Consider the following 46,611-nt stretch of genomic DNA (forward strand, 5'->3'; position numbering starts at 1 on the left):
ACCGATAAGGCTGCCGATTTCTGCATATGTATCGGATTGGTTATTTCCACTCCATCCATTGTTTGAGGCAAGGTTTGCATTCACAGCGGCTGCTGAGTTAGCATAAGAAACGGTGTCATTTCCCGCGCCACCATTGAAAACATCTTTGCCAGAACCACCATTTAGAGTATCGTCACCAGAGCCACCATTTAAGGTGTCGTTATTGGCACCGCCGTTAAGAATATCATTGTCGTCGCCACCATTTAGTACGTCATTGTTATTGCCACCATTTAAGGTGTCATCACCAGTACCACCATTTAGAGTATCATTACCCGCGCCACCATTTAGAGTATCGTTTCCAACGCCACCCTCTAAGCTATTGTTTCCAGCATCACCAATTAATAGGTCATCAAATTGAGAGCCAATAAGGTTTTCGATACCGATAAGGCTGCCGATTTCTGCATATGTATCGGATTGGTTATTTCCACTCCATCCATTGTTTGAGGCAAGGTTTGCATTCACAGCGGCTGCTGAGTTAGCATAAGAAACGGTGTCATTTCCTGCGCCACCATTGAAAACATCTTTGCCAGAGCCACCATTTAAGGTGTCGTCACCAGAGCCACCATTTAAGGTGTCATTTCCTGCGCCACCAACCAGAAAGTCGTCTCCGCGCATCCCATATATCATGTTCTCTAAAGCGTTCCCAACTATAGTATCATTGCCATCGCCAGCGATAAGGTTCTCAAACTGTTCGCCATTGCTGCCCAATGTTCCCCAGTTCACACCAGCAACTGTAAAAGCACCACTAGACGCTAGGTTAATGTTTAAAACACCTGCCAAAGCAGAGAAGTTTAACCAATCCGTTCCACCATCTGTATCTGTAATAACAGAGCGGCTTGCGTCGTTTGCAACGGAAGCCAAGAAATCATCCGTAAAGTGATACGTGTCATCGTTTGATATTTCGGTACCATAGAATTCAATAGATGCGCTGGTAACAGTACCAGCATCAGCACCCGTGAATGTGTCAATGATTTGAACCGTCCAAGTACCAGCCGATAATGAGCCCAAGAATGAATCAATGCCATAAGTCCAAGTGCCAGCAACATCGGTGCCAACACCGGCCGTAGAATAAACGATTTGGATCGTGTTGCCATCTGGATCCGTCAGGTAAATCTCTAAGTCACCAATGTAAGTGTGTGTAAGATTCAGGTTTAGCTCTAAGTGCTCAACAGAAATATTTTCACCAGCAGGAACAGTAATGTTAAAGCTCAGACCTGGGGCACCTGGAATTGCAGCGCCACCAACATTTGTTACGTTAGAGCTTGCTGTTGCTTCATTCGCACTCGTTTGGGCTGTATCATTCATGATACCCCAAGCTTCGGCCATACGAACAGCAGCAAATACGTCAACCATGCCATAACCATAGGAGCCAGCAAAAGTCATGCCGCCACCGTTCCAGTTGTCTGCACCGTTTACTTCCCATGCGCCAACTTCAAACCCAGTTTGACTTGCACCTAAAGCAGAGCCTGTATGGGCCGCAGAAATTGCAAGGATGTTTTGCACATCGCGCCAGCCCAATTCTTCATTTGCTTCAAGCATCAATGCTATAACGGCAGACACAACGGGTGTCGCTGCAGATGTACCACCAAAGACTGATGTATAATCTGTATCTCCTAGGGAGTCGCTTCCTGTTGCTTCGCCGCTACCAGCCGCGTTATATCCGCTGTTGCCTGTCAGATCTGTTGTATAGCTTGCAGCTGGTGCCGTGATCAAAATTGATGCGCCATAGTTCGTAAACGAAGCAGCATTACCACTGATATCGGTTGCCGCAACCGTAATCGTAAAACGCGATGCGTTCGTGCCAGAGCCGTTTGCATCCAATGCATCATTACCAGCCGCTTGGACAGCAATTGTACCTAATCCACCACGACCATCTGCTGAATTGCTTTCAAGTTCTGCGATGTAAAGTGACGCAAATGTGTTCCCATTCAGATTTTGTGCGGCAGTATAGCCAGGTGCTGATCCCCAGCTATTTGACATAATGTCAAAGTTATCGGCTTGGTCGACAACATCTACAAATGCATTTTGGCCAGCTAGTGTGCTAAAGTTGACATATCCATATGTATTTTCATCGAAAATATTCACACCCGTAATACTTGCACCATATGCAACGCCAACAGTACCCTCACCATTGTTTTCAGCGGCAATTAGACCTGCAACCGCAGTACCGTGTGAATCGTTATTGCTAATGTTAGGAAACCCATCCAAAAGCACGTTTACAAAGGTGTCTTCAACTTCTAAGGAAAAATCATAATTATCATCAAGGTCTGTATGCGTATATTGTACACCGTCATCATAAACCCCTACATTGATGCCAGTGCCAGTGAATTCATCCCAGATTGTTTCAATATCGCCAATAAGCGGAAAGTGCCATTGTGACGAAAAAAGCGGGTCAGTAGGAGTAGTCATATTTTCAGTCCAATCGTTACGTAAAAAACTTACGGTAATTAATCATTAATTAATTAACTAAATATACATTTAATTAACTAAATATACATTTTCTAACAAATTAATATGACAAAAATGCGTTTTGAAGATGTCGCTTTATAGCGTGTTGATCATGCCACATAAAAGGGATCATATTGATTTGTAGTATTTTCTGTGTCAATTGATTATCGCATAATGTTAATTATGTTAAAATAATGGCAGAAGTCCGACAACGAGCGCTTGTTGCGTAAGGCTCTTTTCTAACGATTCAAACATCACTCGGGCCTTTATAGTTGTTGCTAAACTGTTGCCAGCAATACTCTTTGCTTTGAGGTGCTAATATTCATGAAGGTGTTTCAATGACTAAGTGCGCCGTTCAAAAAATGGAAATAATTTTTTCAGGATATACATCGGAACATGATTGCAAGTGGTAACCTTTTGAATTCTTGCCAGTCATTTTATAAAGAATAAATAGATTTTCAGTCCAAGATTAATATTTGAATTGACAGTTTATGATTAATAATTGTTAACTTCGATAAGTAACGATATTTTGATTATTTGTTATTTGATAAGTTTATTTTGAGGGAATTCTATTTTGAATATGCGCTTTTTGGTTCTGTTCGCAGTGCTGTTTTCATTCTTTTCTACAAATCTTTCAGCACAAGAGACCACACCAGAAATAACAATCTTGGAAGATGTAGAGCAAACGCAGCTTGTAAGTGAGAGCACCGCACAAGAGATTGAAAATGTTGAAAGCCCAGTAGACGATGCTGCTGAAAAAGAAAGAGATTCCGAAGAGCTTGTCGAAACATCAAATCAAGAAACAAGCAATTCTACAGAAGGTGGCGCTGGTGGTGTTGCAGGGAGTTTGTCTGGTTCATCTACAGCGCAAGATATTGTAAGCGCTTCGGGACAGTTAAATTATTCTGTCCCCATATCTGTGCCTGCGTTTAGAGGGTTGGAACCAAGCCTTTCAATTTCTTATAATTCTGATCTTGGTCGCCGTGCAGGAGATGGCGCCTTTGTGGGTGCTGGTTGGTCTGTGGCTGGATTCTCTTCGATTGAACGTGTGTCCTCACGCTTAGGCGCCCCATTCTATGATCGCTTTGATGGCCGTGATATTTTTGTGGCCGACGGCATGGAGTTGTTAAAATGCGACAACAGCCCTATTCAAGTATCTGGCGTAGATTCAACAGCTTGGAACTATTCCCCTGACTTTATTGCCACTGGTACACCTGTTGGTTGTGCCGCTGGTGGTGATTTTGTCACGTTGAAGGACACGTACACGAAAATCGTTTTGGATGAAGCAACAAACGCATTCATCATTTACCAAAAGAACGGCACGCAGATGCGTTACGCCTCTATTGATCAGCTAGCGCCTGCTGAAACCTTGACATCTTCTGATGACGTGGATGCTCATAATAACATCCGCAAACGTCGCAAGTGGTTACTGCATACAGTAACAGATACACAGGCAGCAGCAAATAGCGTGACTTACAGTTACCTTTTTGGTGCGCCTACTGGTGATGCACGTGATGCTGGGTATGCACATCGCCCAAAACTTATTGAGTACGCAGGGTATAAGGTTAACTTTCACTATACCATAAACGCCGCACCAAATAGCTTTTCTACGGGCACGCGCTATCTAGGGCAAAACTATTATATGTTGCGTTGGGTTACAACAACTGATGGGACCCAGAATATTGCAGCCTATCAATTCATGCAGTCACAAACAGGCTTGACCAAGGCGTATAAGCTGGAACATGTGCAGCAGTTCGGGAATGATTTTACCACATATGCCAATGGCTGGCCGCATCTGAATGGGACATCTTATCCAGCAACAACATTCACCTATTCAAATGATGATTATCAATTGGAAGAAGTCACATATGCTGATTTGACCAATAATCCAGGCCCAAATGCGGTGGGTTGGAATTATTACCCTTCAACTAATACTACTGCTTATTCTCATAATATTAACTCCTACAACACTTTTCACAAAGATATGCGAGTTGTCGATACGAATGGAGATGGGCGTGAAGAGCTTGTTGGGCTTCCATTCAAGAAGAATGCTACCAGCTGTGTTCCAGGGGGGAACCAAGGAAAACGCATAATTGGCGGTAATAATAGTGAAAACCCACCACGTTCAGGAACTCACAAGTTTCCTATTAACGCTTCTGATATTATTAAGAAAGCTGAAGCAGACGGCCAAGGTGGTGGTAGTGGTGGTGGTTATACCCCACCTCCGCCTGTATGTACTGAATATAGATTTTATCAGCAAGCATCAGGACACTATAAGTTCGACAAAGATCGTAATCTTGCGCACGATACATTATCCAAACCAGTTGAGCTCAGGTCTTCAAGTACTCTTAATGTTAATCGTGTTTTAGGACTCACCCAATGGACGCCAGATGCACCACAATCAGTTGTAATTACACAACGGTCTTTGAATGCATTAATTGATTCTCGTTATGAAACTTGGCAGTTGGGTAATGAGGTTACATCGGGCGTGTCTGGTGATGCAAGTGCTGCTGTTGATACGGAAGCTCTTCATGTTGGCGGTGCTCATGATATTGCGATCGATTATGTGGGTAACTTTGATACCGACGCAGAATTGGAATTATATCATGTGAAGCGTACAGATGTTACATCTTCGAACCGTGAGAATAAGTTCTTCTTTGATGTTGTCACGAATGCAAACAATGCTGCAGGTGATCCTGTTGGCACGATTAAACCCGCTCCTGTACAAAACTTTGAACCGTCAGGCAGCCTTGATCATACCTGCGCTGCGACGGCAATTGGGTCAGTAAACCATCTGAACGGCCGCTCTCTTGATGTAAACGGTGATGGAATTGACGAGATATTACTGTCATCATCTCATAGTGGTGGGCCGCATTATTGTATTCGAGAATATACGCCAAATGGATTTAAGTTTCGCAGTTTAGATGATGTGCCGTTTCTTGATAGTGGATCTAACCCAAGTGCTTACACCTTGGAGGCAACGGGTTTTGGTGACGTCAATGGTGATGGCATAGCGGATGCGATTATTCATAAAAAATCAGATAGTTGGAAAGTTCAAGTTCGTTTAGGTCACGGTGATGGAACATTTGCTCCAGAGGAGCAATGGGCTGATACGGTTGATTTTGCAACAACTCTAAGTGGGTTAAGCTATGCCAATAACTTTGTACAATTGCGAGATGTCAATGCAGATGGTTTGGCAGACGTCATTATAAGTGCTGAAAGCCGCGGTGGGGCCATACATTTTTCACACAGACCTACAGCTGCGCCATTCAAAATTTTGCTGTCAACAGGATCATCTGAACACGGTTTTGTTCAATCATCGACAACATCGGCACAAATAGAAGGTTATATTGCTGCGGGTGATTTTGATGGTGATGGTTTGGTCGATTTTGCAATCACTGATGAAATTATTAATGGGGCAAGAACTCCTATTATTAAATATGGTTCTGTTGGATTTCCAAATCGTTTGGAGGGTATCACGACCTCTTCTGGTAATGTGATTTCTGCGGAATATGACAGTTCTACACAATTCCCTGACAATCAGGTTCCAGCCGCACGTCAAGTTGTGATGAAGGTGACTTCAGGTGTGAATACATCTGAGCCGCGTGTGACGACATTTGCCTATTCTGGTGACCGTTATGACTATGATCGCCGTAAGCCACTTGGGTTTAAAGAGGTGATGATTACCCTTCCCCCTGTTGCAGGTGATACTGGTGCGGTTGTGCAAAAAACCACCTACCTGAATGACAGTTATGAGAATGCAGGGTTGGTGGAAAAAACAGAAATTTTCCATGATGATGTTTTATACAGCGGTTCCTATACAACATGGAATGTGACAGGCAGTTATGAAGCGGCACCTGTTCGCATTACGAAGTCATCTGAGACAAACACCATGCGCTATGGTGCGAACTTTATAGACACGAAGAAAGATTATACATGGAATGAATATGGTGAACCATATATTGTCTATGATCGCGGGTTTGTAGATACGACCAATGACGATACTTGGACGGAATATAAGTATGAACCAAACCCATCGAAATACATTGTAAACTTGCCAAAACGCAAAAGGGTTGGTTCGGGTTCTAATCCTTCTGATAATGCCTCATGGTTGCAGATGGAATATTACTATTATGATGGTAATAATGCGATCTCTCTAGAACCTTCGCTTGGAAACTTATCGCAAACGAAGATTTGGAATGGCGATGTGGCTAGTCCAATTTATAGAACGAGTGCAATCTATACTCATGACAGCTATGGCAATTTGTTGTCGGAAACAGATGCGCTTGCGAACACCACCACGCATGCTTATGAAACAGTTAAGAACTTGTTCCTAACCAACTCAACCAATGCGCTTGGGCATACAGGATCCACGGTTTGGGATACAGCTTGCCAGCAACCGCTGAGCCAAACTGATGCGAATAATCAGACCACAACACATGTCTATGATGCGATGTGTTTGGGCGTGCAATCGACCAACCCGCGGGGACAGGATGTTTATACGAGCTATCACAATCTGGGCGACCCTGCTGCGCAATATGTGGAACGCCGCACAGAGATTGCAACAACAGCTTTTGGGCAAACGGAGAGCTATGAACGTGAATACTTTAACGGCTTTGGTGAGACGTATAAGACTGCCATATCCGGGCGCACATCTGGGATTGAAGCAGCGGGTTCTGGTGCCGCTGTTGGTCTAACCAAATACGACGTTCGCGGGCGGAAGCTTTGGGAAAGTATCCCGCTGACTTGGGCAGAAGCTGCCAGCAATACGGCGCCTGCAAACAAACGTACAAGCTATGAATATGATACGTTAAACCGCCAAACTAAGATGACGTTTGCGGATGGGGCAATTCAAGCGATGGCCTATCAGCTATCAAACCTTACATATCCACTGATGGCTGCGCCTGGTGAAACGACAACTGTTATGCTTATGCCTCGACAGAGAGTGAGTATGAGTTCATGCGATTTAGGGCAGAATGGTACGCTTTGTGAACTCGCCTATAACTACATGGATTATTTTGGTAACGTCATCTACCAATACCGCGTTGATGCCGAGCATACAGATGTGACAAGCTATTCTGGTACTGGACGTGGCACACAGTACAAATACGACCTTCTACAACGTTTAACGGATGTGAGTGATCCTGAGAGTATCCTCTTCCACTACGAATACGATGCTTTCGGTAACCGTATTATGGCAGAAGACCCAGGTTTGGGTCGTTGGACGCTGGAATATGATGACAATGATAACCTGATCAAACAGACGGATGCCAAGGGCCAAACGATTGAGTTCTCCTATGATGAACTGAACCGCCCAACGCGTAAGCTGGTGACGGGTGGGCCAGATGGGCCTGTCGCAACCTACAACTATTATGATGGTATAAATCAGACAACCACGCATGATCGCCCCAATCATTCATGTAGCAGTATCTCGAATATCGTGAATGGCATTGGTCAGATGACCTGTCAGATGACTGACGTGAACCGCACTGTTTATACCTATGGCATCCTTGGTTTGCCCACGAATGTGCATAATTATATCCAAAATGACCCTAATAACGTATCAAGTGCGGCAACATTAATCCGCACGCACCAGCGCTATAATCCTGATGGCAGCTTGCTCAAACAAGCCTATAGCTACATGGATGCAAATGGCACGCTTAAATGGGCCTGGACACCAAACTATAAATACGATGCCGCTGGCCGTTTGGCAAAATTCGGCGATGATGTTCTAGACGTTAAATACGACCTGCGCGGCAACCCAACAGAAGTCATCTATGGCAATGGCACCAGCGATCTGCGCACATATGATGCCGCACGTGGGTGGTTAGAGCATGTAACCATCTCAAACCCTCTCAGCGCAGAGACCTATACGAAAACCTACACACGGTCACTGAACGGGCGTGTGATGTCCGTGGATTCCACAATGAACGCTGGAAGTTTTGACTATACCTACGATTACATCGGGCGGTTACTGTCTGCCACAAACAAAGCTGGCCTAACAGAATTCAACCAAAGCTTCACCTATGACCGGGCAGGACGTATGCGCTCTAACTCGCACTTAGGCACATATAATTATGCCAATGCCAAACAAGTGGGCAGCAATGGCAATTCTCCACACAGCCACGCCCCCTCTTCTGTGGCAGGACAAACCTTCACCTATGATGCCAACGGTAACATGACCACAGGTCTGCACGGCAAAACCATGACCTATGATGGCGAAAACCGTCCGCTGTCTGTGGTGCATAATGGTAAACGCACAGAATATGTTTACGGGCCATCAGGCACCCGTTTGATGAAGATCGAGGATGCAGATACACCCGAAGAATCCATCACCGTTTACGCAGGCATATCAGAGATCCGCGATTGGAAAAAACCAACGCAAACCATCCAGAACTACCCCATCGGCGATGTGCGCTGGAACAATGGCCCTGCGGCAAACGACACATCTGTGCCTGCAGCAGACAACCCCTTCCAACGCGGCTTTATGCATGTGGATCAACTTGGTTCCATCGTCGCCATCACCGATGACGCTGGCCAATTCGAGGTCATGCGCGCCTATGCCCCTTACGGCAAAGTCTCAGACGAAGATAAAGCACCAGGGGCCACGGATGAAACCAAAACCTTCTTAGGCGAGCGATACGACGAAGACAGCGAGCTGCAATACCTCAACGCCCGCTACTTTGATCCCGAACTCGGCATGTTCATCCAACCCGATTGGCTGGACGTCACCGAAGAGGGCGTGGGCACCAACCGCTACGCCTACAGCTTCAACGATCCCGTCAATAAGCTCGACCCTAATGGGAACTTCTTTGGATTAGGCGCTCTGATAAGTGCTGCCATTGGCGCATTGGCAGCGCATAGTGCAGTCTTTGCGGGTATCGCGGTCTTTACTGCCAACGTCGGGTTCTTCCTTGCCGTACACAGCTTCGGGCAGACAATTGTAGGTGCCGCGAGTGGAAAAATCTCGATTAAGGACGCCATCATAGGGATCGGAAAATCTATTGCTATAGGAAAGATCACAGGCTTTGCCGCCAATCAAATTGTCAGTGCCGTGGAGCAGACGATACGCCATGCGATTGGCCGCAGTATTTCTTCAATTAATAGTCCCTTGGTGTTTCGTAAATCTACGAATGGGCAAGGCGGGCCACAAACTTTTGAAGAGCGTAGTCGCATGATGGGGATTGCAAGAAAGGCTGCCCCTGCCACTGTTACGAATGGTGCAGCTCTTTTAACGGGCGGCAGTATCGGAAAAAGTATAGGAACCGAATTATCCAAAAGATTTGGTTTTAAAACCCTTTTCCGTGTAGTAGATGATGTTGAATTGGCTGATATTAAGGGAAGTGGTGTTTTCAGAGGTGGCACATTTGAAGGAAAGAAATTATTCGTCGATACCTTAAGCGATGCTAAAGCACTATCAAAGAACTTTGAAAGACTTTTTGGAGTAAAGCATACGATAGTAAAAGCAAAAGTCCCTAATTCAGTATTTTCTCAATCCGAAAGGTTACCATTTGCTGACATACCCAAAGGTGTTATGACTGCCATACCAGCTAAGTTGGTGCCTCGTGTACGTCCAAAAATAAAGTGAATAAAATGGATTTCTATATAAGTAGAATAGCAACACTTACTTTTAGTGAGACTACAACTATAATACCCATTAATGGCATAAAAACTAATAGAATAAGAGTTGACGTCGCTGACAAAATGACAAGTAATGAACGTTGGCTATCTGAAATCTTAGTCATAGGAGAGTTGCCATGCTTTGCTGGAGAAACGCGTGAAGTAATTCTTCGTATAAGTTCTGATGAGTTTCGCAGTCGTGTTGAAAAAAAATATACAAAGCTTTTAGTATTCCATGGGCCTGATTTTCTTGGTGAAATCACATTCACTAACAAAGAGGTATCAAAAGAAATGCTAAATATATTCGCATAAATTTTATTAATTGATAGATGGCAACCCACGATCCTTATTATGTCTTGCTATAACAATAATAACGCAATGAATTAATATATAATAAGAACTCCGCCCCTCCGAACTTGGCGTTTGCTGGGAAAACAGTCTCTCAGATTGTTTGTTGATCCGCCGCATTCATCCAACCCGATTGGTTTGAGGTCACCGAAGAGGGCGTGGGCACCAACCGCTACGCCTACCCCTTCAACGATCCCGTCAATAAACTCGATCCGAATGGGAATTTCGCATTTCTTACTGCTATTATTGGCGCCTTAGCAGCACACGGCAGTGTCTTTGCAGGGCTAGCTATCTTTACAGCCAACGTAGGCTTCTTCCTTGCCGTACATAGCTTCGGTCAAACAATTGTCGGCGTGGCGAGTGGGAAACTCTCGATCAAAGATGCCATAGTCGGGCTCGCGAAGTCCTATGCCATAGGCGCTGTCACAGGCTTTGCCGCCAATCAGATTGTCAGTGCTGTGGAGCAAACGATCAGCAATGCTATTAGTAAAGCGATTACGTCGGGCAAAGGGATTAAACCCGCCAAGTTCTCGACAAGCCCGTTTGAGATTAGAACCGCGATTGCGCAATTTAGCAATGCTGGGAATGCCAATATATATGCAACGCGTGTAAGTGGTAAGAATGGTGACTCATTTATTGAAGGTGAAGAATTTGAAGTCGCCTGTAGAGGCGGAGGGTGTAATCTTGGTGGGGCTCGCAGTGGGCGTAGTAATAACGTTGGTGGTGGACATCCTTCACAACGTATGAATCCTGATGCGAGATTGGGCGGGCCTAAAGCTGGCTCATCCAGTGGAAAAGGAGCTGGTAAAAGATTTTCTACGAAAATAAAAGATCAAGCCAGAGCCGAAAGTGGTAATAGATGTGTGTTTTGTAAGACTAAAACTACAAATCAAGCTGGACCTAATCGATCAGAAATAGATCACTCAATACCAAAATCTAGGGGTGGAAATAACAGTTTAGATAATGCACAAAATACATGCCGTACCTGTAATAGAGCGAAGTCTAACAAAACAACTGGAGAGTTTCTAAGGTTGAGGAGATATTGAAAATATGACCTTTTACGAAATAGAAATGGGAGAAGCAGATCATTCTTCTTTTTGTGAGTGTTGCGATCAAGAAGCTTCGACTACACATGGTTTTGTTTATAAAGATGATGATGCATATGCTGTATATTATGCAACATGGTCTCAAAAACATGAGACTAAATATGTGAACTTTGCTATTGCTGTAGGGGAATGGGGTGATAATTCATCAAACATGGACAGGACATGCTTTGGTTTAGAAGTTTATGACAATAAAGATAAACTGGATTTTCGCGTCATAGAGCCAGAAGGCTCGCCTTGGGGAGAAACAGATTTATTAGGTAAAATGCTATCCCGCCAAGAAAGTTTAGAGCATTGTTTAAAAGATGAAATTTTCCTGATTATAGAAAAAGTTATTAATAATGATATTCTACTTAACGAGTATTTTGAAATATAGAATAAATAACTTTAGAAGTAATAATATTTATAAAACAAAGCTTTAACATAATGTCCCAACTGGGACACAGGCCAAGACACCTTCTTCCAACGCGGCTTTATGCACGTGGATCAGCTGGGCTCGATCGTGGTCATCTCGAATGATGCGGGTGACTTAGAGGTCAAACGCGCCTATGCGCCCTACGGCAAAGTCTCGGACGAGGATAAGGACCCAGGGGCAACAGATGAAACCAAAACCTTCCTAGGGGAACGCTACGACGAAGACAGCGAGCTGCAATACCTCAACGCCCGCTACTTTGATCCCGAACTCGGCATGTTCATCCAACCCGATTGGCTGGACGTCACCGAAGAGGGCGTGGGCACCAACCGCTACGCCTACAGCTTCAACGATCCCGTCAATAAGCTCGACCCCAATGGGAACTTTTTTCAGTTCCTTGTTGCCGCTATTGGAGCGCTAGCTTCTTATAGTTCGGCCGCCGCAGGCATTGCTGTTTTTGCCGCCAATGTTGGGTTTTTCCTTTCTGTGCACAGCTTTGCTCAGACGATTGTTGGTGTTGCCAGCGGGAAACCCTCGATTAAAGATGCCATAGTCGGAATTGGTAAATCTATCGCCATAGGAGCCGTCACAGGCTTTGCCGCCAATCAAATTGTCAGTGCTGTGGAGCAAACTATCAGCAATGCGCTTAGTAAGGCGATCACCTCTGGCAAAGGGATTAAACCCGTCAAGTTCTCAACAGATCCGTTTGAGATTAAAGCATATCACGTTAGAGTAAGTTCAAACAGTCCAGCCATACTTGATAAAGCAGTTTCGTTAGCTGCACGATGTAAAGCTTGTCAAAGAATATTTAGGCTTGGCCAAAGCGCTCAGGCTACCCGATTGGGGCAAATTGGTGAGAAGCTTGTTCGCGGTAAGTATAATATTGGTGAACAAAATCAAACCATTACTGTCGGCATTGGGCGATTGTCACGCAATCGTATACCTGATGGTCTTAGCCGTAAGGTGTTAACCGAAGTTAAAAATGTGAAACACCTTAATTACACTGGGCAGCTTCGAGACTTTACGACTTATGCTCAACAAAATGGGCTTCGCTTCGATCTATTTGTAAGACAAGGCACAACATTCTCAAGGCCATTGTTGCGTGCTATAAATAGCCCGAGTATAAACGTAAGGTACATTCCTATTCCAAACGTAGCCGCATCACCACCGCCAATACCTTAAACAAGAGACATGAAATGGATTATGTAGACAGATTTAAAACGCGTGAAGAATATCTTAAGGAGGAAAAAAAAGAGTATATAAGTGATAAAGAGTTAAAGCTATTTAACGAATATACAGCTGAGGAAACAAAGATTATAGAAGAGCTTTCAAAACATGGGTTTCATGTGATTGCTCTTGATTCCATAGGCCGAAAAAAAATGCTCACAAAAGAGATGGCCATTGTTCTGTCTGGGTTAATTTCTGCTGATTTGCATCAAATCGTTTTTAATTCACTGTTACATGCGCTAAAATCTCCAATTGCTAGAGGGATTGCAAATAAACCAATATTGAAATTGCTTAGTGATGAAAACAGTATACGCAAATTATCTAATTATAATCACGCTACAATTTATAGCTTTGGTCACGTCATTACCCCTGTCGTAGAACCTACAGATTTGCCACAATTAGAGACTTTAATGGAGGATCTAAAAAATGGTCCTCTCACTGCAATGCGTAACGGAATATTTGAAGCAATATTGAGAATTGACAAGAAAAATGCAGCGCACCATTTAAAGCGTGCTTTTGATGAGGATGACGAAGAGTTATTATATTCCAGCTTTCTTGCAGTGAAAAAGTTAAAGTTAGACGTTCTTATGCCAGAAATTGTGGCTTTAACATCTGATGATGATAAGTTTGTAAGAAGAGAAGCTACGAAAGTGATGAAAGCCCTCTCCAAAGGCAAAACGCTTCAGTAAAGACATTTGCGTTACGACTATTACGGCAGATATTTTTTATATATAATTAAATCAGCAAGCGTAGGGCGGGCTTCAGCCTACGTGTTAAATAGAGGTATAACGGTTATAAAACCTTTCATCTTAGCATATCTCTTTTACACATTTATCATAAACACGTAACTTCGAATGTTTTGTGTTTTACAAAAAATATTTAAAAACAACGTATTAACCTAACGTCCCAACTGGGACATACCCCATAATGCCTAAACGCCCGCTACTTTGACCCCGTCAACCAAGTTGGTACAGTCGACAAGGTATCAAATTACAATTTAATCGTGGCAAATTCCTAAAAATTGTAAATAATCAGACATATAAAAACCCTAAGTAATATTTTTATGCATAAATATAATAATAATGATACATGGTTGAACATGGATCCAACAAACCAATTAGAGAATTAATGCTTCAAGACAACAAATTAATCCAAGCCCGCAAACAAGGCAGCAAACTCTTATTCGCCGTTGGGCTTTTTAGTGCTTTTGTAAATATATTGATGCTGACAGGTCCCTTGTTCATGTTACAGGTCTATGACCGTGTCCTTGGATCACGTTCAAATGAAACCTTAGTCGCCTTGTTCATTCTGGTTGTACTCCTTTATATTTTCATGGGGTGTTTGGATTACGCACGCAGCCGTGTGATGGCACGTTTTGGTGCACGTTTTCAGGCGTTTTTAGACGAAACAGTTTTCAGGGCTTCGCTTAAAAGCGCTATTGTGGAAAATAACAGATCAAAACCTAACACTGGGTTGCGTGACATCGAAAGCATCCAATCATTAGTCTCCAGCCCAGCTGCCTTTGCTGTTTTCGATATTCCATGGACCCCCTTATTCCTTGGTGCAATTTTCATTTTCCACCCCCTTCTTGGGTGGATGGCCGTTGCTGGCGGAATATTTTTATTGATCATCACTATTTTGAACCAATACCTGACGAAAAAGAAAGTTATCGATGCGGCTATAATGTCGTCACAAGCAAACGCATTTGCAGAGTCTGCACGCCAAGCAACCGAGGTGATTCATGCCCAAGGTATGCAATCCGCAATAACAAACCGCTGGAAGCAAAGCCGTGATGCCGGATTAGAAGCGTCTATTCATTCTACTGATTTCACAGGCATTTTTACAGCTCTTACAAAATCTTTCCGATTGCTTTTACAATCTGCAATGTTGGCCATGGGTGCTTATCTGGTTCTGAAAAATGAACTGACACCTGGCGCAATGATCGCAGGATCTATCTTATTGGGCCGCGCATTAGCCCCCATAGAAATGGCCATTGGGCAGTGGCCCATGGTCGTGCGTGCCAGAAATGGTTGGCGATCATTAGAACAAATTTTGGCACACCAACCTGAGCCAACAGATAAGATGCACCGCACAAAACCAAAGGCCCATCTTGTTGTCAAAAACTTGGGTCTCGTACCCCCTGGTGAAAAAAAACCAACACTTGCTGGTGTAAACTTTGAACTAAAGCCTGGACAGGTCTTAGGTGTACTCGGCAAAAGCGGTTCTGGTAAATCCACATTGGCAAAAGCACTGGTTGGTTTATGGGCGCCAGTTGCTGGTGAGGTTCGTTTGGATGGTGAACTTATTCAAAACTATGACCCAGAATTATTTGGACAATACATCGGCTATTTACCACAAAACGTAAGTCTGTTTCACGGGTCCGTTGCCGAAAACGTTGCCCGCATGGTCGAAAACCCTGACCCAGAATTGGTAAAAACAGCCGTCACACTGGCAGAAGCTGATACATTGGTTAAAAGTTTACCTGAAAGCTTTGATACAATCATCCAAAATGGCACTGGCCGATTATCTGGTGGGCAAAAACAACGTCTTGGGCTGGCGCGCGCCATATATGGCGATCCTTCGATGATTGTGCTGGATGAACCAAATGCAGCATTAGATGCAGATGGATCCCAAGCTTTGAACGCAGCAATCAAAACATTTAAGAAACAGGGTAAGATTGTCATCATCATGACCCACCGACCAATGGCGATTTCTGAATGCGATATGCTTTTATACGTTGATGGTGGCAACCAAAAAGCCTTTGGCACACGTGATGAAGTCTTAAGTTCGGTTGTTAAGAACGCAAAAGATGTAACCAAAGTGATTAAAGGCGGAAAAGCATCATGACATCAAATAAATGGTCTGCATCCCGCCCGCTCTTCATTGGGTTCTTCAGCCTTGTACTGTTGGTTCTTGGCGTTGGTTTATGGAGTGTAACAACACAAATATCTGGCGCCGTGATTGCCAGCGGCCGCATCCAAGTAGAGGCCAATAAGCAAGTCATTCAACACCCTTCAGGCGGTATTGTTGGCGAAATACTGGTCTCCGAAGGCGATATCGTTGATGCAGGTGATGTTGTTGTGCGCCTTGATGACACGGACCTAAAGTCAGAACTTGCGATCGTTGAAAGCCAGTATTTCGAACTGCTTGCCCGCAAAGCTTTATTCCAAGCAGAACGCGACGACACAGCAGAGCTTACATATGATGATGAACTTATTACAGAAGCCAATCAGAACAGTAACATTCAATCTTTAATGGACGGGCAATCTAATTTTTTTACAGCCCGCAAAGCATCCTTAGAAAGACAGAAAGAGCAGCTAAAAGAGCAGACAATCCAGCTTAATAATCAAGTTGCAGGTGTCGAGGCGCAAAATGCAGCGAACAAATCCCAGTTAGAGCTTTTAAGTGAAGAGCTGACAAATACCCAGTCTCTCTTGGACAAAGGTCTTGCACAAGCATCACGCGTTCTGGCCTTACGCCGTGAAGATGCCCGCATTGCAGGACAGGTCGGCAGCCTAAACGCAGATCTTGGGCGATTAAAAGCGGCCATAAACGGCATCAACATCCAACTGCTTCAATTGGATACAGAACGCCGCACAGGAGCGATCGAAAGCTTACGCGACATTGGATATCGCACATTAGAATTGGCCGAACGCCGTGTGGCAATTAAACAAACCTTGGCCAGATTGGATGTACGTGCACCAATGTCTGGAATTGTTCATGACAATCAAATATTCGCGTTGCAATCTGTTGTCCAAGCAGCCCAGCCAATGATGTATATCATCCCAAGCGACCTACCCTTGGTGATACAAGCACAGGTGGATGTCGTGCACGTAGACCAAGTTTATGTTGGCCAAGACGCAACTTTGAACTTTGCAGCATTTAGCCAACGCACAACCCCGCAAATTTTTGGCAAAGTCACAAAATTATCCGCCGATGTATTCACAGACCAAGTCACGGGGCTAAACTATTACCAGGTTGAACTCGTCCCCCACAAAGACGAATTGGACAAATTAAAAAACCTAGAGCTTTTACCAGGCATGCCTGTTGAAGCCTTCTTAAAAACCGATGACCGCAGCGCCTTTAGTTATCTTGTGAAACCCGTCACGGATTACTTTAATAAAGCATTCAGAGAGGAATAAATTGCAAGGACTGCCAACTCATAATATCGCGAATGATACTTTTTAGTCTTGTTGGTGTAACTGCGATATTGCATTAGTGAGCCCAATCACTCCTAAGGAAGGTTTTAATGCGCAAAGTTTTGGTCACAGGTTCCGCTGGTTTTATCGGTTTTCACCTAAGCAAGCTATTACTTGCCGAAGGATTTCAAGTTATCGGGTATGATGCCATGACCGATTACTACGATGTCCGTCTTAAAGAGCGCCGCCATCAACAGCTGTTACAAAACCAGAACTTTTCCTGCACAATTGGAATGCTAGAAGAGTTTGATAAACTCAAATCCCTTTGCGACGCAGAAAAGCCGGATGTCATTGTCCATTTAGCGGCGCAAGCAGGTGTACGATATTCATTGGAAAATCCACGTGCCTATATCGAATCCAATGTTGTGGGCACATTTAATGTTATGGAATGTGCACGCGAATTGGGTGTTGATCATCTGCTAATGGCATCAACGTCTTCTGTATACGGCGCAAACGAAGACATGCCCTATTCTGAACTCCACAAGGTGGATGCGCAAATGACCATCTATGCCGCCACTAAAAAGGCAAACGAAGCAATGGCGCATTCCTATGCGCATCTATGGGACCTGCCCACAACAATGTTCCGTTTCTTTACTGTATATGGTCCATGGGGACGTCCAGATATGGCGCTGTTCAAGTTCACCAAAGGCATCATCGAAGATACGCCAATAGATATTTACAACAATGGCGATATGTTTCGCGATTTCACATATGTCGAAGATTTGGTCAAAGGTATCCGCCTGTTGGTTGATGCAGCACCTGTGCGCCCCGAAACAGCTGCAGATATCCCCGAAGGTGACAGCCTAAGTCCTGTTGCCCCTTACCGCGTTGTAAACATCGGCAACTCAGACAAAGTCCGCTTAATGGATTTTGTCGAAGCAATTGAAACCGAACTCGGCAAACCCGCCATTCGAAATTATATGGAAATGCAAGCGGGTGACGTTCCTGCCACTTGGGCTGACGCAACTCTGTTGCAAACCTTAACGGGATATAAACCCCAAACAGATGTACGCGAGGGTGTGAAAAAATTTGTTGCGTGGTACAAAGACTACTACAACGTTTAAGGCACCTTGAATTATGCTTTCACTGCAAGACGCTAAAATCGCAATTATCGGCCTTGGATATGTTGGCCTGCCTCTTGCCGTAGAATTTGGTAAATTGCACAGCACAACTGGCTTTGACATAAATGCAAAACGCATAAACGCTTTGCGCGCTGGCAATGATTTAACCCTAGAAGTCAGCGCAGATGAGATGCGCCAAGCAACGCAATTACAGTACACAAATACTCTAAGCGATCTTGCAACATGCAACATATACATCGTTACGGTCCCTACCCCCGTTGATGACGATAAAAATCCTGATCTAACACCCTTAATCAAAGCCTCCGAAACGGTTGGTTCTGTCATCAGTTCTGGTGACATCGTAATTTATGAAAGCACCGTTTATCCAGGCGCTACAGAAGAGGTTTGCGTCCCGATCATCGAAAAAACCTCTGGCTTAACATTCAACCAAGATTTCTTTGTGGGCTACAGTTCAGAACGGATCAATCCAGGCGATAAAAAACACCGCTTGCCGAACATTAAAAAAGTCACTTCAGGTTCAACACCTGAAATCGCAAAAATCATCGATGACCTGTATCAAACGATCATTACAGCTGGCACACATATGGCACCTAGTATCAAAGTGGCTGAAGCAGCAAAAGTTATCGAAAACACCCAAAGGGATGTAAATATCGCACTTATAAATGAATTGGCGATGATATTTGATAAGCTTGGTATTGATACAACAGATGTCTTAGAGGCCGCCGGAACGAAATGGAACTTCTTACCGTTTCGCCCAGGTTTGGTGGGTGGGCACTGTATCGGTGTAGACCCTTATTATCTAACACATAAAGCCCAATCCGTTGGCTATGATCCACAAATTGTTTTAGCCGGGCGTCGTATCAATGACAGCATGGGGGCTTATGTTGCCAATCGGCTGATCAAGGCAATGGTTGCACGTGATATACCCATCAAAGGATCGCGTATTTTGGTTATGGGTTTAACATTCAAAGAGAACTGCCCAGACCTACGCAACACACGCGTCATTGATGTGATCAATGAATTAAAAGATTTCGGGGCAATGGTTGATGTCCATGATCCTTGGGTCAACAGTGCTGACGCCCAGACCGAATATGGTTTTGACCTGACCGAACCCAAAACAGCGGCCTATGATGCCATCATCCTTGCAGTCGCACATGATCAATTCAAAACCCTAGGCGCGTCTACAGTAAAGGGTTTTGGGAAGCCCGAACATATACTGTTCGATTTAAAATCTATTTTCCCAAGTGAGGTCGCAGATTTACGCCTATAATTGCGTTTATCTGTTGCCAAACACACCCACTAAAATAGAATTATTTAACACTTATATATTGTAGGTCACATAACCCCTGATATAGGGTATGCACCACTACGAATGCATCTCCTAAAGATGCTTGGTATAAACAAAGGGGCATTGGGTGCATTTTTACAAAGTTCTTTTCACAGCGTTTACCCTTACGGGCACAGCTGCGTTTGCTGCAGAACCATTTGTACCAACTATAAACACCTATGGTGTGACTGGCCTGATTGATACACCTACCGCCGAAAGCCAACCAGACGCTGAACTCAGTACGACCATATCTTACTTTTCTGGTGCGACACGCAATACTTTAACCTTTCAAGTTCTACCGCGTCTGTCAGGTTCGTTTCGATATTCACGTATTGGCCAAGATGCATCCCGAACATTCGACCGAAGTTTTGACCTTCGCTATCAAGCATTAGACGAAACGAAATATCGCCCTGCCGTAACTATTGGGCTTCAAGATTTTCTAGGAACAGGTCTTTTGTCTGGCGAATACATCGTTGCGACAAAAACAATTTTACCATCCCTAAAAGCAACCGCAGGTATTGGTTGGGGGCGCCTAGGTGGATTAAGTGGCGGTACAAACAGAAGTGTTAATTTTGGCGTTGGTGGTACTGTTGACACAGGTAACTTTTTCCGTGGCGACACTGATTTCTTTGGCGGCATAGAGTGGAAAACGCCCATCAAGGGTTTAAATTTCAAAGTTGAGAGATCATCAGATTTTTACATTCGCGACAGCATAAGAAATTCGACTTTTACCAGAGAATCGCAAATTAACTTTGGGCTTGATTATCAGCTGTCAAAATCAATCAACCTATCAGCACATTACCTTTACGGTTCAGAATTCGGGCTACAGGCAACTTTTTCCTTGAATCCAAAAGAAAGTAATAACCCATCAGGTCTGGACGCAGGGCCCCTACCGGTACTTAAGCGGCCTGATTTAAAGCTTGGGCAAAGATACGACACATCATGGACAAACGCGCAAAGCTCTAATGCGCTACGCAAACCTGTTGCAGATATTCTAAAAGTTAGTGACATAAATCTTGAAGCCATCAAAGTTACGGAAACGACTGCAACGGTCTACATCGAAAACAAAACATATGAATACGAAGCGCAAGCAATAGGTCGCACGGCACGTGCGCTAACCCGCGCCCTGCCCGCCTCTATTGAAACCTTCATAATTGTACCTGTTTCAAACGGCTTACCTCTTCAAGCGATTACAATAAATCGCTCTAATTTAGAAAAATACGAAAACGATCCCGCTGGTTCAGAACGCTTATTGGTCCGTACAAAAATTCGCAATGCAGAACCAATAGAAGAAGGTACAGCTTATAAAGAAGGGTTATACCCCAAATTTCGCTGGAACTTGCGGCCGGCTGTGCGCTCATCCTTTTTTGATCCCGATGATCCTATACGCCTAGAATTAGGTTTGCGTGCCAGAGCATCTTATACGTTTTCCCCTGGCATATCTGTATCAACATCCGTTTTAAAACCATTGGTTGGCAACCTAGATGGCACCACTCGTTTGCCAAATTCTGCCCTGCCAAATGTACGGTCAAATTCTGCAGAATTTTTCCGCCAAGGTGATCCAGTTCTGGAACGATTAACTGCAGATTACCTCTTTAAACTGTCTCCAGAAGTTTATGGCCGTGCGTCAGCAGGTTATTTGGAAAGCCAGTTTGGCGGTGTATCAGGCGAAGTTTTATGGCGCCCGTACGACCGTAATTTCGCGATCGGTGCTGAACTAAATTATGTAAAACAACGCAACTTTGATCAACTCTTTGGCTTTCAAGATTACTCCATAGCAACGGGGCATATTTCATTGTACCGCGATCTTTGGAATGGGTTTACAGCGCAAATAGATGCTGGGCGTTATCTTGCCGGCGATTATGGCGGTACTTTAAGCATGAAAAGAACCTTCACAAATGGCTGGGAATTGGGCGCATTTATGACCTTAACAGATGTCCCTTTTAGCCAGTTTGGTGAAGGTAGTTTTGACAAAGGCCTAACCTTGAGCATCCCATTTTCAAATATCTTAGGGAATTCATCGCGCCGTGCAGCCGATCTTACAATTCGTCCTATTTTACGTGATGGCGGTGCACGCCTGAACGTATCTAATCGCCTGTTTAACGTCACATCTGATTATGACAAGTCAGACATAGACGACAGCTTCGGAAGGTTTTGGCGATGATATATTCAAAAGCCAAAACGCTACTCTCTTTAAGTATTGCAGCTGGTATTCTAATCGGCTGTGGATCTAAAGACGATTCACCCGATATCACAGCCAAAGCAATAGAATTATCCAAAACCGTTTTCAAAGCAAAAGCTCAAAGAGAGGCTGGTCAAAAAGCTGTAAAAGCCATCACACGTGCACAAGTAGAGGCTTCGACATTGCCCTTATTGCGCATAACGCTTGAGCAAACAAACACACTTTCAACCGCTGTTAAAATTTCTGAAAACGATGGCGCATCCGCTTATATTTTAGCATCAGGTCAAGGGCTTAGCTTCAAGAATGGTATCCTAATCAACACCCGTGGCTTAGGGAATGATATGCTGAGTCTGGGCACAACTTTTACAACGATTCGTGACAACATAAGAACCGACAAATCTTATCGTACATATCGATACCTAGATGCCGAAGCTAATATTTTTCAAATCAACTTTGCATGCTCTACACGTTTGGGCGATTTAGAATCGCTTGAACAGCTAGAACGTACTTATTCTGTGTTTCGTGTCACAGAGACATGTACTGGTAGGTCTGAAAAGTTTGAAAACACATATCTAATCGACCAAAATACCAATCAAGTTTGGTATTCGCGTGAATGGATCAGTCCTGTTGTTGGATATGTAGGTATTGAATATTTAAAGCTTTAAATCAAAGATATACACTCTTTTTTGATTAATACCCCCTATCCTACTCCTACCTAATATGTTATTTGGAAGGGGCTATTAATACTTTATATGTCACGTATCGCAATTGTTTCGCAAAAACATTTGACCTTACGGGCGTTTTTTGCTTTTACTCGCACTAAGATTTTAAAGGAATAACACGATGAAACTTCTTACGACTTTGACAGTTGCTAGCGTACTGGCAGTTTCTGCATCTGTAGCAAATGCACAGACAACACCTGCTGTTGTGGCAACAACTACAGCAGCAACAACTACAACTGCAGCGACAACAGTGGCGACAACAACTTTGGTTGGTGGTGTTACTGTAGGTACAGCAGTAGTTGGTGGTATCGTAGCAGCAGTTGCTATTGCAGCGGTTGTTGACGACGATGGAACAACAGGTACTGTAAGCACACCTAGCACACCTTAATCTAAATAATTAGATTTATAGTTATCAAAAAAGGCGGAATTAATTTTCCGCCTTTTTCTATTCAGGATCTTGATTTATTCGGGGACTTACGCGCCGCTTACATTCGCACGCTTGTAACCATCAACCCAACGCTCAACAATTGCACGCCCTAAAATCGCATCATTGGTGTCAGAGGCAGTAACCAATTCACGTAGGATAGTAGCCACTTCAATCTCAGACAGTTTACCCTCTTGCGCACGCAGGATTTTAGAATGCGGTGTCGTCAACATATCACCGCCAATCAACAACTCTTCATAAAGTTTTTCACCAGGACGCAAACCAGTCACATCGATCGCGATATCACCCTCTGGGTTATCTTCATCTTTTACAGATAAGCCTGACAGCTGAATCATAGAGCGTGCCAAATCTGCGATTCGAACAGGTTTGCCCATATCAAGTACAAACACATCTCCACCACGGGCAAAACTGCCAGCAAGCAGCACCAAACGCGCAGCTTCAGGGATGGTCATAAAGTAACGCGTAACATCAGCGTGGGTCACGGTCAGCGGCCCACCACGTGCAATTTGATCTCGGAACAATGGAATGACCGATCCCGAAGACCCCAATACATTCCCAAACCGAACCATAGAAAACAAAGTATCCTTTGAACGGGACGCAAGATCTTGGATAACCAATTCAGCCAAACGTTTTGATGCACCCATTACATTTGTAGGGCGCACAGCCTTGTCAGTTGAAACAAGAATAAACCGCTCAACATTCGCTTTAAATGCAGCTTCGGCGACGACTCGTGTACCGATCACATTGTTCCGCAACCCCGCCAATTCATTCATTTCAACCAATGGCACATGTTTATAAGCAGCCGCATGAAGCACGGCTTGTACATTGTGTTCTGCAATAGTAGACGCCACCACAACTGCATCCGTCACAGAGCCCAATATAGAGATCAGAGTGATATCCAAATTCTCGGCAATATCATTCAACTCGCGTTCAATGGCGTACAATGCAAATTCAGAGTGCTCGAACAGAATAAGTTTATCAATTTCACAACTCATAAGCTGGCGGCACAGTTCAGATCCAATAGATCCCCCTGCCCCCGTTATCATCACCGTTTTATCTTTGTAAGACTGCGCCACTTCTGGCAAATTCAATTCCACCTTACTGCGGCCTAACAAATCTTCTAAAGAAACGGGCTCTAAGCTTTCCACGAGGCCCTTACCATCAATCATATCTAGGAAAGATGGCAGTATCAAAACTTCGCATTTATATTGGCTTAATTCACGAATCAATGCTTTGCGGCGCGCCTTTGAAGCAGATGGAACCGCTAAAACAATACGGTCTATCCGACGTTCTTTGATAGTTTTTTCAATACACTTTGCCGAATACACAGGCAAACCTGACACGATTAAGCCTGCAAGAGACGGGTTATCATCTACAAAGCAAACTGGTTTTAATTCTGGTGTTTGTGACAATGCAGCAGCCAATTGGCTACCCGCACTACCTGCGCCATAAACCAGCACACGTTTATGCGGTGTGTTCTTTCCATATGCTTTAGTTAAAACAAGCTGACCAAGTAGGCGAATGCCACTGCTTAAAATAAGGAAAGTTAGGCCAAAGATTATAGGAATCGTTCTTGGCGCCTCTAATTTAAACACATAACTTGAAATAATAGCTATAGAAATCAATCCGATAGAGCAAATTCCAATTTTTGAAATAGATCGATTTTCAAATGCCTTTAATTTAACACGCGGCAAGCCTAACCCGACTGCTAACAAAGCACCAAGAACCGTCACCGTTGGAAAAAGCATCCATGATTTTTCCAAAGCCCAATATGGAAACAAAGAGCCATAACGCAGAACGAAAGCTACGTATAAAGCTATTGGAAGAAGCGTAACATCAACACATAGTACAATTATTCTTTTTGACTTACGCGAAAGAGAATTCAAAAAATTAAACATTGGAACTTATTAACCTTGCTTGTTGTGACATTACGAACGCCACACTATTTACTATTTTTTTTAATATCATACGGTAAGGCCCCTCTACAAGATTTGCACCCTAAACTATAAATTAAGAGCAGACCCAAACCAAACCGCCAGCATAAACACAAAAAGCGAAATCTACCCTCTGCAAGTCTTTGTATTTCACATAAAAGTAACAGAACCAAGACAGAATTTAGGATGCACAATAAACAGCAATAAATTGCAGCGAATTCAGACATGGTGGCAAGATTTTTCCTATCGCTCACGGCTAGGGTTTCGCGGCGAAACCTATAGTCTTAGTCTCGGTCTAAATAACGTAAGATGTCTCTTTGAATACGGGCGACGTCATCGCGCATGACCGCCCTACCCTTTAGCTCAATGCGAAAGCCTTTTTCAATCACCTCAGCACTCAACTCGCCACCCTTTTTTAATGGCGCCGCTGGCAACTTAACGGTTTTCGCAGGTCTGCCCCCTTTAGAAGCAGAAGGGACAACAGGCTTTGCCTTTGAAATAACGCCCTCAAGCAAGCGCCACTCTTCTGCGGCATCATTCGGCGTATTCTCTGCTAAAGCCGCCCTAAACGGCTTTAAATCGCCGTCACGAAGCGTTTTAGCCAAACTTAAACCCGCTTTTTCCGTTAAATCAGCCGGAAACTGCAATAAGTCGCCCAAAGCTTCGTGAATTACGGCAAAACTACGCACCTTAGAACGCTTTGCCTTAGAGGCCGACGCAAACAGATGGTCTACAGCTTGCGCAACATCCGCATATACCCCCTGCCCGGCCGCAACCACCGCAATACGGCCACGCTCATAATGGGATAGATCCGCGCGGATTTCATTTTCTTCAACCATATTCAAATACACTTCGGTACTGTCTTTGGCCTCACGTACAAATGCCTTTATGGTGTCAATAGACAAATCTCGCATAGCTGCCAAACGTCGCCAGCCAGAAATCAACCCATACCCATCCTTGGTTTCAACCACTTCGATCGGCGTGCGCAGCCCATTCGATTCGATCGATGACTTCAGTTCAGCCATAGCTTCTGGATCTTGCACCACGCGATCACGGCTTACGTAATCCACGTTGATTTTAGCCACTGGAATTTCTTGCGCCAACAAACCGCTTTGTTTTGCTGCCCGCAACTGTGCGGCATCTACACGATCACCTTGGTCTGCCACCGCAGACATCGCCGCCGCTTCGCCAGCCACCTTGGCAATCGGTGCCATGCTTTTTGTTTCCAATCCCAAGCCTGCCTGGGGTTTCGCCGCGAAACCTGTTTCCAATTCTTTTAAAGCCTCAGCATCTGGGGCCGTTAAACGTTTACGCTTTGCCATTTTCATCACCCATCATCTGTTCATCGCGCCACCATGACCCGATTAATAATTCCTTAAACTCTGCATATGTCCGGTCGAACGCTTCGCGGCCTCGCACATATGTTTCGCGATTGAAATCCCGATAGTCCGCCTCGTAGATCCCATTAACCTGCTCACCCGCTTGTCCAACCAATGCCGTGTAATCTTGACGGTACGCATTCATGAAATCGCCAAAATAGGCTTGGATCACATTCGCCATATCCGTCTGTTGGCTGGCATCAAAGCGGGTCACGATCGCACGCACCACATCCCATTCGAATTTCATCTCTGGCAAACCCGCCTTGCGCAACGCTGCGTTTTCGCCTTCTTCAATAGACGCGAAAGTGGTGTACAACATGTCAAAGAACCGTCCTGTGCTGTCAAACTCTAGAAAGGAAGCACCTAATGGGACGAGCAGGATGTCAGCGGCAGCAAGTGCATTGATAGTCAAATAACCTAGAGCAGGGGGTGTATCCAGTATCACCACATCGTAGTCATCTAAGATACCTTCATCATGTAAAAAATTTTGCAAACCATCCCATAACGCCCAACTGCGTAAACCCATGCGCCAGACGGGGATTTGGAACTCCGCCCAGTATAGATTGAGCTGCGCCCCAATCAGATCGATATTTGGCCAATGCGTGTTCTGAATGACGTTTCGCGACGAAACCTCTAAAGCTTCGGTTAATGTCTCATCCAGCTGTATTTGTGCTGTGCCAGCCGCTTTTCGTACTTCGTTTTCCGCAACAACCGCCTTGGCATAATCTTTGGCGATCAGCGGGAAAACTGTGGACCATTCATCCGGAACATCCCCGCCAAGAATGGATGTCATCGACCCTTGGCTATCGAGATCAATCACCAGCACTTTATAGCCATCCAATGCCGCCGACATCGCCAAATGTGCAGCTGTGCTGGTTTTACCCACACCGCCCTTAAAATTCGCAACTGCAGCCACTTTTGCTGGCTGGCCTTTGGGTCGATAAGGCAGGTATTCTTTGGTACTCACCCCTTCGGATGCAAAATGCGTGCGCAAGGTTAACACCTCTTCAAGCGTAAACCACTTTGAGCCACCTTCGCCTTCGCCTTGCGGGAGGTCCGGATTGGCCTTAAGGACGCGGCGCAAGTGAGCAGGTGCCACAGGAATTAGATATTTAGTCACCTCCCAGGTAGAAAATTTACGCAGACGTTTTTGTCCGTCCGGGGCATACCCACGTTGCGCCAGATCTTCGCGGCCTTTGGCACAGAATGATGCGGCTTTTGCGAATCGCGCTGTGTCGATAGGATCAGGTAACTTACTTGCAGCCACTTGTGGATCGAGGTTCAGATATGGGGGTAGGGGTGTTTGTGATTTGCTCAAAATCTGCATCCTATTAGATGTTCTATGTTTTCTTTGATATGAATAATAATAACGTACATCTTAAAAATCGCAAAGCATTGTTGCTCTTGTTTAAGAATATCTACAGGTTTCGCGGCGAAACCAAATTAAAATCTTATATAAAAGAAGGCACATAAACTGTTTAATTAGTTTAATATATTTAAGATGTTTAGGCTTAGAAAAATATTTTTTTTCAATAGGTTAGTTCAGTTTGGGTACCTGAAATCAGGTTGAAGGGTACCGATTCCCAGTATGAAAGGTACCCTTTTTCGGTGCTAAAGGTACCTTTATACAGGATAAAGGGTTCCGATTCTCAGGGGGGTGAAAATGGCCTGTTTTTAGCCTATTTTGCCCCATTTTTAGCCTTATGTACCGTGTTTTGAGTCCCTTGCGAACGGTGATGACTCTATAAATTAACCCGCAGAGTCTATGGGTACCCGTCTACAGGTTTTGCGGAGAAGAGCCTTAAGAACCCAGATTTATTTGTACATGGGTACCTTTTGTGCAATGGTTTCACAAAACAAGAATCGATGACGATCAGGTGAGCGGACATATGGCACAAGCAGCCCAATTTACAGAACAATTAACTGGTGCGTTGCGGCGTGAGACGGTGAAAAAGCATGTTGGTGCGATACACATCAGCGGTAAACTATCATTGTTGCAGCGCAAACTGTCGAACGTGTTGTTGTTGAATGCCTATGACACTTTGCAAACCAGTCAGAGCCATTCGATTGATGCGAAAACGCTGGCAATGATTGTTGGGTATAATTCGAATGATATGGATACGCTGCGGGCGTCTTTGAAATCCTTAGCCGAAACTGTGGCCGAATGGGACATGCTGGATGAGGACGGCAAACAAGAGTGGGGCGTGTCATCATTACTGTCTTATGCAAAGTTGAAGGGTGGGGTATGTGAATACGCTTATAGCCCTGTTTTAGCGCAAAAGCTGCACGACCCTAAGATTTATGCCTTGATCAATGTTAACATTCAGCGCAATTTTTCCAGTGGCCATGGACTTGCGTTATACGAAAATTGTTATCGCTTTGTACGCACAGGGTCGACGGGCTGGTGGCCGTTGGAAACGTTTCGTAAATTGATGGGTGTGGATGGTAGTTCGTATTACGAGAGCTTCAAACATTTGAATGCAAAGATTATCAAACCTGCTGTAGCAGAGGTTTGTAAAACATCTGATATCTCGATTGAACCTGAGTTTCGTAAGAAGGGCAGGGCGGTGAGTGATATTCGGTTCAAGATCAAAGAAAACCCCCAGCTTGCGATGTTTAATATCGATGACAGTGATGGGCTGCGCGCATCGAAGGTTTATGAGGCGCTATTAGGGCAGGGGGTGTCTGACCGATTGGCGCGACAATGGATTGCAGAACATGGGGATGCTTATATTGCTGAAAAGCTAAACTATGTTGTGGGGCGTAAGACAAAGTCGTCTGTGGGATATCTGACGGCTGCTATTCGGGATGATTATAAGGTAGAGGAAAGTGTTAAACCTTCGACGGAAACTATTGCGGTTTTGGAGGCACAACAACTGAGGGATGCCGCTAATGCACATGTAGAAAATTTACGGTTCATTGACCGTCAAGAACGTATTCGAAAATTTGCTATTGTTGCAGAACTCGTGAGCCATAAAAACCCAACACATAGAGATGCAGATAAAAGATTATTTATTTCTAGTTTAGAAGATGATTTAGAACGTGATGATTTTTTAAAACATGGTTGGGGTTCAGCATTGAATGCAACTAAGATATTTGCTTTTTGGGAGGAGTTACAACCAGAGTGTTTTAAAATTTAAGGGATTGTCTGTAATTTAAGTCTTTAAAATTGTAGTTAGGCGCCTTAGTTAGATGAAAAATATTACGGGCTATTAACTATGAGTACATCTAAAATGTCAGACCAAATAAGAATCGTGGAAAAGAGTGATGAGCTCGACCCTTTTACTTTATTGGAGATTATCTGGCGTGGAAAATTATATATAATTTCATGTGCTTTGTTCGGGGTCTTATTGGGTGGTTTATATGTATTTAGTTTAGCAACGCCTATGTATCCAGCTAAGGCTATTATTGCACTAGAAACTAAAACACAGAATGTCGTTGATATTGAGAGTGTTTTGTCAGGAGAAGTCGGCGGGTCCGAACAAGTAAATACAGAGCTAGAAGTAATCCGTTCTCGCAATATTATTAAGAAGTTAGTTAGCCAGTTAAATCTTATTGATGACCTAGAGTTTAATGATAGACTTAATGAGAGTCGTTTGCCTAACATATTAGGTTGGTCTAAAAGACTTTTCGGTATCCAAGGTGTAATAAAAACTGAAACTGAAATTGTTAACGATGTTATCGACAATGTGATTAATGCTGTGTCTGTTGCCAATGTTCGTCAGTCTTTGGTCTTTTCAATTAATGTTAAAACAACAGATCCAGAGAAATCAGCATTGATTGCAAATACCTTGGCTGAGATTTATATACAAGATGCGCTTGATGTTAAGTTTTTAGCAACAGAGCGAGCAGGAAAATGGTTAAGCGAACGAGCAGCAGAGTTAAAACAAGAATTAGAAAAATCTGAATTGAAAATTAAACAATTTAGTGATGGGACACAGTTGATTAATGAAGATTCCTTAGCGGTTTTGTCTAAACAGTTAAAGGATATGCGTCAGAGGGTTATAGATCTAAAAAGCGATGAGGCTGTACTTAAAGCGAAACTTCAAGCTTTTCGAACAGCAATTAGTTTAGGTGATGTAGAGGGAATATTACAGGCAGCAAACGATACGCGTTTACAAACGATACAACAACGAGTTTCGGAAGGCTTAGCTCGGAGTTTTGAATTTGACGCTCGAGTTGAGGAAATTTCAAAGCAATTAAATACGGATCTTTTACGCGCAGAGCAGCAATATGAAGCAATGGCTCTCTCTGAAAAAACGTTCAGTAAAGAGATTAAAGCCCAATCAGCAGATCTTGTTCAATTGCAGCAATTACAACGTGAAGCACAAGCTAATAGTTTATTATATGAAAGCTTTCTGTCTAGACTTAAGGAAACAACGATTCAGAAAGGTTTACAAACACCAGAAAGTCGTTTGCTTTCCTCTGCTGTCCCTAGGCAGGCATCGTCACCAAAGATAGCTTTTGTGCTAGCCTTTTCGTTTTTTCTAGGCGGAGCCCTTGGTGCAGGAATTATTTTGTTTAGAGAATTTAATAACAATAGCTTCGGGACAGTAGATGAGCTTGAAAGCTATATGGGTATATCTGTTTTGGGCGCAATACCTAAAATAGCAGGTGTTGAACGTAAGGATATATTGTTTTTTGCAATTAAAAACCCAACGTCTGTATTTGCCGAAGCTATTCGTAATTTACGAACCTCCATATTGCTTTCTGATTTAGACCAGCCCCCGCAAGTGATAATGGTTACTTCGTCTGTTCCTGGTGAAGGTAAGACAACAAAGTCTTTGACATTAGCACAAAATTTGTCTGGGCTTTCGAAGCGAGTTATTATTCTGGAGTGTGATATTCGTAAGCGTATTTTTAGTGAGTATTTTAATATTGATGATCAAGTTGGATTCCTATCTGTTATGTCTGGGAATGCCAAATTAAAAGACGCGATACTGAAACATGAGGAAATGGGTGTTGATATTTTGATTGGTGAAAAATCGTCAATAAACGCTGCAGATGTATTCTCTTCGGAGAGATTTGCAGCATTTATTAAACGTCTGCGAACAGAGTATGATTATATTATTATTGATTCTGCGCCAGTATTAGCTGTGCCCGATGCGCGTATTATTGGCCAATATGTTGATGCAATCATTTATTCAGTTTTATGGAATAGCACATCTAAAACACAGCTTAAACAAGGCGTTTCAATGTTTCATAGTGTTGGTTTGAAAATTGATGGGCTGGTTCTTAATAATATTGATGCAAAAGAAATGAGGCGTCGTGGATACTCAGACCAATACGCTTATTCAAGCGATAGCGAATACTATGAGAATTAATAAGTTGAAAGCGTATTAATCGTTAATCGCCCTATCGATAATTGTAGTTGAAGGTAGAAGGTTCGAAATTACACGGTTCCAAGCAGTCACTTTTTGCTCTGATACAAAGATTATATCATTAGGGCGTAGCAGTAGTCGTGTAGTCATTAATAAGTTTGACGCGTCCTTACCGTTTACATGATATGCGGTTATTGGTTTATCATCTGGAATATTTTTGTAACGTAAGACGTAGATTTGCCCAGGATCGCCGTTTTGGTTTTGAATACCTCGTGATGAATAAAGAGCATCAGCTAGTGACGCTTTGTTTTCAAAAGGCAATCGAAAGCGACCTTGCTCACGGACTTCGCCTGTTAGAAAAACATAATCAGATTTTATAGCGCCTAATTCTAACTGTTGTAAAAAGCTGGCACGAACAGCTTCGGTTTCATCTAGCGCTTGTTTTCGAGCTGTGGTTCGGGCCTGAGTTAAAGCTAATTGTTCTGCGGTGTAAGCGCGTGCTCGATCAATCCGGTAATCTTCATCTATGAAAATACTATCGCCATTTTGGAGGGCGATTTTTTGTAGTGATGATTTTTTACGTAATTCTTGTAAAGGGATTTGATATGTTTTGCCATCACGATTGATTCTTGCAACAGCAAATTCTAGGTCAGGCGTTGATATGCCGCCAGCCGTTTGGATCGCATCTTGTAGTGTGAGTTGTTTTAATTTTATTGGTGTGAGTAGGGGGTCATTAACAGCACCAGCTATTGAAACTTTTTGAGAGTTAAATTCTGCAATTTCTAGTGAGAACTTCGGATCTATTTGTCTATTCACTAATGCCCTAAAAACGGCGTTTTCTGCTTCAGACAAAGTTAGACCAGCTACACTGACGCGACCAACTTCGGGTACTGCGATTGCACCATCATCTTGGACAGTATAACCTTGGCGTCTATTTTGTGCAGCAATTAAACCTGTAAGAGCCTCCTGAGTTGTGGGGACTGGTGTGGCTAACAACAGCACGTCCGATACACCAATCTTATATGGCCCCGTTTTAGTTTTAGGTGGTATACTTGTTTGTACAGTACGAGGTAGTGTTGGTAGTGTTTCGATTGGTGAAGGTAAATTTGCACGCGCACTCTGGATTGACTTAAATGATTTCGGTAAGCGCTGAGGTGCATAAGATGTCTCGTTTGCGAACTCAACTGAATATGGAGTGACTTCTATAATTTCGACGAGTTTGTTTGTTTTGCTGACTTTTGGAGAGGTATAAATGCTACCGCATGCGGTTAGTGTTGCAGGTATTGTTAATACAATTGATTTAAACGCATTTTTTTTCATATAAGCACCTATTTGTTAAAAGCTTCTTAGACTAATTAAAACTAAGCGTCGAGAACTCTGCTGGTATTTTATTTTAAAATTATCTACAGGTATTTTATTTATATGTATGTTTAAGAGAAAGCTTATGAAGTTCATCAAGAAGTTGTATGCAGCGCGCCAAAGAAGGGCTGTTCCAGAACCTTTTTCGGCAATGTTAGAACCCTTGGAATCAATTTTTATAATTGGGGATATTCACGGGTGTGCTGACTTACTAAAACAGATATTACGAAAAAGGCCTGATGGAACTAGGTTAATTTTCGTAGGAGATTTGATTGATAGAGGTCATCAAAGCGCAGAGGTGTTGTCCATTGTGAAAAAATTATGTGATCAAGGGGCTATCTGCTTGATGGGCAATCATGAAAAGATGATGTTAGATTTTCTAGAGCGCCCAACGGAAAAAGGCTCGCGTTGGCTAAGGCATGGCGGATTACAAACACTACAAAGCTACAATGTAAGGGGCATTAATGAGCGTTCAAGTGATCAAGAGCTGTTGGCTGCTAGAGATGTATTGCGACGTGTATTACCTGATGGAATGGAACGCTGGATAAGAGATTTGCCCTTGCAGTGGTCTAGTGGAAATGTGCATGTAGTGCATGCGGCTGCTGATCCTAAAGCCCCAATGGGCCAGCAACTTGCAAAAGTGCTTTTATGGGGTTCTAGGCAAATTATGGCCTGTCCAAGACTTGATTGCCAATGGGTTGTACACGGTCATACAATTGTGGAAAAAGCAAATATTATAAATGGTTGCGTTGCGATTGATACAGGCGCATATGCAACTAATTTGTTGACAGGTGCCTACATCAGTTTTGGAAAAGTTACATTTATTGAAACGGGCGATTGAAATAATTTAATGCGCGTTGTAATTGCACTCAGCAATATAAACCTTTACGAAAAGTTTGATTCTCACAATGTCATATATTCCTAATTCTGTTTTAATTACTGGCGGTACTGGTTCTTTTGGAAAAACCATGCTGAAACAACTTTTGAATGCGGGTGTTCCAGAAATACGTATTCTAAGCCGTGATGAAGAAAAACAAGATGCTTTACGTAATGATCTGCGTGATGGTCGTATCAAATATCATATTGGCGATGTACGCGATCGTGAAAGCGTTGATAGAGCGATCAAAGGCGCAGATTGCGTTTTCCATGCGGCGGCTTTGAAGCAAGTCCCATCTTGTGAGTTTTTCCCAATGCAAGCGGTTCAAACAAATATTGTAGGTTCAGAAAATGTTGTGAGGGCCGCCATTGCAGCCGAAGTTAAAAGCCTTGTGTGTTTATCCACGGATAAAGCTGTCTTTCCTGTGAATGCGATGGGCATGTCTAAGGCAATGATGGAAAAAATTGCACAAGCTGGTGCGCGGGAAATCGGCAATGATGCAAAGACAACAATTTCATGTGTACGCTATGGCAATGTTATGTATTCGCGCGGGTCTGCAATTCCTTTGTTTATCAAGCAGGTTAAATCAGGAAAACCGATCACAGTAACAGAACCAACGATGACACGGTTTTTGATGCCACTTCGGGATTCCGTAGCGCTTGTTCAATACGCTTTTGACAAAGCGAACCAAGGTGATTTGTTTATCAAGAAAGCGCCAGCATCGACGATCATTGATTTGGTTCAAGCTATCAAAGAACTATTGGATGCCCCAGATCATCCCGTAGAAGTTATTGGCTGGCGCCATGCAGAGAAACTATATGAAACGCTAGCTTCTGCACAAGAATTGGCGAAATCGGAAGACATGGGTGAATATTACCGTATCCACATGGATAACCGTGATTTGAACTATAAACCATATTTCGAAGAAGGTGATAAGAGCACAGCTACGCTTGAGGATTACCATTCTCATAACACGCAGCAACTTACTGTTCCTGAGGTTAAAGATCTTTTGATGTCTTTACCTGAAGTGCAGGTAGAAGTTGCAGAACATAAGATTGATGGCAAATGAAGATTGTCGTCACAGGAGCGCGTGGTCTTATTGGCTGGCACGCGTCTGCACGATTGCATGCTTTAAATTGCGCAGCACGTTTTAAAGGTGTTCCAGAACCTGTTGAATTGGTGATGCTCGGTCATGCTGATTTTGACGACACAGAACTATTGGTAGATGCATTGCGCAATGCGAAGGCTGTTTTGCACTTTGCAGGTGTCAACCGTGCAGAAAGCGATGATATTGTTGAAAAAGCCAACCCAGAGATCGCGCAAGCCTTGATAAGGGGGTGCGAAATTGCGGGATCTAACCCGCATATTGTTTATGCAAACTCTACACATGCAGATTCTGACACGCCTTATGGTCGTTCAAAACGTATTGCAGGAGAGTTGATTGCATCTCGTGTGTCGAAGTATACGAATTTAGTTTTGCCACATATTTTTGGCGAATGTGCGCGCCCATTTTACAATAATGTGACGGCGACATTAATTCACCAAATTTTTGCAGGTGAAGAGGTTTCGGCAAATCCTGATGGCAAAGTACAGCTGTTGTATGCTGGTGCCGCGGCCCAAGCAGCGATTGATGCTGTAATGAATAACGTTATAGGAGACGTGGTTCCTGAACCGCGATTTTTTACAGTACCTGATTTATTGGAAAAACTAGAAGCATTTCATGCTTCTTATGAGGCAAATATTTACCCAGACGTCTCGGATGATTTCGATCTTGCGTTATTTAACACCTACCGGGTAGCAAGCTATCCAGACAAATGGCCTCGTCCATTGACATTACATACCGATGCGCGTGGTACGCTTTTTGAAGCTGTAAAAGGCGGCGGTGGTGGACAAACATTTATGTCTACAACAGAATCAGGTGTTACGCGCGGGGATCACTACCATTTGCATAAGGTAGAACGTTTTTTGGTTGTTCAAGGTGAAGCCATTATTCGCATACGCAAAGTTTTGTCTGATGAGGTTTGGGAATATCCTGTAAACGGTGATAAACCTACTCCTGTAGACATGCCAACGTTACATACACATTCTATTGAAAATGTAGGTGATGGCCCATTGTTAACGCTGTTCTGGACGCATGATTTATTTGATCCCGCAAACCCAGATACATATGCGGATAAGGTGATAAAATGACGAAATTAAAAGTAATGACTGTTCTTGGAACACGGCCAGAAATTATCCGACTTGCGCGTGTAATGGACCGGTTAAATCAATTTACGGATCATGTCATTGTTCACACTGGCCAGAATTATGATTACGAGTTGAATGAAGTTTTCTTTGAGGATCTTGGTGTTCGCAAGCCTGACCACTTCTTGGGTGTTGGTGGCGGTTCTCTTGGGGAAACGCTTGGCGGTATTCTGACGGAAACAGAAAAAGTTCTGATCGCTGAAAGGCCAGATGCAGTTTTGATCCTTGGGGATACGAATTCAGCCATAAGTGCGATTATGGCGCGTCGCATGAAGATACCTGTTTACCATATGGAAGCAGGTAACCGATCCTTTGACATGAATGTCCCAGAAGAGACCAACCGTCGTTTGGTGGATCATATCGCGGATTTTAATTTGGTTTATACAGAACATGCACGTAGACATTTACTATCCGAAGGTTTGCCGCATCGCCGTATCAATTTAACGGGCAGCCCGATGCGCGAAGTGTTGGAGCATTACCGTTCGCAGATCGATGCGTCAGACGTTCTGGAACGGATTAAATTAAAAGCGGGTGAATATTTTATTGTGTCTTTGCACCGCGAGGAAAATGTAGACAATCAACCGCGCTTAACGGCATTGGTTGAAACGCTTAATGCGATTGCGAAAAAATACGGGTTCCCAGTTATTGTATCGACACATCCGCGTACACGAAAGCGATTAGAGAGCCTTGATATCAAAATTGATCCGTTGGTTGAATACATGAAACCGTTTGGGTTCCATGATTATAACAATCTGCAAATGAATGCATTTTGCGCGATTTCGGATAGCGGTACGATTGCAGAAGAAAGTTCAATACTTGGGTTTCCAGCCATTACACCACGCGATGCAATTGAGCGCCCAGAAGGTGTTGATGTTGGCTGTATTATAATGACGGGTCTTGACCGCGATACGATGGTTAATGGCATCGATGCCGTAACAACGATGTTTGCGGACCGTGTAAAAGAGGGCCGCGCACACCCTGTACCAGCGGATTATTGCATAGAAAATACATCTGAACGCGTTGTGAGTTTAATTCTGGGGACAGCGAAGTTATCAAATGCATGGGATGGAATTCGTAAAAATGATTGATAAATCTGGAATACGTGAGCTGATTACAGAGCATAATGATCAACTATATAGCCTGGATATAAGAACTTCGGCGGCAGACCAATGATGCGCATATTGGATATCATTATATCAGTTGCAATACTTCTGTGTTTGCTGCCATTTTTTTTAGTGATTGTGATTTTTATAAAAATCAAAAGCCCAGGGTCTGCGTTCTTTACTCAAACGCGTATTGGGCGTGATCAGGTTCCGTTTAAGCTTTTGAAATTTCGCACGATGCATATTAAGCAGCCCGATTTGAAAAATGCGACTGTTACAATGCGAGATGACCCAAGATTATATGGTGGGGCTAATTTCCTACGGAAGTATAAAATTGATGAGCTGCCTCAAATACTAAATGTTTTAAGAGGCGAGATGTCTCTTGTTGGTCCGCGACCAACCGTACGAGAAGATTATGAAAAAATGACTGATGAACAACGTCAACGTGCCAAAGTTAAACCTGGGTTGACTGGTTTGGCGCAGATTAGTGGAAATACATCGCTGAGTTGGCATGAGCGAATAAAGTTGGATCTTAAATATATTAGGGAGGCATCAGTTTGGTTAAATCTACAGATAATGATTAAAACCGCTTTTTTGGTATTGAAGGGTCGAGCCGAAACGCATCCATCGTCAGAAGATGAGTGGTCTTAGGAAATGCGCGTAATTTGTTTAGGAATGAATGCAGAGAGTGCAGTGGTTTTAGAAGAATTGCTTGCAAAAAATGTAAATGTTGTAGCAATAGCTGGGTTGCCTAAAGAAGCTGCGGATGGCGTTGCTGATTATTCAGATCTTGCAGTGTTAGCACGTCGTCTCGAAATTCCGTTTGTTCCTGTTACAAATATAAATCATCAGGGAACACTTAAGTCTTTAGAAAAGTACGAAGGTGACGTTCTTTTTATTACTGGATGGAGCCAATTGTTGAAGCAACAGGTGATTGATGTATTTCCTATGGGCGTTGTTGGTAGCCACCCGTCTGCTTTACCTTTTGGACGTGGTCGCGCGCCAATCCCTTGGACGATTTTGCAAAACCTTTCTGAAAGTGCTGTGACACTGTTTCAACTAACGACAGGTGTCGATTCAGGGCATATATTACACCAAGAAGCTTTTAATATTCCTGAACGGTGTGACGCGACACAACTTTACCAACTGGTTTCTAAAAAACTGGCAGAAGCTTTCATCAAGCTACACAAGAACATGTTATTGGGCCCTGTGGAGGGTGCATTGCAAGACAGCAATCATGCAACTTGGCGTGCCAAACGAATTCCATTGGATGGGTGGATTGACTTTAATCAACCCGCAGAGCGGGTTGACCGATTGGTGCGCGCCGTTACCAGCCCATATCCTGGGGCATATTCTTATTTTGGAACACAGCGTGTAGTATTCTCAAGCTCTGAATATGCAAAAGGTGATGATTTAAATTATATTGGCGCTCCAGGGCAGATTTTAAGATCAAGTAATGGAATGCTGTTGGTTCAAACGGGTGACGTTCCTTTGTGGCTGGAGCGGCCTATATCTATAAAAATGTCTCAACCTTTCCGCGTAGGGGATCGTTTTGGTGTTGCGATAGAGGATACATTGATTGCATTAACTCAACGTATAACCGAATTGGAAAGACAGATTGGAAAGATAACACAAAAGGACGTTACAAATGATATATTTTAATAAGGTTTTGGTAGTTGTAGCGCATCCAGATGATGAAGTTTTAGGGGCAGGTGGTTCAATTCGGAAATGGGTAGATGCTGGAGTTCAAGTAGATGTACACGTCATAACAGATGGTTCATCGGCACAATTTGGTGCTGATCAAGCGGCTCGAGATCGCCGCAATGCGCATTTGCAAAATGCCTGCGATATTCTAGGTGTACATAGCTTATTTCACGATGATTTTCCTGATATGCGTTTAGATACAGTGGCTCATATCGAAATTAATAAGGCGATTTCACGAGTTATTTTAAGAGGACAATATGATACAGTTGTCTGTCATCATTCTGGCGATGTTAATAAAGATCACGGTTGTGTCTTTGATTCAGTTCTAGTTGCTACAAGACCAACGCCCGAGCAAACTGTCAGAACTGTAATGACGTTTTTCGTAAACTCATCAAGTGAGTGGGGCGGGGTGTCTGCAGGCCGAATTTTTATACCAAATATTTTTATTGATATTTCTGATACAATTGGTGTCAAACTTACCGCTTTACAAGCATATCAAGATGAGTTGCGAGATGCACCTCACCCGCGGAGTATAGACGCCGTTCAAGCTCGGGCTCGTACACTTGGTAGTGAAATTGGAACAGATTATGCTGAGGGTTTTCATGTGGTGCGAACTATTCTTTAGAAATTTAACTTTGAAAGTGGGGAATAAAATAGTGAGCCTTGCAGATATTGATTTTAATAATGGGGAAAAATATTGATGAATGCTGATTTTACCCCTGTGATTATAATAGGTGCAGGCCGATCTGGTACTAATCTATTACGGGACTGTTTAACTCGGCTTCCAGAATTCGAAACATGGCAATGTGATGAAATTCAGCCTATATGGCGACATAAAAACGTTAGGTTTAAGACTGATGAATTGCCAGCTTCTCGTGTGAGCCCTGATGTCAAAAAATTTATAAGAAACGCATTTAATAAATTATGGCGGCAAACTGGGCACCCAAAGTTTGTTGTCGAAAAAACCTGCGCCAATACACTGAGAATACCATTTGTTGATGCTGTGCTTCCAGAAGCTGTCTATATTCATTTGATTCGTCATGGGGCTGATGTTGTACGTTCAGCGGAAAAACGATGGCGTGGGGATTTAGAGGTCCCGTCATTTGCTTATTATGCTGCAAAAGCACGATTTATTCCCTTTTCAGATTTGTGGCTATATTTATGGGAGTTTGTTTCAAAACGGACTTTTATGGTCTTGGGGCAGGAAGAAAGGCTTTCAACTTGGGGCCCGAGATTTGAAGGTATCGATGATTGGAGTGACCGAGATTTAGATGAAGTTTGCGCCAAACAATGGAGTTGTTGTGTAAGTAGTACATTGAATGCTTTGGCGGATATAGATTCTAAAAGACAAATTACGATCTATTATGAAGATTTAGTGCTAAACCCAACAGCGGAATTAGAACGCGTGTTAAATGCGTTGGATGTTCGTTTGCCTGTTTCTATGATAAATGAAGCAGTGGCAATCGTTAGGACGAAAGAAAGCAATAAGGGTGTGCGCGACGTGAAAAACAAAAAAGTTTTGGATATATTAACGCCTGCACTTAAAGCACTTGGTTATGGAATAACAAAATGAGAATTTGGCTTTCGAAACCCCATATGTCTGGTCGTGAGCGTGAGTATGTATCTGAAGCATTTGATAGTAATTTCGTGGCGCCACTTGGCCCACAGTTAAATGCATTTGAAAAATCTGTTTCAGATTATTTAGGTGGTCATGTGCATTGTGTTGGTTTGTCATCGGGATCGGCTGCTTTGCATTTAGCGCTGCGTCTTGTTGGTGTGAATAAGGATGACGAAGTTTGGATTTCGTCTATGACATTTGCAGGGGGTATTTTTCCTGTTTTATATCAAGGCGCAAAACCAGTGTTCTTTGATTTAGATGCGAGCAGTTGGACTGTTTATTGTGATCTATTAGAGGAAGAGTTGAAAAAGGCAAATGCAAAGAATGCATTACCAAAAGCAATTGTTCCCACAGATCTATATGGACAAAGTGTTGATCTGGATCCGCTTGAAAAAATGACCAACCAGTACGGTGTGGCATTGGTTGTGGACAGTGCAGAAAGCCTTGGATCTAGTTACAAGAAGGGTCGCAAATGTGGCACGGGTGGGGATGTTTCAATTTTATCTTTTAATGGAAACAAGATTATCACCACTTCGGGTGGTGGTATGCTTGTTACGCATAATGAAAAAATAGCGGATGAGGCGCGTTTTTTAGCAACGCAAGCGCGTGATAATGCTCCGCACTATGAGCATTCTACATATGGCTATAATTACAGATTAAGTAATATTTGCGCTGGCATTGGATTAGGGCAAATGGAGGTTCTGGATGATCGTGTTGCGCGCCGTCGCGAAATCAATGCACGATATCGCAAAGAATTGGGCCGTAGCGGTATTCAGTTTATGCCAGAGCAAAAGGGATGTTATTCATCACAATGGCTGACTGCAGCGACTTTTGATGAAGATATTTTGGGAGTGTGTCGTGAAACGATCAGATTAAAATTGATGCAAGATGAAGTTGAAACACGCCCATTGTGGAAACCCATGCACATGCAGCCGCTTTTTGAGGGCACCCATTATATAGGCAGCGGTTTTGATGAAGCATTATTTGCAAATGGCTTATGTTTGCCGTCTGGTAGTTGCTTGACGGAAGCCGAGCAAACAGAGGTAATTGAACGTATTTTAGATATAATTGATCAGGCATAGTTTTTTAATGAAGATTTTGTTAACGCACCGTTATTACTGGCCCGATACTGCGCCCTATGCCTTGATGTTACGTATTATTGCGCAGCATTTTTCATCAAAGGGCCATGATGTAAATGTATTCGCATCAAAGGTTTCTTATCGTGATATGCAGAATGCTGATGACACAAGTGAAGCAGATAAGAAAATCAAGGTGCATCGCACGTGGGTTTTTAATGAAAGCACACGCAATCCGTTGATAAGAATTTTAAATGTGATCATATACTGTGTTACATTATGTCTGCATATTCTGCGTACGAAACCTGATGTTGTAACCGCTTCAACGTTTCCACCCGTAATAGCTGCCTGGTTTGCAAGTTGGGCATCGCGTATTGTTGGTGCAAAGTTTATTTACCATATGATGGATATTCACCCAGAAGTTTCAGAATATAGTGGTGGTTTATTAGGTCGTAGGCTGCCTGCGAAGATATTACGTGCAATGGATAATCAAACTTTGAAGCGCAGTTTTGCTATCGTTGTTTTGAGTAACGATATGGGAACAACTCTAAAGGCGCGAAGTATAGGCGAATTACCTATTCATGTTATCAGTAACTTCATGCTTGATTCTACAATGGATGTAGCTCCTCCTGCTGAATTAGTTAAGCAATCTGGAAAAATCAGAGTGATATTTGCAGGCAATTTAGGCCGTTATCAAAATCTAGATTTATTGGTTGAAGGGGTTGCTAAGTGTTTTCCAGATTACCCAAATCTTGAACTATTATTATTAGGTGATGGGATATTATTACCTTCACTAAAGAGAAAGTGGGAGCACCACTCGCAAGTTAAATTTGGGCCCTTTTTACCTTTTGCTCAAGCAAGATCATTGATTCGTGATGCTGATATTGGCGTTATTTCCTTGAGTTCTAATATTTATAAAGTGGCGTCGCCTTCAAAAACACAAACATATTTAGGTTTGAGTCTACCTGTTATGCTTATGGTTGAAGCAAAAAGTGAACTGGCTAAAACAGTGGAAAATAATAACTTGGGAAGTGTTGTTGCAAACATTGACCCAGAAGGCGTTTCACTTGCTTTAAAAAAGCATATTGATTGCCCATTTGACAGAAATAACATATCAGAATGGTATGAAGATAATGTAAGCTCAGCTGTTGCGTTAAGTAAGTTTTCTAAGCTCCTTCAAGAAAGATAGAGAAATGAAGGCTTTAAACCGTGGTGCTTTGTTTACATTTTCTTTAGTTTTTGTTGGGCTTGTTACTGGGTTTTTTCGGGAAATACTTCTTGCCTTTTATTTTGGTACCTCGCGTGATGTAGAAATCTTTCGTGTTGCATTTGGTCTTCCTAGTATTTTTAGTGATAGCCTCGCTATTTCATTTGTTTCTATGCTGATCCCTGTATTGATTGCTGGAGAGGATAGAGATTTACTAGATGCGAAGCGATTAGTTGTATGGGCATCTTTCCTACTAGCTATTTTTGTTGTTGTAACAGGTTTGTTGACGATGCATTGGCAAGCAGCGTTCTTGGCTCCTGGAATTCTTGGCGAGGATAGAGAGGAATTAATAGTTATAGGTAGAATTTGTTGGGGTATGTGTTTTCTGACTCTTTGCTCACTTCCTTTACGCGCAATCATGAGTGTTCGGGAGCTTACTTGGCCAGGAGCTGCTTCACAGAGTATTCGTTCTGGTATCTTTTTAATAACATTAGTAGTTCTTGTGACTATATCAGGCGGGACAGATATAATGTTTGCTGGATATGCAGCATTAATGGCGGGCTTTGCAGTGCTTACAATTCATGTGGTAGCAATTGGGGCAATTGATCGGCATAACTTAAGAAATATATTTATAAGTGGCCCAAAAGTAGACACTATTTTTCCACTTGTAACTACTCTTAGCGTTGTATTTATTTCGCAGGTTTTGTGGAATTCAGGTCGGCTAATTGATCGAGCTATCGCTACAAATATTGAGGTTGGCACTTTAGCAGCTCTTGAATACAGCTATGCTATTTTGATGGCAGTAGCGATGGTTATCGGGACCTCTACAAATATCATATTTGCTCCACGAATTGGGCGTGCTCTAAAATCTAGTCAAAAAATACCAAACCAATATTGGAAGATAATTTTTGGTATTTCAAGTGTAGCTTTTTTTGTTGGTATAGGTATGTCCTTCATATCAAGCTCTCTTGTTAGCCTGGTTTTTGAAAATGGTGTATTTACTGCGGAAGACACATCATTAACTGCCAGAATTATGAGTTTGCATTTAATAGGTTTAGGGCCATTGGTTATGGTTTTAATTTTAACGCAGGTTTTGATATTGATGAGACTGCACAAGTGGTTGATACCAATCGCTGGCATGAAACTTTTAGTAAAAAGTATAGTGTTATATTTTTTACTGGAAGCAGAGTTTGGGCTAGACGGGATTGCAATCAGTCTGGGCATTTCGGAATCTATAACGGTTTTAATGCTGCTTGTATTAATAAAGCGATCTTCTTGATACAGCAAACAAGAGAGAGCATAGGGGAAAGTATTAATGCTTGGATATTTGACGTTTTATATTTTGCATTTTTGCCTAAGTTTTCTTAAGCCTAATAACCGAGCCGTCTTTTGTACTTTTGTCCTGCTTAATGTCTTTTTTGTAGGCTTTAGATATGAAGTAGGTTTTGATTGGGTCGTTTATAAGGACTTATATGCTTATCTTTTAAAAAATGAAACAACTGACATATTGGGTAATATATTCCGTATTCAGTTTCTTTTTAAACAAGAACTTGGATATATTTTATTAACTGCTTTATTTACCCGGATATTTGAAAATTATGAAATTATGCAAGCGATGCTATTTTGCTTCTTCCTTTATAGTTTTATCAGTTTAGGTCGGTCCTTAGGCACAAGAAATATTATTGCAGCATTCACTATAGTTCATTTATTTCTCTTAATCTCACTTGAGTTTTCTACAGCCAGGCAGCTTGTGGCGATTAGTTGTTTGAATCTTGGCTTAGCTGCGTATTTTATGAAAAAGATGCGAGTAGCGATTATATGGATATTTACTTCTATGTTTATGCAAATATCTGTAATGATTTATATAGCTGCCTTGTTGTTTGCAATAGGTGCTCCTAAGAAGATTTGGTTAACTGCGGCTGTAGGTATCCTTTTTGCGACTCTCACGAATGTAACAAATATCAGCTTTCTTTTGGGAGGATTATTACCTGTCGAATTAGGGTTTAAAGTTAATTACTATTTAGAAGAAAAAGAATATCTATCTAATATTTACGAGGTTATTTTTTCATTGGCCTTCTTTGTATTCGTTATATTTTTTACTCTATCTCGTAAAAAGAACACACTAGTTGAACAAAACCTTGGTACAGATAAGATTATCAAAATGATATTATTCTTAGCTATTTTAGCTATAGCATTTTTCAGTATCAACACGATTAGAAATAGAATCCTTTATGAACTAATTATTTTGCTAAGCCTTTATATATATGTTCCTAATCTTATGGTCCCACGTAAAATAAAAGCTATTATAGTTTGTTTTGGACTTGTATTTTTAGGCGGTACTTTGGTCAAACAGTTAAGTTTTGTATATAATCCATATCAAAACTACATCATGTATAGCTTGTTTGATAAAGATAGTGATGGTCGAGAGCGACAAGATAAGTTAAGGGACTTAATCAGGTGATGAATCCCTTAACAATCAATACTTATATAAAAATAAAATCATCTTCTGTGATGTTGCTACTATTAATACCTAAAATTATGATACTTGATCCGCTGGCGTAATCTATCTGAGTGTTACCTGAGTTATTACTAATAGTGAGGTCACTATATTCAATGCCACCATTCATATGAATCATATCACTTCCATCTTCAAAACCAATAATTGTGTCGCTTCCATCACCAGATTCAAAAATGAAAGTATCGTCACCAGAGCCACCATTTAAGGTGTCATTTCCTGCGCCACCATCTAAGCTATTGCTTGCGGCATCACCAATTAATAGGTCCCCAAATTGAGAGCCAATAAGGTTTTCGATACCGATAAGGCTGCCGATTTCTGCATATGTATCGGATTGGTTATTTCCACTCCATCCATTGTTTGAGGCAAGGTTTGCATTCACAGCGGCTGCTGAGTTAGCATAAGAAACGGTGTCATTTCCTGCGCCACCATTGAAAACATCTTTGCCAGAACCACCATTTAAGGTGTCGTCACCAGAGCCACCATTTAAGGTGTCGTTATTGGCACCGCCGTTAAGAATATCATTGTCGTCGCCACCATTTAGTACGTCATTGTTATTGCCACCATTTAAGGTGTCATCACCAGTACCACCATTTAAGGTATCGTCACCAGAGCCACCATTTAAGGTGTCATTTCCTGCGCCACCCTCTAAGCTATTGTTTCCAGCATCACCAATTAATAGGTCATCAAATTGAGAGCCAATAAGGTTTTCGATACCGATAAGGCTGCCGATTTCTGCATATGTATCGGATTGGTTATTTCCACTCCATCCATTGTTTGAGGCAAGGTTTGCATTCACAGCGGCTGCTGAGTTAGCATAAGAAACGGTGTCATTTCCTGCGCCACCATTGAAAACATCTTTGCCAGAACCACCATTTAAGGTGTCGTCACCAGAGCCACCATTTAGGGTGTCATTTCCCGCGCCACCATCTAAGCTATTGCTTGCGGCATCACCAATTAATAGGTCCCCAAATTGAGAGCCAATAAGGTTTTCGATACCGATAAGGCTGCCGATTTCTGCATATGTATCGGATTGGTTATTTCCACTCCATCCATTGTTTGAGGCAAGGTTTGCATTCACAGCGGCTGCTGAGTTAGCATAAGAAACGGTGTCATTTCC

The 46,611-nt window shown here is 42.8% G+C and carries 33 protein-coding genes; 27 read left to right on the top strand and 6 right to left on the bottom strand.

Annotated features, from left to right (window positions below):
* Window positions 1-2,448 (bottom strand): S8 family serine peptidase (locus F9L33_RS15460; protein ID WP_152143722.1); only part of this gene is annotated, 2,448 nt, incomplete at its 3' end.
* A 619-nt stretch (window positions 2,449-3,067) separates the two neighbouring features.
* Here F9L33_RS15460 and F9L33_RS15465 point away from each other — a divergent pair.
* From F9L33_RS15465 to F9L33_RS15525, 13 genes are all read left to right on the top strand, one after another.
* Window positions 3,068-10,075, top strand: a complete 7,008-nt coding sequence (locus F9L33_RS15465) for an RHS repeat-associated core domain-containing protein (RefSeq protein ID WP_226804195.1) — start codon at window positions 3,068-3,070, stop codon at window positions 10,073-10,075.
* 5 nt (window positions 10,076-10,080) lie between these two features.
* Window positions 10,081-10,419 carry a hypothetical protein gene (locus tag F9L33_RS15470; protein WP_152143724.1) on the top strand — a complete coding sequence of 113 codons (339 nt, stop codon included), beginning with the start codon at window positions 10,081-10,083 and terminating at the stop codon, window positions 10,417-10,419.
* A gap of 194 nt (window positions 10,420-10,613) precedes the next feature.
* Complete coding sequence (locus F9L33_RS15475) at window positions 10,614-11,501, top strand: HNH endonuclease (RefSeq protein WP_152143725.1); 888 nt, start codon at window positions 10,614-10,616, stop codon at window positions 11,499-11,501.
* Between the two features lie 4 nt (window positions 11,502-11,505).
* Entirely contained in the window at window positions 11,506-11,934 is a 429-nt protein-coding gene (locus tag F9L33_RS15480; protein WP_152143726.1) for a hypothetical protein, read from the top strand.
* 99 nt (window positions 11,935-12,033) lie between these two features.
* Window positions 12,034-13,152, top strand: coding sequence for an RHS repeat-associated core domain-containing protein (locus F9L33_RS15485; RefSeq protein WP_152143727.1), 1,119 nt, complete (start codon window positions 12,034-12,036; stop codon window positions 13,150-13,152).
* Between the two features lie 14 nt (window positions 13,153-13,166).
* Window positions 13,167-13,886, top strand: a complete 720-nt coding sequence (locus F9L33_RS15490) for a hypothetical protein (RefSeq protein ID WP_152143728.1) — start codon at window positions 13,167-13,169, stop codon at window positions 13,884-13,886.
* Window positions 13,887-14,325: 439 nt separating this feature from the next.
* Window positions 14,326-16,044 (top strand): type I secretion system permease/ATPase, encoded by a 1,719-nt coding sequence (locus F9L33_RS15495; protein WP_193222080.1) that lies wholly within the window; start codon window positions 14,326-14,328, stop codon window positions 16,042-16,044.
* Window positions 16,041-17,339 (top strand): HlyD family type I secretion periplasmic adaptor subunit, encoded by a 1,299-nt coding sequence (locus F9L33_RS15500; protein WP_152143730.1) that lies wholly within the window; start codon window positions 16,041-16,043, stop codon window positions 17,337-17,339. The genes F9L33_RS15495 and F9L33_RS15500 overlap by 4 nt, the downstream gene beginning before the upstream one ends.
* Before the next feature lie 107 nt (window positions 17,340-17,446).
* A complete protein-coding gene (locus F9L33_RS15505; protein ID WP_152143731.1) occupies window positions 17,447-18,460 on the top strand; it encodes a GDP-mannose 4,6-dehydratase in 1,014 nt (337 codons plus the stop codon).
* 13 nt (window positions 18,461-18,473) lie between these two features.
* Window positions 18,474-19,748: a Vi polysaccharide biosynthesis UDP-N-acetylglucosamine C-6 dehydrogenase TviB gene (tviB, locus tag F9L33_RS15510; protein WP_152143732.1), complete on the top strand. Its 1,275-nt coding sequence runs from the start codon at window positions 18,474-18,476 to the stop codon at window positions 19,746-19,748.
* A 145-nt stretch (window positions 19,749-19,893) separates the two neighbouring features.
* Window positions 19,894-21,969, top strand: coding sequence for a YjbH domain-containing protein (locus tag F9L33_RS15515; RefSeq protein WP_152143733.1), 2,076 nt, complete (start codon window positions 19,894-19,896; stop codon window positions 21,967-21,969).
* A complete protein-coding gene (locus F9L33_RS15520; RefSeq protein WP_152143734.1) occupies window positions 21,966-22,652 on the top strand; it encodes a YjbF family lipoprotein in 687 nt (228 codons plus the stop codon). Before F9L33_RS15515 ends, F9L33_RS15520 begins: the two co-directional genes overlap by 4 nt.
* A 178-nt stretch (window positions 22,653-22,830) precedes the next feature.
* Window positions 22,831-23,097, top strand: coding sequence for a hypothetical protein (locus tag F9L33_RS15525; RefSeq protein ID WP_152143735.1), 267 nt, complete (start codon window positions 22,831-22,833; stop codon window positions 23,095-23,097).
* Between the two features lie 86 nt (window positions 23,098-23,183).
* Here the strand turns inward: F9L33_RS15525 and F9L33_RS15530 are convergent, their stop codons facing one another.
* From F9L33_RS15530 to F9L33_RS15540, 3 genes are all read right to left on the bottom strand, one after another.
* Window positions 23,184-24,902, bottom strand: a complete 1,719-nt coding sequence (locus F9L33_RS15530; RefSeq protein WP_226804185.1) for a nucleoside-diphosphate sugar epimerase/dehydratase — start codon at window positions 24,900-24,902, stop codon at window positions 23,184-23,186.
* 470 nt (window positions 24,903-25,372) lie between these two features.
* A complete protein-coding gene (locus F9L33_RS15535) occupies window positions 25,373-26,410 on the bottom strand; it encodes a ParB/RepB/Spo0J family partition protein (protein WP_152143737.1) in 1,038 nt (345 codons plus the stop codon).
* A complete protein-coding gene (locus F9L33_RS15540) occupies window positions 26,397-27,794 on the bottom strand; it encodes an AAA family ATPase (RefSeq protein WP_152143738.1) in 1,398 nt (465 codons plus the stop codon). The genes F9L33_RS15535 and F9L33_RS15540 overlap by 14 nt, the downstream gene beginning before the upstream one ends.
* A gap of 562 nt (window positions 27,795-28,356) precedes the next feature.
* Here F9L33_RS15540 and F9L33_RS15545 point away from each other — a divergent pair.
* Window positions 28,357-29,607, top strand: a complete 1,251-nt coding sequence (locus F9L33_RS15545; RefSeq protein ID WP_152143739.1) for a replication initiation protein — start codon at window positions 28,357-28,359, stop codon at window positions 29,605-29,607.
* 93 nt (window positions 29,608-29,700) lie between these two features.
* A complete protein-coding gene (locus F9L33_RS15550; protein WP_226804187.1) occupies window positions 29,701-31,791 on the top strand; it encodes a polysaccharide biosynthesis tyrosine autokinase in 2,091 nt (696 codons plus the stop codon).
* Between the two features lie 15 nt (window positions 31,792-31,806).
* On the opposite strand, the gene F9L33_RS15555 is transcribed toward F9L33_RS15550, so the two are convergent.
* The gene (locus tag F9L33_RS15555) at window positions 31,807-33,108 is read right to left on the bottom strand and encodes a polysaccharide biosynthesis/export family protein (protein WP_152143741.1); all 1,302 of its coding nucleotides are present in this window, start codon (window positions 33,106-33,108) and stop codon (window positions 31,807-31,809) included.
* A 124-nt stretch (window positions 33,109-33,232) separates the two neighbouring features.
* Here F9L33_RS15555 and F9L33_RS15560 point away from each other — a divergent pair, with 124 nt between their 5' ends.
* The 12 genes from F9L33_RS15560 (at window position 33,233) to F9L33_RS15615 (ending at window position 45,437) form a co-directional block, all read left to right on the top strand.
* Complete coding sequence (locus tag F9L33_RS15560; protein WP_226804193.1) at window positions 33,233-33,988, top strand: metallophosphoesterase; 756 nt, start codon at window positions 33,233-33,235, stop codon at window positions 33,986-33,988.
* A 67-nt stretch (window positions 33,989-34,055) separates the two neighbouring features.
* Window positions 34,056-35,093, top strand: a complete 1,038-nt coding sequence (locus F9L33_RS15565; RefSeq protein WP_152143742.1) for a polysaccharide biosynthesis protein — start codon at window positions 34,056-34,058, stop codon at window positions 35,091-35,093.
* A complete protein-coding gene (locus F9L33_RS15570) occupies window positions 35,090-36,214 on the top strand; it encodes an NAD-dependent epimerase/dehydratase family protein (protein ID WP_152143743.1) in 1,125 nt (374 codons plus the stop codon). Before F9L33_RS15565 ends, F9L33_RS15570 begins: the two co-directional genes overlap by 4 nt.
* Complete coding sequence (gene wecB, locus F9L33_RS15575) at window positions 36,211-37,356, top strand: non-hydrolyzing UDP-N-acetylglucosamine 2-epimerase (protein ID WP_152143744.1); 1,146 nt, start codon at window positions 36,211-36,213, stop codon at window positions 37,354-37,356. Before F9L33_RS15570 ends, wecB begins: the two co-directional genes overlap by 4 nt.
* A 93-nt stretch (window positions 37,357-37,449) precedes the next feature.
* Window positions 37,450-38,022 carry a sugar transferase gene (locus tag F9L33_RS15580; RefSeq protein ID WP_193222081.1) on the top strand — a complete coding sequence of 191 codons (573 nt, stop codon included), beginning with the start codon at window positions 37,450-37,452 and terminating at the stop codon, window positions 38,020-38,022.
* A gap of 3 nt (window positions 38,023-38,025) precedes the next feature.
* Window positions 38,026-39,033: a methionyl-tRNA formyltransferase gene (locus tag F9L33_RS15585; RefSeq protein ID WP_152143746.1), complete on the top strand. Its 1,008-nt coding sequence runs from the start codon at window positions 38,026-38,028 to the stop codon at window positions 39,031-39,033.
* Window positions 39,020-39,700, top strand: coding sequence for a PIG-L deacetylase family protein (locus F9L33_RS15590; RefSeq protein WP_152143747.1), 681 nt, complete (start codon window positions 39,020-39,022; stop codon window positions 39,698-39,700). Before F9L33_RS15585 ends, F9L33_RS15590 begins: the two co-directional genes overlap by 14 nt.
* A gap of 75 nt (window positions 39,701-39,775) precedes the next feature.
* Complete coding sequence (locus F9L33_RS15595; protein ID WP_152143748.1) at window positions 39,776-40,648, top strand: sulfotransferase; 873 nt, start codon at window positions 39,776-39,778, stop codon at window positions 40,646-40,648.
* Window positions 40,645-41,775, top strand: coding sequence for a DegT/DnrJ/EryC1/StrS aminotransferase family protein (locus F9L33_RS15600; protein ID WP_152143749.1), 1,131 nt, complete (start codon window positions 40,645-40,647; stop codon window positions 41,773-41,775). Before F9L33_RS15595 ends, F9L33_RS15600 begins: the two co-directional genes overlap by 4 nt.
* A gap of 7 nt (window positions 41,776-41,782) precedes the next feature.
* Window positions 41,783-42,958, top strand: a complete 1,176-nt coding sequence (locus tag F9L33_RS15605) for a glycosyltransferase family 4 protein (RefSeq protein ID WP_152143750.1) — start codon at window positions 41,783-41,785, stop codon at window positions 42,956-42,958.
* Between the two features lie 4 nt (window positions 42,959-42,962).
* Window positions 42,963-44,255, top strand: a complete 1,293-nt coding sequence (locus F9L33_RS15610; RefSeq protein WP_152143751.1) for a lipid II flippase MurJ — start codon at window positions 42,963-42,965, stop codon at window positions 44,253-44,255.
* Window positions 44,256-44,291: 36 nt separating this feature from the next.
* Window positions 44,292-45,437: an EpsG family protein gene (locus F9L33_RS15615; protein WP_152143752.1), complete on the top strand. Its 1,146-nt coding sequence runs from the start codon at window positions 44,292-44,294 to the stop codon at window positions 45,435-45,437.
* Between the two features lie 22 nt (window positions 45,438-45,459).
* Here F9L33_RS15615 and F9L33_RS15620 read toward each other — a convergent pair.
* The coding region (locus tag F9L33_RS15620; protein ID WP_304505328.1) for a calcium-binding protein at window positions 45,460-46,611 on the bottom strand (1,152 nt) is incomplete at its 5' end.

It is taken from the genome of Amylibacter sp. SFDW26 (genome assembly GCF_009184395.1).
Taxonomy (GTDB): domain Bacteria; phylum Pseudomonadota; class Alphaproteobacteria; order Rhodobacterales; family Rhodobacteraceae; genus Amylibacter.

Bases quoted from the DNA above. Each gene is read 5' to 3' on its own strand.
- F9L33_RS15465 (WP_226804195.1), top strand. From the start codon at position 3,068: ATGCGCTTTTTGGTTCTGTTCGCAGTGCTGTTTTCATTCTTTTCTACA.
- F9L33_RS15470 (WP_152143724.1), top strand. From the start codon at position 10,081: ATGGATTTCTATATAAGTAGAATAGCAACACTTACTTTTAGTGAGACT.
- F9L33_RS15480 (WP_152143726.1), top strand. From the start codon at position 11,506: ATGACCTTTTACGAAATAGAAATGGGAGAAGCAGATCATTCTTCTTTT.
- F9L33_RS15485 (WP_152143727.1), top strand. From the start codon at position 12,034: ATGCACGTGGATCAGCTGGGCTCGATCGTGGTCATCTCGAATGATGCG.
- F9L33_RS15490 (WP_152143728.1), top strand. From the start codon at position 13,167: ATGGATTATGTAGACAGATTTAAAACGCGTGAAGAATATCTTAAGGAG.
- F9L33_RS15495 (WP_193222080.1), top strand. From the start codon at position 14,326: ATGCTTCAAGACAACAAATTAATCCAAGCCCGCAAACAAGGCAGCAAA.
- F9L33_RS15500 (WP_152143730.1), top strand. From the start codon at position 16,041: ATGACATCAAATAAATGGTCTGCATCCCGCCCGCTCTTCATTGGGTTC.
- F9L33_RS15505 (WP_152143731.1), top strand. From the start codon at position 17,447: ATGCGCAAAGTTTTGGTCACAGGTTCCGCTGGTTTTATCGGTTTTCAC.
- tviB (WP_152143732.1), top strand. From the start codon at position 18,474: ATGCTTTCACTGCAAGACGCTAAAATCGCAATTATCGGCCTTGGATAT.
- F9L33_RS15520 (WP_152143734.1), top strand. From the start codon at position 21,966: ATGATATATTCAAAAGCCAAAACGCTACTCTCTTTAAGTATTGCAGCT.
- F9L33_RS15525 (WP_152143735.1), top strand. From the start codon at position 22,831: ATGAAACTTCTTACGACTTTGACAGTTGCTAGCGTACTGGCAGTTTCT.
- F9L33_RS15530 (WP_226804185.1), bottom strand. From the start codon at position 24,902: ATGCTTTTTCCAACGGTGACGGTTCTTGGTGCTTTGTTAGCAGTCGGG.
- F9L33_RS15535 (WP_152143737.1), bottom strand. From the start codon at position 26,410: ATGGCAAAGCGTAAACGTTTAACGGCCCCAGATGCTGAGGCTTTAAAA.
- F9L33_RS15540 (WP_152143738.1), bottom strand. From the start codon at position 27,794: ATGCAGATTTTGAGCAAATCACAAACACCCCTACCCCCATATCTGAAC.
- F9L33_RS15545 (WP_152143739.1), top strand. From the start codon at position 28,357: ATGGCACAAGCAGCCCAATTTACAGAACAATTAACTGGTGCGTTGCGG.
- F9L33_RS15550 (WP_226804187.1), top strand. From the start codon at position 29,701: ATGTCAGACCAAATAAGAATCGTGGAAAAGAGTGATGAGCTCGACCCT.
- F9L33_RS15555 (WP_152143741.1), bottom strand. From the start codon at position 33,108: ATGAAAAAAAATGCGTTTAAATCAATTGTATTAACAATACCTGCAACA.
- F9L33_RS15560 (WP_226804193.1), top strand. From the start codon at position 33,233: ATGAAGTTCATCAAGAAGTTGTATGCAGCGCGCCAAAGAAGGGCTGTT.
- F9L33_RS15565 (WP_152143742.1), top strand. From the start codon at position 34,056: ATGTCATATATTCCTAATTCTGTTTTAATTACTGGCGGTACTGGTTCT.
- F9L33_RS15570 (WP_152143743.1), top strand. From the start codon at position 35,090: ATGAAGATTGTCGTCACAGGAGCGCGTGGTCTTATTGGCTGGCACGCG.
- wecB (WP_152143744.1), top strand. From the start codon at position 36,211: ATGACGAAATTAAAAGTAATGACTGTTCTTGGAACACGGCCAGAAATT.
- F9L33_RS15585 (WP_152143746.1), top strand. From the start codon at position 38,026: ATGCGCGTAATTTGTTTAGGAATGAATGCAGAGAGTGCAGTGGTTTTA.
- F9L33_RS15590 (WP_152143747.1), top strand. From the start codon at position 39,020: ATGATATATTTTAATAAGGTTTTGGTAGTTGTAGCGCATCCAGATGAT.
- F9L33_RS15595 (WP_152143748.1), top strand. From the start codon at position 39,776: ATGAATGCTGATTTTACCCCTGTGATTATAATAGGTGCAGGCCGATCT.
- F9L33_RS15600 (WP_152143749.1), top strand. From the start codon at position 40,645: ATGAGAATTTGGCTTTCGAAACCCCATATGTCTGGTCGTGAGCGTGAG.
- F9L33_RS15605 (WP_152143750.1), top strand. From the start codon at position 41,783: ATGAAGATTTTGTTAACGCACCGTTATTACTGGCCCGATACTGCGCCC.
- F9L33_RS15610 (WP_152143751.1), top strand. From the start codon at position 42,963: ATGAAGGCTTTAAACCGTGGTGCTTTGTTTACATTTTCTTTAGTTTTT.
- F9L33_RS15615 (WP_152143752.1), top strand. From the start codon at position 44,292: ATGCTTGGATATTTGACGTTTTATATTTTGCATTTTTGCCTAAGTTTT.